Raw genomic sequence first — 55273 nt, 5'->3', positions numbered from 1 at the left:
ACTGCCGTTGATGGAAAAGCAGATCGGACGGTCGCTCTTTGCAGGCCTGTCGCGCAAGCAGATTACGATGATGATGGTCTTCGGCACGGTCTCGGCGACATCCTGGTATGTGCCGCTGATCCTGGGCGCCATGCCGCATTTCAACTTCATCGTGCCCGCTCCGCGGCTGCTCGTGGCCTATGCGCTGATCCTGCTCATCGCCATCGCTGCGACCCATGGCATGGTTGACACCATCCGGCGCCGCGGTCGCCTGGAGCCCCAGCTGCAGCCCGCATTCTGACGCCAGCATGACGGCCTGCGCGCATGATCGGTGCGCAGGCCACAGCCGAAGGGCGGTTGCCTGGTCGCGAATGACCAAGCAACCGCCCTTCTGCGTTCGACGGGGCTGCGTCACCAATGGCGCCGATGCCGTTGCCACGGATCGGGCTGGATGCGATTGCAGCTTGAGCGGAGAGCAGGGGCTCGACCGTCGCATTCGCGTTGAAACCGGACGGTATCCCGCTACGGTGAACCTCCATGGGAAACGCCAGCCGGGAGCAGAGCCAGGATATGGCCGCCACCGAATTGAACGCGTCGGATTTCGACGCCAAGGACGCGCGCATCACGCTGTTTCGGGGGCTGCTTCAGGCGGTTGCGCGGCGTGGCAAGGGCCGCGTCGCGCTCGAGGATCCGGAGCGTCAGCCGGTGACCTTCGGCCGGCTCGTTCTGGGAGCGCTGGTTCTGGGGCGAAAGCTCGCTTCAGGCACGGAGTTGGGGGAACGCGTCGGACTGATGCTGCCCAATGTCCAGGGCATGGCGGTGACGCTGTTCGGGCTTTCGGCCTATGGCCGCGTGCCGGCACTGCTGAACTTCACGGCAGGGGTGAAGAACCTGCGGGCGGCGGCCGAACTGGCCAGCTTGAAGACGATCGTCACCTCGCGTCGCTTCGTCAACCAGGCCAAGCTCGACGATGAGATCGCGGCACTCGGCGAGGGCAGGCGGGTTGTCTATCTCGAGGATATCCGCCGGGATTTGACCAGTTTCGACAAGATGCTTGCCGCGATGCAGAGCCTGGCACCGGCATTTGCCCTGCGGGCCTATGAAGGGCGGCCGGATGATCCAGCTGTGGTGCTGTTCACCTCCGGCACCGAGGGCAAGCCGAAGGGCGTGGTGCTGAGTCACGCCAACCTCGTCTCGAATACCCGCCAGATCTTTGCGCTTGCGGCCGGCTTCCTCTCCGAGCGCGATATTGTCATGAACGCGTTGCCCGCTTTCCATTCCTTCGGCCTGACCGCAGGGCTGCTGATGCCGCTGCTCCACGGCATGAAGGTCGTGCTCTATCCGAGCCCGCTCCATTACAAGCAGGTGCCGAAACTGATCGGCGAGATGGGCTGCACCTTCCTGTTCTCGACCGACACATTCCTCCAGGGCTATGCGCGCGCTGCCGATCCCGACGATCTGAAGAGCGTGCGCTATGTCGTGGCCGGAGCCGAGCGCGTGAAGCCGGAGACACGCGCGATGTGGCAGCCCTACGGCACCACGATCCTCGAAGGCTACGGCTGCACCGAATGCTCGCCGGTGCTCGCCTGCAACACTCCCGTCGCGACCCGCGAGGGCAGCGTCGGAAAACTCCTGCCCGGTATCGAGGCCCGGCTCGATCCGGTCGAGGGCATTCATGAAGGTGGGCGGCTGAATGTCCGCGGCCCGAATGTGATGCTGGGCTATCTCAGCGCGGACGAGCCCGGGCGTGTCGTGCCGCCCGAAGGCGGTTGGCACGATACCGGCGATATCGTGGTGATCGAGGACGGCTTCGTCAGCATCCGCGGCAGGGCCAAGCGATTCGCCAAGCTCGGCGGCGAGATGGTCTCGCTGGCTGCGGTGGAAACTATGGTGGCGGCCCTCTGGCCTGGGTTCAATCATGTCGTTGTCGCGCTACCGGATGCGCGCAAGGGCGAGCAACTCGTGCTGGTCACCGAAAAGCCTGATGCCGACAAGGCTGCGTTGCAGGTAGCGGCGAAGCAGCAGGGCTTTCCCGAACTGTGGACGCCGCGCGCCATTTTGGTCGCGCGCGCGATTCCGGTGCTGGGCAACGGCAAGATCGACTATGGTGCGACGCGCGAGCTTGCGTCGACGATGCGGGCGCTGCTGTGACGCCATAATTCTACGGTTATTGCCCGAGTCATGATCATGACGGCCGCCTCTTCCCTCGCCGCAATAATGCGCGTCGCAGCGCTCCTGCCGGCTCTTTCCTTCGCGGGCCCCGCCGATCTCGCGGCGCAGGCGCCGAGCCAGACCTACGAGCGGCGCGACGAATGCATCGAGGCGGGACGGCTCACTGCTGCGCAATGTGATTTCGCCTATCGCAATGCCCGGGCCGAATTCGAGGAGAAGGCGCCACGTTATGCGTCGCGCGCCCTGTGCGAGCGCAGCCACAAGCGCTGTGGTGCACAGGTTTCCTCGACGGGTGGCTGGGACTCCTTTGGCCGTGGGGGCGCGACCTATGTGCCGCGCTTCACCGGTGTCCGCGTCACGGGAGAGGGAACCGCGAGCCGCGCCCTGCCCGTGGTCGAGGGCGCGACGAAGATCGCCTTCGCCGGCCGCTCGATCACGATACTCGAGGACAAGATTGGTGGGCGGCGCGGCGTCATCGGCCAGGCCAGCTCGATTGGGAGAGGCGGGCGCGGCCACGATCCGCAGGAGAGCGGCCCCTATGTAAAGCGCGGCGATCGCGACGACACCGTGCGCGTGCCGATGGAGCAGAAGCGCATCGGCTCCGATGTTGCGCCGGGGCTCTATGTCGATCCCGATGGAGTCGAGTGGTACAAGCCCGCTCGCCGTCATTGAGGCGCTTGCGCCCGCCGTCTGCTGTCGCTAGGGCTGCGTCCACGCGGACGTGGCGAAACTGGTAGACGCACGAGACTTAAAATCTTGCGCCCTAAAGGCTTGCGGGTTCGAGTCCCGCCGTCCGCACCAAGCTTGCCTTGCGATTGCGCGGATCAGCCGCGCGGCCCGTGCCGAAACACCAGGCTCAGATTGTTCGCCGGCATCTCGGTTACGTCCGGCTCACCAAACCCTGCCTGTTTCGCCAGTGCAACGACGTCGCCGAGTTCGCGCAAGCCCCATTCCGCGTTGCGGGCGCGCAGGCTTTCATCGAAGGCGAGGTTGCTCGATTCGAGGGTGCGGCCAGGCCGGCGATAGGGCCCGTAGAGATAGAGTGGAGCGCCTTCCGGCAGCAGCTTGCCGGCCTGCATCATCAGCCCACGCGTCGCGGCCCAGGGCGAGATATGGATCATGTTGATGCAGATGATGGCATCGGCGGCGGAGACCGGCCATTCGGCCGCTGCGGCATCGAGCTGAACGGGCGGACGAATATTGGCGAGCCGGCTTTCCCTGATCCAGGCCGCAGTACTGATGAGCGCATCCTGATCAGGGTCCGAGGGCTGGAAGGTCAGTGCGGGCAGGGCGGCGGCGAAATGGCTGACATGCTCGCCCGAGCCGCTGGCGATCTCCAGGACCAGGCCGGTGGCTGGAAGGGTCGAGCGCAGGATAGCGAGGATCGGCTCACGATTGCGCAGTGTCGCGGGGGCGAAGAGACGTGGATCAGTCATGGCTCGAGGCGTGCTCCGGAAGTATCGACGCTGTCATCGAAGGCCAGGTAGAGCATTCATCTCACCTGTCCCCCTTACAGTTAAGGCACGGAGCTTCTTCGCGCCCGCCAAAATTTCGCTATCACAAACTTCAAGCTTACCCATCGCCAAGTCGTCGCGATGCGCTATAAGAAGCCCGAAAGCAGGTCGATATTGAGCGCGGCCCTGCATGCTGCGGGCGGGTTTTGTTAACCGAGATCCTGATTGTCGTCGCGTTGACCGTCATTAACGGTCTTCTCGCCATGTCCGAACTCGCAGTGGTCTCCTCCCGTCCGGCGCGGCTCAAGGTTCTCAGCGATCAAGGCAGCAAGGGTGCAGCGACGGCGATACGCCTCGCGGAGCATCCCGGCCGGTTCCTTTCGACGGTGCAGATCGGCATCACGCTGGTCGGTGTCCTGTCCGGTGCCTTCTCCGGTGCGACGCTGGGTGCGCGTCTGTCGGAATGGTTGATAGGGCAAGGGTTCTCAAATCGTGTCGCCGATGGTCTTGGCGTCGGGACGGTCGTCGTTGCCATTACCTATCTCTCGCTGATCGTCGGCGAACTGGTGCCGAAGCAGATCGCGTTGCGCGACCCCGAGCGGGTGGCGGCGCGCGTTGCGCCGATGATGTCCCTGCTGTCGCGCATCGGTGCGCCGTTGGTTTTCCTGCTCGACCTCTCCGGCAAGACCGTGCTGGCGCTGCTCGGCCAGAAGGGCGAGTCGGAAGAAAGGGTGACCGAGGAAGAGGTCCGCACCATCATTGCCGAGGCCGAAACAGCCGGCGTGCTGGAGCGCGACGAACGCGAGATGATCTCGGGTGTGATGCGCCTTGCCGATCGCTCCGCCCGTGCGCTGATGACGCCGCGCCGCGAGGTCGAGGTCATCGATCTCTCCGATACAGCTGAGGAGATCCGCGCGCAGGTTCGTGCCTCCAAACGCTCCCGGCTCCCGGTTCAGGACGGCGAGTCGGACGCGATCGTCGGCGTCATTGTGGTCAAGGATATGGTCGATTTCCTGTCCGCCGGCAGCACCGAGGATCTGCGCGCCCTGGTGCAGGAAGCACCCGTGGTGATGGACACCGCCAACGCCCTGCTGGTGCTGCGGGAGATCAAGTCCTCGCGCGTCCACATGGCGCTGGTCTTCGACGAGTACGGCCATTTCGAAGGCATCATCACACCCGGCGACGTGCTGGAGGCGATCACCGGCGTCTTCCAGGAGGAGGACGAGGACGAGCCGCCGATCGTCACGCGTGCCGACGGCTCCTATCTCGTTGCAGGCTGGATGCAGGTGGACGAGTTCTCGCACGAACTCGGCATCCACATTCCGCGCGATGCCGATTTCCAGACGGTCGCGGGCTTCATCCTGGCCGAACTCAACCATCTGCCCAATGTCGGAGAGTTCTTCGAGAAGGGGCATTGGCGCTTCGAGGTGGTCGACCTCGACGGGCGCCGCATCGACAAGGTGCTGGTGAGCCGTCTGGATTGAGCACGCCCTTTGCCCTTGCACCGGCATGTCCGGTGCAAGGCGAGACAGCTCGAAATCGCAATTGCCCCTGCCGGAGTAGCGGTGATCCAATCTTGCTCAAGGGGGGCTTGCGACGACCCCCGTGAGACGTCTGCCCAAGGATCGCGTCCGTTTTCCTCACTCAGGGATGGATGCTCGTATCTTCCAGCACATAGATCACCACATCCCACTTGTACCGGCTCATCGGCCTGCCCGATGCCCAGGCGACCATCTGGGTGACGCGCTCACGTCCCAAGGTCGACCGCATCGCGTGCCCCCGGCTGATTCGCCGCTTGGTCGATCCGAAGGCGGTGTTCCTATTCGTGGCCCCTTCGGAGGTCGTGGCGGTGGCCGATCGCTTCCAGGCCGTTCCCTTCGACATAGACGGCGTATTCTGGAGTGATCGCGGCGAGCGTTGCAGCTTTGACATCATGCTGGAGGAATTTGGCCTCGCCTCGGCGGTGCTGGATCGTCTCGCCACGATCGTGCGCGCCGCCGATACGGCGCGGCTCGATCTGGTGCCGGAAGCCGCTAGTTTCCTGGCTGCCTCGCTGGGGCTATCGCGCATGTTCAAGGACGATCTGGCACAACGCGATGCCGGTATGCTGCTCTATGACGCTTTCTATCGCTGGTGCCGGGATGCGACCGAAGAAACCCATAACTGGCCGTCCCCAACGAGTAGGACCTGAGCGGCGGCCATGACGATCGCAGCGACGGACAAGGCGGCGCCAGCAGTGGCGGGCATGCCGACGCTCGGTGAAGCAACGAGAGTGTGGGCCTGGCCGCGATGATTGGAATGCTGCGCTTCAAGTCGGGATGATCCCGACTCTCGCCGCCTGCGCGGCTGCGGGCCTCCGGCTGTCGAAGCTATCTGCCTGAGAGCCCAGGGCATCGAGCCGAAGAGTGGAAACCACTGTTCGGAGACATCCGATGCTGCGCAAAGAGATCGTTCGCCCCATTGCGGCCGGTCAGACGCATCGCGATCGTGTCAGCGCCGCGGCTGCTCGCCAGGCTCGATGATGCGGTACTCGGCATCGATGACCTCGACGCGCGCAGCACCGGGACGGACCGGAGCGAACGGATCGCGCTGGTCGAACCCGGCAGCCTTCAGCTTGCTCTTCAGGCGCCAGGCCGCGATCGCGCCGGCAGCAAGCACGACGGGAATGAGGATCAGGGCGAGGCTCGCTGCGAGGAGGAACAGCGTCACGCCAAGAACGAGGCTTGCTGCCATGGTCAGCCAGGAGGCCCAGCGCGGCATGCGAGTCCTCTGGCCGGCGAGCTGCTCGTAGAGATTGACGCGGATCATGTGGTCTCCATCCGATGGGTCCACATGAGAGATAGGAAGTGAATGCGGCGAAGGCGAGATGTCCTACGCTTGCAATCGCCAATCGTAGAGCCAATCGAGACGATGGCGCATGCCATCGGGCCCAAGGCGGCGCATTGCGAAGTTGCGCGCGATAGTCCAGGGCCATTCCAAATGATACGCCCGGCCGTTGCTGCGGCTCGTGGCCTGGACGCGCCGGGCACGGTCCTGCCGGGCTGTCGCATAGGCCGCGAGCGCTGCCGGTAGCGCTGCGGCGCCGCCCTGCTGGAGATGAACCGTCAGTTCCTGCGTAAGGACGCCGGCATCCTCGATCGCCAGCGCGGCACCCTGCGCCATGAAGGGCAGGACCGGATGGGCGGCATCGCCGAGCAAGGCGATGCGCCCCTGTGCCATCGCTGCGGGCGGCCGGTCGAAGAGCGACCAGACCAGCCAGTGGGGCGCCGCTGTCGCAAGCTTGTGCAGCCCGGGCTCGGCCTTGGTGAGATGAGCGGTGAGTTGCCCGGGCTCACCGTCGCGGGACCAACCCTCACGGGCCTCCTTCGCTTCGCGAATGACGACGAGATTGGTCTCGCGACCACCGGAGACAGGGTAATGCACGGCATGGCGGCCCGGGCCGAGATGCAGGGTCACGACGCCGGGCGCGGCGCGGCCGCCGGCGTTGGGTACCAGGGTCCGCCAGGCCTCATAGCCGGTGAAGACCGGCGGAGCGGTATCACCGATGAGTTCGCGGCTGCGCGACCAGAGCCCGTCGGCGCCGACGAGCGCCAGTGCCGAAATGGTCTCCAACTGGCCGGCTTCGGTCGCGAGCGTCGCGGTGATGCCGTCTGCGTTCTGGGCGATGTCGCGCAGGCCGCGGCCGACGATCAGCCGGATGCCGGGCAGGGAACGGGCGGCGTCGAGCAGCAGAGTGTGCAGGTCGGTTCGGCGTATGGTGCGGAAGGGTGTTCCGGAGCCAGCTGCGGTCATCGGCATTTCAGCCAGCGGAGAACCATCCTGCCAGCGTCGCACAACGAGGCGTTCGGCAACCACAGAGGCGCGCTTGACGGCGAGGCCGAGATCGAGAGCTTCGAGAACATGCCCGGCATTTGGCGAAAGCTGGATGCCGGCACCGGTTTCCCCGAAGCCGGTGCGCTTTTCCGCGACCGTCACGGAGAAGCCGCGCCGCGCCAGCGCAATGGCGGCTGTAAGCCCGCCGATGCCGGATCCGGCGATCAGGATATGGGGAGCGGACACGGCTGTCTTCGGCAATCGGATGCGCCAGAAACCGGAACGACCGGTCGCGATCGGAAGCGGCGGGCGCCTTGAACGCCGGCGCCCGTCACGCTGCCTTGGCTGCCTCGTGATGGGCGCATTCCGGCGGCGTGCAGGCGCCTGCCGACAGCGAGGGCTCGTATTTGAACAAGGTCGAGCAATAAGGGCAGATGATCTCGCCGTCTGAGCCCATGTCGAGGAAAACATGCGGGTGATCGAAGGGCGGCTTGGCCCCGATGCACATGAATTCCTTCGCGCCGACATGAATGGCGGCAACGCCGGGCTGGTTATGGAAATGCGGGATGCCCGTATCGGCCATGGATCATGCTCTTGCGTTGATTTGCCCCACCTCTAACCCGTCACGCCGGCCCGCGCCAGTGTGCGCAAGCGCCTCAGGGCGCCCGGAAACAGGCACCTGCAATCGATCCGGTGCGCGCGCTTTCTTCGCGGGTGAGCGTGTTTGACAGGACTTTTTGCCAGAGCCCGTCGCGCTTGAGGCCATCGATCGCGCAATTGCAGGCCTTCTCGCACACTTGCAGCGAGGTTTCGGCGCTGACACAGCTGCGCAGGCAGGAGATCAGAAACGGACGAGCTTCCTGCTCGGGGCCGACGGCCAGCCGCATGACGATGAGCAGCACTCCGAGGAAGATCGGCTGGTGCAGCAGGTAGACGCTGAGGCTGTGTCGCCCGCCCCAGGCGATGACGCGGGCCGGCAGCGAGCGCGCCTGCCAATGGCTCCAGCTTCCCTGTCTGGCGAGCGCCACCTTCCCAAGAAACATGCCTGTGAGCACGCATCCGAACCAGGGCACGATCGGTACGAAATCGGCGGTTGCCCCGGAGACATGGGCGAAGCCGAGCCAGAGCAGCCAGGGCTGATCGAGGATTTGCGGCGGAGGCAGCAGTGGCAGCGCGAAAAACAGGGCGCTGAACAGGAGCAGGACAGCGGCCGGCAGTCGCAGGAAGGGCAGGGCGAGCACGCTGGAGAGCGCGATATTGTGGAGGATGCCGAAGTAGATGAAGCTCTCCGGCATGGCGAACCAGGTCGCGATCGTGACCAGCGCCGCGGCGCCTGCGACCATGGCCAGCCGGCGGAAATAGGCGGGCAGGTTCACGCCCCTGCGCGTGGCCAGCACCAGGCTGAAGCCGACGATGGTCAGGAAGGACCCTGCGATCAGGCGCGCGAAGGCGCTCCAGCCGGGATGGGCGGGGACATCGGTTGCAATCAGGTCAAAATGGGAAAGATCATAGGCGAAGTGGTAGACGAACATCGCCAGCAGAGCGAGGCCGCGGGCAAGGTCGACAAGGTCGATCCGGCGGCGTGGAAGCGACGATCTCGGGGCCGTCTCAGCGTGGCTCATATCAGCCTTCATAGGCAAGCGGCGGAAACACAGCTACACAAAGTCGCTCCTGCATGGCAGGTGAAGACCCCCAGCAGCTTCCGCGACGTGCCATGCAGAAATTCTCCTCGGACGGCGTCAATCTCGCCTTCATCGACCTCGCCCCGACCAATGACGCGCCGCGCGGCGAGAGCATCATCCTGGTCCATGGCTTTGCCTCCAGCCACATGGTCAACTGGGTCAATACGCAGTGGACGAAGACATTGACCCATGCGGGTTACCGTGTCGTTGCGCTCGACAATCGCGGCCACGGCCAGAGCGACAAACCGCATGAGCCGGAGGCCTATTCCTCGCACATCATGGCGGAGGATGCGCGCCGCCTGATGGATCACCTCGAGATCGCGCGGGCGGACGTGATGGGTTATTCGATGGGCGCGCGCATCTCTGCCCATCTCGCGCTTGCCCATCCGCAGCGCCTGCGTTCGCTGCTGCTCGGCGGGCTCGGCATCCATCTTGTCGAGGGCGTCGGCCTGCCGCTCGGCATTGCGGATGCGATGGAGGCTCCCTCGCTCGATGTCCTGAGCGACCCGATGCAGCGGATGTTCCGTGCCTTTGCGGACGCCAACAAGAGCGATCTCAAGGCACTCGCAGCCTGCATTCGCGGGTCGCGGCAGACGCTCACGCCAGACGAGGTCGGCCGCATCGCGATGCCGACCCTGGTCAGCGTCGGAACCAAGGACGATGTCGCGGGCTCCGGGCAGGAACTCGCGGCTCTCATTCCGAATGCGGAGGCTTTCGCGATCGAGGGGCGCGATCACAACCTCGCAGTCGGGGACAAGACCCACAAGCAGGCCGTGCTCGATTTCCTGAGATGGCTCTGAGCCGACGATTTCATCGCCCCGCGATGACATGCCGGCGGATGCAATGGTTGGGGGCGGATATCCGGGGTTTGATGCCGGTTTCCCTGCGGTCCAGGCAGGGCCAGGCAGCGTTCTTGTTTGGCATTGCAGCATGGCGCCGTGCTAGAGTGGGGTTCTGAAACACACCGTATTCCGGAGAACGATCATGCCGTCAGGGCGCTCCGTCGTAGAATCGCGCCACCCGGTCACCGGGCTCGACAGGGTCGATCCGGTTTGGACCCGGCTGCGGCGCGAGGCCGAACAGGCGCTCGGCATCGAGCCAGCGCTGGGCAGCCTGATTCTGTCGTCGATTCTCAACCAGCCGAGTTTCGAGGCGGTGGTCGGCCATCGCGTGGCGGCGCGGCTCGCGCATCCCGCTCTTGGGGCGGATCTGATCGAGCAGGCCTTTGCCGAGGCCATCGCTGCCGACCCCGAGATCGCCCAGGGCATGCGCGCCGATGTTCTTGCGGTGCTCGACCGTGACCCGGCCTGCAAGCGGCTGATCGAGCCCGTGCTGTTCTTCAAGGGCTTCCACGCCCTGCAGGGCCACCGGCTGGCGCATTGGCTGCTCAACCAGGGGCGCCGCGATTTCGCGCTTTATCTGCAGAGCCGTTCCTCCGAAGTATTCCAGACCGACATCAATCCCGCGGCGCGCATCGGCAAGGGCATTTTCCTCGACCATGCGACGGGCCTCGTGGTCGGCGAAACGACTGTGATCGAGGATGATGTCTCGATGCTGCAGGACGTGACGCTGGGCGGCACCGGCAAGGAGAGCGGCGACCGCCATCCGAAGATTCGCAAGGGGGTGCTGATCGGCGCCGGCGCCAAGATCCTCGGCAATATCGAAGTCGGCAAATGCGCCCGTGTCGCAGCCGGTTCAGTCGTGCTGACAGCGGTGCCGCGTAACACTACCGTTGCCGGCGTACCCGCAAAGGTAGTCGGGGAAGCGGGCTGCGCCGAGCCGTCGCGCTCCATGGATCAGATTCTCGCCGGCGACTGCGGCGCTCACATCTGAGCACCATTCCGTCCTGACGCCTGCAGCCAATCCGCGACCTCCTGGCGGCGGGGGTGACCTTGTGCCGGCAACAGCAGGGTCATCCGGTCCGGTGTCGTCAACGCAGGTCCAAGCGGCGCGACCAGCCGACCATCGGCAAGATAGGGCTGGAGCAGGCTGAGCCGGCCCATCAGCACGCCAGCACCCGACAGCGCAGCATCGAGCGCGACGCTGTAGAGCGAGAATGACGGGCCACGCGCCGGATCGACGCTCTCACCGGCGTCGATGGAGGCCAGCCAGCGCGCCCAGTCGCCGCGCCAGACCGCGTCGTGCAGCAGGGTCTCATCAGCGAGGCCGGCAACGGTCTGGAGCCGGGATGCGACGGCGGGAGAGCAGACCGGTGTGATCGCATCAGGGTCGAGCACGAGCGCCGATGGAGCGGCCTTGCGATCCCCGAGATAGAAGATGGCGATGTCGCAAAGCTCGTGCCTTGCGTTCGGTGGTTGCTCCATGGCCGAGACCGAGACCTGCAATCCGGGGAACGCTTGCTGAAGCCCGGCAAGACGCGGTGAGAGCCATAGCTGGGCGATGCAGGGCAGGGCGGCGATGGTGAGCGTGCGGCTCTCATGCCCTCCGCCCAGTTCCAGCATCGACGATGCCAGCAGATCAAAGCCGCGGCTGAGGCGCGGCAGCGCCGCACGGGCAGCCGGCGTCAAGGCGACACCTTGTGGCAACCGCCGGAACAGCTGGACCCCGAGCGCTGCCTCCAGCTGTCGGATCTGCTGCGTCACCGCGCCAGCCGTCACTCCGAGTTCCTCTGCTGCCTTGGCAAAACTCTCGCAGCGCGCGGCGGCCTCGAAGGCACGTAGCGCGTTGAGTGGGGGCAGACGGGGGCGTGGTGGCGTCACGGGCATGGCGACCTGTCTGAGCCTTAGATTTTCTCTGTCTTGCGGCGACGATAACTCGTTTGCGCCACCTGCGGCAAACGGCTCCAATCACGGCGTACCGCGCGTTGCGGTTCGACCGGATGGAGAAACGGACATGGCGGCGTTGGGCAGGCGCGACTGGGTGCCAGCGGCAAGCGAGGACTACGTGCTCACGGTCGCCGAGACCGTCGCCCTGCAGGATCTCGATGCGACCGAGCGGTCGATCCAGGCGTTGACGACGGAGAACCGCGCGATCCACGAGCGCGATTGCGTCAATCTCAACCCCGCAACCAATATCATGAACCCGAAAGCGGAGGCGGCGCTCTCGGCCGGCCTGGGCGCGCGGCCTTCGCTCGGTTACCCCGGCGACAAATATGAGATGGGGCTCGAGGCGATCGAGAAGATCGAGATCATTGCCGCGGAGCTCGCGGCACAGGTCTTTGGTGCCCGCTACGCAGAAATCCGGGTGCCGTCGGGTGCCATCGCCAATCTCTATGCCTTCATGGCGGTGGCGAAGGCGGGGGACTGCATCATCGCTCCACCGGGCGATATCGGCGGGCATGTCACTCATCATGGCGCTGGCGCGGCCGGGCTTTACGGCGTCATCACCCATCCCGCGCCGGTCGACGCGCTGAACTACACAGTCGATCTCGGCAGGCTGCGTGAGGACGCATTGCGTCTCCGCCCGAAGCTGATCAGCATCGGCGGCAGCCTCAACCTGTTCGCGCATCCGATCCGCGAGATCCGCGCCATCGCGGACGAGGTCGGAGCGATCGTGCTGTTCGATGCCGCCCATATGTCCGGCATGATCGCCGGCCATGCCTGGCAGCAACCACTGCAGGAGGGAGCGCATCTGATGACGATGAGCACCTACAAGAGCCTGGGCGGTCCGCCTTCGGGCCTGATCGTCACCAATGACGCCGACCTTGCCAGGAAGCTCGATGCCATCGCCTATCCCGGTCTGACCGCCAATTTCGACGCGGCAAAATCGGCATCTCTCGCCATTACGCTGCTCGACTGGAAGGCGCATGGCCGCGCCTATGCGCAGATGATGGCGCAGACCGCGAAGGCGCTGGCCGATGCCCTTGTCGAACGGCAGGTCCCGGTCTTCGCGCGCGATCGCGGCATCACGACATCGCATCAGTTCGCCATCGAGGCGGCCCCCTACGGCGGCGGGCAGGCGGCCGCGAAACGGCTGCGCGAGGTCAACATCCTGAGTTGCGGGATCGGCCTGCCGATCGCGCCCGTCGCAGGCGATGTCAACGGCCTGCGGCTCGGGACGCCCGAGATCGTGCGCTTCGGCATGACAGCTGCCGACATGCCGGAGCTCGCCGGCTATATCGCTGAAGGTCTGAGCGGAGCTCGGCCCGCCGAGGCCGTTGCACGGGATGTCACGGCCTTGCGCAGCCGCTTCACGAAGCTGCACTTCATGCGCTGACGAGTGGCGGCCGGCGGGCAGGTGCGTACCGGCGCCGAAACCTCATGCGCCGGCCCGAAGCGTCGAACGCGGTTTCGGACCGATGCAAACACGGAGGATCAGCTCATCGGACCGGATACGAGACCCGGAGCGATGAGCTAGCCGCTGCGCTTCGCATAGCGATCAAGCATCTCGGCGCGCAGCGCAGCCTCGGAGACGAGATGCGCGCCGCCGAGCCAGATCGACTCGATTGCGCCGGTGCTGTCGCGGACCAGGCGTGCTGTCTCACCCGGGCTGTTGAAGCCCGACGCCTTGCTCAGGCGACCCTGGTCAGGAGCCTCGACCGCGATCTCTCCCGCGTCGAGAAAGGGCGTGAAGAGGGCCGGGCTGGCGCAGAGCACCTTGTTGCCGACGGGGACGAGATCGCCGCAGGCCCAGATGCTCCACCAGCGCCCAACCCAGCCTTCGGTCTCGGGTGAGGGGCCACCTTCATCGGAAAATGTCCGGACGATGTGGAGGATGCCGTCGAGCCATTGATGGGCCAACCCGTCAATGGCATTGGTCAGGACCGAGATCGTCAGGTCCTGCTTCGGCAGGACGACGGTGCGGGTGATGAAGCCCTGGAATCCACCGGAATGGCCGAACCATTTCCAGTCGCCATGTCCGCCGGAAATCGTGCCAAGGCCGTAATGGCGGCCAAGGCTGGCTTCGTCGTCGGGCCAGAGACGGCGGCTCATCTCGCGGCGACTGAGCGGCGACAGGATGCTGCGCTCTGCCTGCGGTGAAAGCTGCGCGAAGTAACGCGCGACGTCTGCGGCAGTAGCCACGAAGCCGGCGGCGGAGGTCATGGCGTGTCCGGGGTTGTCTCCGGGAATGACCACCCTGCGCCCAAGAGGCATTCTGGGGCTATGACCCTTGGCCATGGGGCGGTCTGCCCAGAGCCCGATATCAGGGCGGGTTTCGCTGAGTTGCGCAGGTGCGACGACCTCGGCGGCAATCCAGTCACGATAGGCCTGGCCCGTCACGGCTTCGATGACGAGGCCGAGAAGGCCGAAGCCATGGTTCGAGTATTTGAAGCGCTGCGAGGGCGGAAAGGGCTGCGCAACCGAGAGATCGGCGAGCAGCTCGTCCTTGCTGAGATAGGGCTTGCGGTCGAAGAACTGGCCGTTGTCGGCGCCATCTCGGGTCAGGCCGGCGCTGTTCGAGAGCAGTTGCGCCAGGGTCACGGCGGCGACGTCAGGATGCAGGCCGGTGACAAAGCTACCGACCTTGTCATCGAGCCTGATGCGGCCCGCCTCGACCAGTCGCAGGATCCCGGCTGCCGTGAACGTCTTGGAATGCGAGGCGATGCGAAAGCCGTGGCGCGGCGTCAACGCTTCTCCGGTCTCGATGTCGGCGCTGCCGAAGGCAGCCTCCAGGACGATCTTCTGGCCGCTCGCGATGGCCACGGCGCAGCCCGGCTGATCGTGATGGCGGCGCTGGAATTCGAGCCAGCTCGAGACATAATTCAGGGCAGCGGGCAGCCAGGGCGTCATCGGGCAATCCATCATTGGCGATGTGGGGGATGGAACATGGCACGATCACCGCGAGGGCGGCAGATATGCAGGAGCAAGCGCTGCCATGCGAGCGTGACGCAGCGCGAGGCCCGGATCTCAGGTTGAACGCGGGCGTGACAGCGTTTCGCTTGCCCTCGCAGCCCGGCCATGGCATCCGTCCCGCCACTCTGAAAGGACCAACCAGTGGACAAGACAGAACTCGCCAAGCTCGAAGCCTATCTTCGGCGCACCTTCGCCAATCATGGCATCAGCGTGCGGGCGCGCATGAAGAAGACCGATTCCGCCGAGGTTTATCTGGGTGAAGAGTTCATCGGCATCATCCATGTCGACGACGAGGATGGCGACCGCTCGTTCAACTTCACCATGGCGATCCTCGACGTCGATCTCGAAGGCTGAGGGCCATCAGCGGCTCAGCGCATCATCCCATCGATGGTGCGCCTGACGCCGCCGACCATCAGCTCCCAGTCGGCGATGACGGCGCGCGGGAAGCGGATGTTCACGTCAAGTCCGCGATGCCGGAAGGTGACGCGGCAGAGTTCGTCGAGAGGGGCGGGGCCGGTGTTCACCGGGCAGCGCGCTGCAAAGCCTCGCCCATCCGGGACCGAAACGTAGAGTTCGTCGCCCTCATAGGGTGAGCCCTTGCGGAACCCGCGTACGACAAGCCCGCCCGGATTGGACCAGACCGTCGGAGTCAGGAAGCGGGCATAGACCGAGAGCTGTGTCGCCGGCTCGTTGACCTTGTCGGGCGGGCTCAACGTGACCAGTAGCTTGCGTCGGCTTTGGGCGGTCACGGGACCGAAACTCGGCCAGTCGAGACGCAGCCGGGTCATGCCGACCACCCGCTCGCTGTCTTCCTGTTCGGAGCCGGCCAGATCCTGGGGAACCAGAAGCGAGACCTGGCCGACGCGCGCCGGCTGGTGCTGGGTCACAGGAGCTGCCGCCAGGCGATGGCCGTAGAGAGCGTATCCGGTTGCTGCGGCGGCAACCAGCAGGATCGCGCCGGCCGCCTTCCAGAGCGCGCCGTCAGCGCGAGGCAGGGGCGGCGGCGGCCGATTCAGGCGTGCGCGGACCACGGTCGTGAGGCCGGCGGCGCGTTGGGGCGAATGGTGCGCGTATGCGGTCAAGATCCAAGCACCTCGATAACAGGTGCCAGTGACTGAATCAGACGCGCCTTAATGCTCCGTAAACCATGCGGATTGCGCGAGGATTGCCGCGCGGCGCAAGGGTTAACCATCGCTAACGAGATTTCTTCACACTTCGTAAACCATGCGGCACAGTGCAGGTGCGTTCTCGCCCGGAGCCGTGACGTTGCGTATCGAACCCGCTGCCGTCGAGGCACTCCAGTCCCTGTTCATCGGCTTTGCCTTTGCCGGGCTGATGGCGAGCGCCTTCGAGCTGTTCACCGAGAAGCGTGCTGATTTTCAACTGCTGCAGACGGGAGGGTTGGCCGCGGTCGCGAGCGTGCCGGTCGTCGTCTTCAGCGCGCCGTTTCTCATCCTTCGCAATACCGTGAGGGGCCGCCGCAGCGATGGCCGGCCCTTTGCCTTCGTCATGCTGGCGAGCATGGCGGCGTCTCTCTGGAGCGTCGCCTCGGGGCGCGTGGTGCTCGACCTGCTGCATTACGTCGGCGGCGCTTGACGGGGCGGCCGGCCGACCTGCAATCCTCGCGGCAGGTTTGCAGAAGGATGATCCGCCCATGCCGCTCTATTCGCTCGACGGGACTGCCCCCGAATGCCCCGCCGCAGGCCAGTGGTGGCTTGCGCCCGATGCGCATGTGATCGGCAGGGTGAAGCTCGCAGCCGGCGTCGGAATCTGGTTCGGCGCAGTGCTGCGTGGCGACAATGAATGGATCGAAATCGGCGAAGGCAGCAATATCCAGGAGGGCTGCGTCCTGCACACCGATATGGGCTCGCCGCTGCGCGTCGGAGCCGGCTGCACCATCGGCCACCGGGCGATCCTGCATGGCTGCATCATCGGAGAGAACAGCCTGATCGGGATGGGCGCGACGGTACTGAACGGCGCGAAAATCGGCCGCAACAGCCTGGTCGGCGCCAATGCTCTCGTGACCGAGGGCAAGGAGTTTCCGGAGAACTCGCTGATCGTCGGGTCTCCCGCCCGCGCCATCCGCACGCTCGACGAGGCGGCGATTGCCGGCATTGCAGGCTCGGCCCGTGCCTATGTCGCGCGCTGGAAGCAGTTTGCCGTCGGGCTCAAGCAGATCGGCTGAAGCAGCGGCCCGAAGGGCGGATTGCGGTTTTCAGGAAGGCCGGCGCACACGCAGAAGTTCAGATCCTCGGTCCGGGTACGATATCTGGTCCGATCATCCAACCGCACCGGCCAGGGCCGGAAACGAGACGGGCCGACGCCTCGGGGGGAAGCGTCGGCCCTATGGCGAAACCCGGCCTGGGGACGGGGTGGGGTGGGGACGTGACCGAGCCTCGCCGTCCATGTGGCCGCGGCAGCCTGGTGCTGCGGCCAATCTTGTTCGTCTTCAGCGAGCCGAAGCGACAGTCGGCGTCGAGAGTCCGCCGAGCGAGGTCCAACCCGTCTGATACTGCGACTCGCGCTTGACGTAGACGTAGCCGGTCTGGCTCCACGGCAGGATCGCGTTGCGCTTGTTGTCGAGCACATAATCACCGCGATCCGTACGGATCATCAGCACGGCGTGGCCGGCATTTTCCTCGTCGATCACGACGGTCATCAACATGGCGCGACGGGGCACACCGGCTTCGGCAAGACGCTTGCGCTTGAGCAGGGCGTAATCCTCGCAGTCGCCCTTGCCGTCGGTCGGGATGTCCCAGCGATCGACGACGCCCCAGTGGTCCTGGTCCGTGATCGCTTCGATCTCCCGATTTGTCTTGTTGTTGAGAGCAATAATCGTCTTCCAGAGCTTTGGCGTCATCTCGACACGCTCGGGCTCCTGAGTATTGACCGCGCATTCGACCGGATTGCGCTTGCAGAAATCCGTCCAGGCATAAGGCGCCCGGGCATCGCCCGAAGCTGCAATCGGCATGGCGGCGGCCGGTAGAGCCGCAACCTGTTGGGCCTGAACCGATGAAATTCCAGCAACTGCGATCAGCGCAGCCAGAACTGTACCCCGATGAATAGAAAGCATGTCGTCCCCTTTCCTGTCCCTGGGGCAGACGATGCGTGAGGCAGATGGATGTCGCTTGAAATGGAAACAAGCAATTTTATGTAATCAGGCGCTACGTATTCGGATCATCTGACAGTATAAATCAACGCCAAATGCCGAAGTAAGAAATGTGAGCGCTGCGTTCTCGATTCGTTAACTGTGGCAGGTCTGAATGTTGTGGGCAGGTTTCATTAACGCTGTGGGGAAACGCGACGAGGCGCGCCCCCGACTGAGGGCAGCGAGCTGTCCCTCATGTCACACTCCGCTCAGGCGAGGCGTACGGCCGGAATCCGTAGACGAGCCCATGTGGGGGGCGCTCCGGCATGGCGCTTGGATTTCAGCGCGTCGCCCCGACGCCGCACGTTGAGACATCGACGGGCTGACACCCCGGCCTAGGTCCCGAAACAGCCAGACCACGCTGACGCCCGGGCGTCATGCATGAGACGATGTCTTGAAAGAGAGAGGGGGCGATGGGCCGCCCGGATCAGAGCTCGAGATTCTCGTCGAGCACATCGGCAGAGAGCGGGAAGCGGAACTCCGCCGCGTAGCCGCCATCGAACCGGCGGACGACCTTGGCTGCCGTGCCGCCGATCTTGACCGGCGTGTTGATCGGTAGTTGCTGCTCGGTTGAAAAGGCGACGCCCGACAACGAGATGTCGATCACCCGCACGACGTGCTCCGATCCGTCATCGAGCGTCAGCATCGAGCGGGGGTTGCGCGGAATGATGCGCTCGTGACGCCGATCCTCCGGCAGTCCCAGTTCATCGCGATTGGCCAGCCATGTCAGCTGGGCGGTGAATTTCTCGCGCTTGCGGCTGGTCGCGGTGATGGTCATCGCGAAGCCTTCCAGCGTGGTGCGGACGGCAATGCCCTCAATACGCCCGAGATGTTCGAGATAGACGATGACCCGCTCGCCGGGATGAGCCTTGGCGGGAGCGACGAGATGCAGGCCGCCCGGGGAGATGTCGACCGTCTGGCAAGGGTATTCCATGCGGTTCGGAAGCATGTAGCGTCCGAGCAGCACAACCTTCATACGCTGATGCCGCCTGCGCTCGACAGGGCGGATGGCCGGACGGGAGGTGTGCTGCGCACTAAGCATCGGATTAGCCTGATTTGGGCCGACCCTAGCGGCGGGAGGGTTAACGATACGTTAGATCTTCAGTTTCTGCCGCCCGGAAGGACCAGGAATTTCGGCGGCATGACGCGTGCAACGGGTTCAGGCGCACGCTGGCTATGGGCCGACGGCCACAGCATCCGGAGCGAGATCATGCGCATGGAGGCCAAGGTGTCGAGCCCAAGCCATTCCGGCGTCAGGGCGGGTGAGAGCGCCCCGAGAACGCGTGCATGGGTCCGACCGCGATAGCGCAGCGGCAGCAACAGCAGTTCGAGATAGACCGGAGAGCCGTTCATGGTCTCGGCCGAAAGGCCAGCGACGGCGCCGGCGGATTCATCCATCACGGTTTGTACGAGGCGGCGCATTTCGCCCTGGGCTTCCACGTCCGGCCAGAGTGCAGCAAAGGCGCGTCCGCGCAGTTCGCTGCCGAAGAGCGCACAGAGCCGCGTGCCGGCCAGCCGAAAGACGGGCCCGATCGGCTCATTCTCGAGAACGAACGTGTCGGCGAGGGCATGACGCAGCGCACCTGGCTCGATCTCGCCCCGTTCCGGCGCGGAACGCTCGCCGCGCAGCACGTCCCAGTAATCGAACACAAGGCGGGTGCTCATGTTTTTCATTCTGACATCCTGTCCTGTCTGCGTACGCCGCAAGTCCGAATACGTGTCGCAAGGACACATATTCGTCAGAGCGTGGGACGTTTCGGTCCCTGCCGAATCGCGAGACGCAGTGGGCATGCCGTCTTGCCATGGGGGGCGGGCAGGACGACGGGCGCAGGCTCGTTAGGGTTAACGAAATCTTAGCATTGTGGATAACCCATTAAAATGCTTATCAAATGCAAGACAATTCGAGGGCCGGCCGCGAGGCGGGCCTGGGGTCAATCGGGGTGAATGGGGGGCGTGACCGTGTTGCCGATGCTTCGCGCAGCGGCAGGGCCACAGCCGAGAAAGGGGAGGGCCGGTGGCTCTCCCCTTTTTCATTCGGCCCGCGCAAAAGGAAGCACCGGCCAGCTTGCGTCACAGGTGCGGCTTCGGCAAGGGTTGCGTAACATGTCCCAGATTCCTGCCGGCCCGTCGGCCCCGCCAGAGCGCGAACCGATCCTGAACCTGCCATCCGCCGTCGTCTGGCTGATCGCCGCGCTCGCGCTGATCCAGGCCGGGCGCTCCGTGCTGTCGGAGTATGACGACTTCGTCCTGATGTCCTGGCTCGCTTTCGTGCCGGCGCGGCTTAGCCTCTGGCTCGACCCCAGCCGTGCGCAGGACATGCTCGCCGAGTTGACGCAAAGGATGGCCGGGCAGGATCTGGCGGACCGGTTGCAGCTTGTGCGGTTGCTGATTGCCGATGGCGGCCCACGCCTCTGGACCTTGCTCACCTATGGTCTGCTGCACGGCTCCTGGGTGCATCTGCTATCAAATGTCGTCTGGCTTGCGGCCTTCGGCAGTCCGGTGGCGCGTCGCCTCGGAACCGGGCGCTTTCTCAATCTGATGGCGCTTTCGACGATCGGCGGCGCTCTGCTGCACTGGTGGTCACGCGATCTCGATGTGCTGCCTTTGGTTGGCGCCTCGGCGGCCGTTTCAGGGGCGACTGCCGCCGCGATCCGCTTCGTCTTCGCACCTGGCTTGCGCTTTGGTGGGTTGGCGGATGACGCCGTGGTGCGCTCGATTCCTGCGGAACCTTTCGGGCATCTCTGGCGCAATCCACGCGCCCTGATCTTCATCGTGATCTGGTTCGCCACGAATTTCCTGTTCGGCGCCGGGCTGGTTCCGATCCTGGGCGAGGACACCAGCATTGCCTGGGAGGCGCATATCGGCGGCTTTCTCGTCGGACTGCTGCTGTTCCCGCTGCTCGATCGCGGCGCGGTACGGCGCTGAGGGGGCCCGAAGCCGCCAATCTGCCCGCGGCTTCGCGCCATTCGCCTTGCCGTCGCCCCGGTCTTCGCCCACACTCCCGGTTCTGCGAAGGGCTTGCGACGGCCTCTTTGGCGACTTGACCCGTCATCGGCCGGGCAACGCTCCCGTTGATTTCGCGCGCCAGGGCGATGGTGCGCCAAACAGGAGGAACGCGTTCATGAACGTCGCGCAGATTCTCGGTAACAAGGGGCACGATGTCATCTCGGTGCAGCCGCATCGTACGCTCGCCGAGGCAATCCGCACGCTTGGCGAGAAGCGTATCGGCGCAGTCGTGGTCGCTGGCGCCGACGGCAGCTTGCTCGGAATCCTGTCCGAAAGAGACATCATCCGCGCTCTTGCCGAAACTGGGACGGCCGCATTGGAGAGCCCGGTCTCGCGGATCATGACGGCCAAGGTCGTTACCTGCCGCCATGAGACCAGCGTTGATGAGTTGATGGAGCTGATGACGGTGGGCCGCTTCCGCCATGTTCCGGTGCTTGAGAACGGGCGGGTCACGGGGATCGTCTCGATCGGGGACGTCGTGAAGCACCGTGTCGCCGAGATCGAGGCCGAGAGCCGGGCCATGCGGGATTACATCGCGATGGCCTGAGGCCGGTCTGCCCTGCAGAGCGAGCAGCCCGGATCAGTCGGCCGCGATGTGATTGCTCGCGACCATGGCCGCGATCTCGTCGAGCGCGCGCCGTGCGGCGACGCGGCCGAGTTCCATGGCCTCATCGGCCCGATGGAAATCGAACAGGCCGACCTTGGCGAGCTTGGGCCCGATCATGACGTCGGGCGGATCGCCAGCCAGCCGCGAGCGCGAGATGCGATCCTGGGTGATGTTGAAGGCATCGACCATCACGCCGGCGAGTCCCGGCTGATCGTTGCTGGCGCGGCCGAGGAAGCCGCGCATGCGCCGTGCCGCACCGCTGATGCCGTCCAGCCAGCGCGAAGTCGGGCGAATGTCGAGCTCGGGCAGGGGTTCGGGGTCCGGATCCGAGCTGTGGTTCTGGATGGTGGTGCCGCGTCCCGAGAGGTCGCTGTTGAGGTTGACGCAGATCACGACATCGGCGCCAAGCGCGCGTGCGGCGGTGACTGGCACAGGGTTGACCAGGGCGCCGTCCATCAACCAGCGCCCGCCGAGCTTCACCGGATCGAAGACGCCGGGCAGCGCGTAGGAGGCACGCAGGGCCTCGACGAGTGGGCCATGGGTCAGCCAGATTTCGTGGCCCGTGCCGAGTTCTGTCGCCACTGCGACGAAGCGCTGCGGCAGGGCCTCGATGCGGATGCCGACAAGGTCGCGTTCAAGCAGGCGCTTCAGGCGACCACCGGAGATGAGGCCCGCGCCACCGATGTGGAAGTCCATCAGTCCGACGACACGGCGCTTGGTCAGGCCCATCGCGAATTCGGTCAGCGCCGGCAGCTTTCCCGCGGAAAAGCAGCCGCCGACCACGGCGCCGATCGATGTTCCGGCAATGACATCGGGGGCGAAGCCCGCTTCCGTCAGGACCTCGATTACGCCGATATGGGCCCAGCCGCGCGCAGCTCCACCACCGAGAGCAAGGCCGATCCTTGGTCTGCTGCTGCGCCGCAGCAGCGGTTCGATACTAAGGTCATTCATAGAGGCCACGCCGCCGCCCATTCCAAAGGCCCGTCGAGCAATACCATCCCATAACATGATCCCGACCCTCCGCGGGTGGATCATCGTCTCGCGAGAAAGTGAGGAGAACCTGAATCACACGCGCGACGGTTGCGCCTAACAAGCGGATTTGACAGAAAAATGTTAGATTGGTGAAAGGATTGCCAACGCGGCCCTGCATCACGTGGCGAGCAAGGTGAGAGGTTCGACTGCGGCATCGCGCAGCGGCTTCACCCGGTAAAAGCACGAGTGCCGGCCCGTGTGGCAGCACCCGCCATCGCCCGCGACCTTCACCTTCAGCCAAATGGCATCCTGGTCGCAGTCGACGCGCATCTCGAGGATGGTCTGGACCTGTCCGGAGGTGGCGCCCTTGTGCCAGAGCTCCTTGCGCGAGCGCGACCAGTACCAGGCTTCCCCCGTCGCGATGCTGCGTTGAAGGGCTTCGGCGTTCATATGGGCGACCATCAGGAGTTCGCCCGTCTCGGCGTCCGTCGTCACGCAGGTGACGAGGCCACTGGTGTCGAAGCGCGGCGCCAGCGTCGTGCCTTCCTCGAGCGCATGCTTGTCGGACAAAACGGGGAAGCTGGACATTGGCGGCTCCGCAGCAGGACAGGGCGCATCTCGCGAGGCGCCCCTTATCATGGTGGCGGTGGTTATCGCCAATGCCGCGTCGCGCCAATCCTACAGGCCAGGTGACTTGACCATGGTGAAGAAGCGGACCTGTTCGGCAGGGTCCTTGAACACGCCGGTATATTGCGTGGTCAGCGTCGATGAGCCTTGCTTCAGCACGCCCCGCATCGACATGCACATGTGCTCGGCCTCCACCAGAACGGCGACGCCGCGCGGTTCGAGCGCCTTGTCGATGATCCGGGCAATCTGCGCCGTCATGGCCTCCTGGGTCTGGAGGCGCCGAGCGTAGACATCGACGATGCGGGCCAGCTTCGACAGGCCGACAACGCCCTTCGCGGGGTAGTAGCCGATATGCGCCTTGCCGACGAAAGGCACCATGTGGTGCTCGCAATGCGAATGGAACGGGATGTCGCGGACGAGGACCATGTCCTGATAGTTGTCGACCTCCTCGAAGACCCGGTCGAGGATCTCGTCGGGATTTTCGGAGTAGCCCCTGTAGAATTCCTTGTAGGCCTTGGCGACGCGCTGCGGCGTTTCAAGCAGGCCTTCGCGGGAGGGGTCGTCGCCCGCCCACAGAAGGAGGGTACGCACAGCCTCCTCGGCCTGCTCCTGGGTCGGACGCCTGTCTGGAAACTTGTCAGCGGAGGGGCTGAGAGCCCTCTCGACGGACAAGGACTTAACCACAGGGATCATGTGGTGCCTCCCGTTACGGTTCGTGTCCCAAGGCCTAGCGATGCAGATTCGGCGGGTCGCCGTGACATCGCGTCGCCTCGTAAGAATTGCGACAAGTTCTGCTCCTGCGGCATCATCGGGCGCCACCCATCTCCCGCACGCAGGCGTTCCACCCTATATTGGAACCGCGCGCCGGTCATTCCAGAGCCGGCGAGGACCAAGTCATGCTGAGCGACGTCTACAACAAACGCATCCTGGAACTGGCAGGAAACATCCCGCTGCTCGAGCGATTGCCGACGCCGGACGCGACTGCGACCGCGCATTCCAGGCTGTGCGGCTCCACCGTCACCGTCGATCTGACGATGGACGGCGATGTCGTCACCGGCTTCGGGCATGACGTCAAAGCCTGCGCGCTTGGGCAGGCGTCCTCCTCGATCATGGCGCGCCAGGTCATCGGGTCCACGGCCGGCGAACTTCGCGCGGTTCGCGAGCAGGCGCGTGCGATCCTGAAGGAGAATGCCGAGCCGCCCGCGGGCAAGTGGAGCGATCTCGCCGTTCTGGTGCCGGTGCGCGACTATAAGGCACGCCATGCCTCGACCATGCTGACCTTCGATGCCGTGGTCGACGCGATCGGTCAGATCGAGGCGGCGCGCGAGGCCGCGGCGCCGGCAGCCAAGGTTGCGGCGCTCAGGTGAGCCCCAGCGACTTTCGGATTTCGGGACGTGTTTCGTCGAAGCGCTGCCTGAAGGCTCGGTCCGCCAGAAGCGCATCGGCAACGTGTCGGCCGACCTTCTCGCCCGCCACGAGGTCGCTGGCATAATGGAAGCCGCAAACCAGCCGGCTCTCGCCATAGCTTGTGACGCGCTCCGCGAACTTGTCCTTCAGCTCCGGGGCAGCATCGCTGAGCAGTGCGGCATAGAGTGCGGCAGTCGCGGCATGGCCGGCGGGGAAGGAGGTCCCTTCCGGCCTGCCGCCGGGGCAGGGCTTGACCCTGACCTTGTTCCACATCGCAAAGGGCCGCGTCCGCGACGTCAGGCGGCGCACGCTGAGGAGCACGATGCCGAGTTCGATATTCGCTTCGCGAAAAAGCAGGCGAACCTCGCGGTGCTCGGAGAGGTGGGCGTCGATTCCCATGCCTTCGAGAAAGCGATTGAGCGTCTGATATTGATCCGCGATCGCGGCTTTCTCGCGCTCCGGCGTCCGATTCAGCGTGATCTGAAGAACCTCTTCGAACTCCTTCCTGTGCTCGGGCGAGTTCATTGCCGGGGGCAGGCCGATGATCTTGGCGACATCGATCTTGCCGGGCTCAAGCCAGAGGAGGCTGTTCCGCTGCTGGGCAGGCGCTGATGTCAGCGACAAAAGCAAGGCAGCGGGAACCAGAATGGAGGTCGCGCCGATGCGGAAACGGGAGGCCGATCGCGGAGCGGAGCAAAGCATGAGCGAATCTCAAAATGAAACAGGTAATGACGAAGAATGATGAAATGACATCGGTGCGCGTGTTGTCACGTCTTTTTGCGCGTGCACCACGTTCTGGCGCGCATTGGTTGATCCGCGGTTACCAGCTGAGCATCTCGATGCTGATTGGACGCCAATGCCGGCATTGGCCGAGCTGCTCGAGTTACACGGATGAGGCGATCCAGCGCTTCGGGCTCTGGCGCGGTGGCTGGATCGGTGCCGCGCGGATCTGCCGCTGTACGCCGCTCGGCACCAGCGGCATCGATCTCGTCTGCGAGGAATTGCCGCCGAACTCCGCCTGGTACCGGCCCTGGTCCTATGGTCGCTGGCGCGGCGTGAATGCCCCGCCTCCGCTCGACGAGTGATCCTGCTACATCGATTGCCTGCGGCTGCCGGCTGGTATAGGCGAGGCGGGCGAAATCGGCTCGATCCCACTCGGCGCTTCGCAAAGCGTGAAGCCCTTGAACCGGATGCGGGTCTTCACGCGTTTCCCCGAACAGTATCCGGCCTTGGCTTACGGGGTTCGTTTCCCCGAGTGAGCAGGAGCGCGATCGATGACGATCTCCCTGACCTTTCCTGATGGCGCCACGCGCGAGTTTCCTTCCGGCATCACCGGAAAGGAGATTGCCGGCGGCATTTCCCCCTCTCTGCTGAAGCGCACCGTCGCCATGGCGCTCGACGGCACCGTCGTCGATCTCGGCGATGCAATCGACCGCGATGCGAATATCGAGTTCCTCAACCGCGAGGATCCGCGCGCGCTCGAGCTGATCCGCCATGATTGCGCCCACGTGCTCGCCGAAGCCGTGCAGGAACTCTATCCCGGCACGCAGGTCACCATCGGCCCGGTGATCGAGAACGGCTTCTTCTACGATTTTTTCCGGAACGAGCCGTTCTCTCCAGAGGATTTCGCGCCGATCGAGAAGAAGATGCGCGAGATCATCGCGCGCGACAAAGCCTTCACCAAGGAAGAGTGGAGCCGCGACAGGGCCAAGCAATTCTTCCGCGACAAGGGTGAGGCCTTCAAGGTCGAGCTCGTCGATGCGATCCCGGAAGACCAGACCCTGAAGATGTACGCTCAGGGTGACTGGATCGATCTCTGCCGCGGGCCGCACATGACCTCGGTCGGCAAGGTCGGCAACGCCTTCAAACTGATGAAGGTGGCTGGCGCCTATTGGCGCGGTGACAGCAACAATCCGATGCTGACGCGGATCTACGGCACCGCCTTCGCCAAGCAGGAGGAGCTCGACGCGCATCTCAAGCAGATCGAGGAGGCGGAGAAGCGCGACCACCGCAAGCTCGGCCGGGAAATGGACCTGTTCCATTTCCAGGAGGAAGGGCCGGGCGTCGTCTTCTGGCACTCGAAGGGCTGGCGCCTGTTCCAGGAGATCATCGCCTATATGCGCCGGCGGCTCGCCGCCGATTACGAGGAGGTCAATGCGCCGCAGATCCTCGACAAGTCGCTCTGGGAAACCTCAGGCCACTGGGGCTGGTATCAGGACAACATGTTCGCGGTGAAATCGGCCGGCGCGCTCGAGCATCCGAATGATCCGGAGAAGGACCAGCGCATGTTCGCGCTGAAGCCGATGAACTGCCCCGGCCATGTCCAGATCTTCAAGCATGGGCTCAAGAGCTATCGCGACCTGCCGATCCGGCTCGCCGAGTTCGGCGCGGTCCATCGCTATGAGCCCTCTGGCGCGCTGCATGGGCTGATGCGTGTGCGCGGCTTCACGCAGGACGACGCGCACATCTTCTGCGCTGAAAACGACCTGGCTGCGGAGTGTCTGAAGATCAATGACCTGATCCTCTCGGTCTATGCCGATTTCGGCTTTACCGACGATCTGGTCATCAAGCTTTCGACCCGTCCGGAGAAGCGCGTCGGTACCGATGCGATGTGGGACCACGCCGAAGACGTGATGACGAAGGTGCTGGATCTGATCGCCCGGCAATCCGGCAACCGGATCAAGACGGAGATCAATCCGGGTGAGGGCGCCTTCTACGGCCCCAAGTTCGAGTATGTCCTTCGCGATGCGATCGGGCGCGACTGGCAGTGCGGCACGACGCAGGTCGACTTCAACCTGCCGGAGCGCTTCGGCGCCTTCTATATCGGCTCCGATGGCGAGAAGAAGACGCCGAGCATGGTGCACCGCGCGATCTGCGGTTCGCTGGAGCGCTTCACCGGCATCCTGATCGAACATCATGCCGGCCATTTTCCGCTCTGGCTCGCGCCGGAACAGATCCTGGTCTGTCCGATCACCTCCGAGGCCGATGCCTATGCCGAGCAGGTCACGATTGCCTGTATGAACCAGGGTCTCAGGGCACGTGCCGATCTTCGCAACGAGAAGATCAGCTACAAGGTGCGGGAGCACTCGCTTGCCAAGGTCCCGGTGATTCTGGCCGTCGGCAAGCGCGAGGCCGAGGAGCGCACGGTGACCGTGCGCCGTCTCGGCAGCCAGCAGCAGACGGTGATGAGCCTGGACGAGGCACTCGTGGCCTTCACGACCGAGGCGATGCCTCCGGATCTGGTTCGCCGCAAGGCCGAGATGGCAGCATCCTGAAGACGCTCGTTCATGCGGGGCTCGCCAAATCCGGGCCCCGCATGCCAGAGTGCCGGGGATGCTGACGGGATCTTATCGCAAGCGGCTCGAAGCCGATTTGAGTCGCTGGGTAGCTGAGGGGCTTGTCAGCTCCGACAGTGCGACCGCAATTCGTGGCTCGCTGCGGCGCGACGGGGGCTTTCGGCTTCCGGGGCTGCTCGGAATGCTGGGCGGGTTGCTCATCGCGGCAAGCGTTGCAGCCTTCGTCGCGGCGAACTGGGAGGAGATTCCGCGGCTGACGAAGCTGGCAATGATCCTGGCCAGTATCGTGGTCGCGCTCGGGATTTCAGCCAGCCTCGAGATCCGAGGTTCCAAGCTTGGTGCCGATGCCGCCTCGACCTGCGGTGTCCTCTGTTTTGCCGCCGGTGTCGCTCTGGTCGGCCAGATGTATCATTTGCCGACGGATTGGCCGGGGGGCGCGCTCCTGATCGCGCTCGGCGCATTGGCCGTCGCGTTTCTGCAGCGCTCGGACGGTGCTCTGATCGTTGCGTTCATCGCTCTGGCAAGCTGGAGCTGGGGGCGCTGGCAGGATAGCGGCGGCTCGCTCCAGTTCTATTTCCTGCTCGGCTATCTGCCGGCGCTGTGGTTGGCATTGGGGCGCCGGGCCCGGCTCGTGCATCATGTCGCCGTCCTCTCGCTCGCGTGCTGGCTGGCGCTCGTGCCCGGTGACTGGCTGCGTGGCTCCTTCGACTACTGGCTCCTGGCCTATGGGCTCGCGCTCTCGACCTCCTATATCGTGCTCGGTGCGGTGGCGCTGGATCGCGGCGGGCCGACTCTGCTAAGCGCCTGCCTGCCCTGGGGGCTGCTCGGGCTGATGGTGGTGCTCAATGTTGAGCTGATCCGCATCCTCGATTCCAGCTGGTCGCGGGGCGGGCAGGCGAGCTGGCCGGTCTATCTCGCCTATGCCGTCGTTGTGCCTGGCGTGTGCGCCTTCGTTGCGTTGGCGCGCGAGCGGCGTTTTGCTGTTCCTCTGGGCATCGCTCTCCTGTTTGCACTTTTGGTGCCGACGATCTTCTGGATGGGTGGTGCGATGCGCCTGTCCGGCAAGGTCGTGGTGGCGAGCCTCGTCCTCGCGAGCGCCGTTGGGTTGATTGCCGCCGGAGCGATCGGCGGAGTCCGGCGTCTGGTCGTTGCCGGTGCGGCATTGTTCGGTGTCGCCATCCTGATCCTGCTTTGGCAGACCATCGGCAGCCTGCTCGACCAGTCGCTGTTCTTCCTGATCGCAGGCGCGGTGCTGCTGCTGCTTGCCAGTGGTGCGCGACGGCTCTTCGCGCGCCTTGCCCGGCCGGTGGGGGAGGTGGCGTGATGGGCGCGCTCGTCGCCGACCGGATCGTTGCCCGCGTGCCGGCGACCTTGCGGGCCCTCGTCTCGATGATCGTGCTCTGCGGCGCGATCGGGATGCTCGTCGAAGGCCGAGCCCGCATCCTGCGTTCCGGCAGCGAGGTGAGGTTGAGGACGGCGCCAGTCGATCCGCGTGACCTGTTTCGGGGTGATTACGTCATCCTGAATTACGATATCAGCACGCTCGATCTTGCCGGCCTCCAGGGGGACCGCGACTTCAGCCGCGGCGATCCCATCCATGTGCAGCTCACCCCTGGCACCGATGGCTTCGCCCGGCCGGTCGGAGCCTACAAGATCAGGCCGCCGACAAGCGGGTCGGATGTGGTGATAGAGGGCCATGTGCTCACCACTGGCGTGTGCCCGCGAGCGGAGAACGGGACCGTTGATTGCTCACGAATCCGCAACGGAATGCGTGTCGCCTATGGGCTCGAGAGCTACTTCGTGCCGCAAGGGACCGGGCTCGCGATCGAGCGCACGGAACGCAGCAGGCTGGAAGTCGTTGCGGCCGTCGCACCCTCGGGCAGTTCTGCGATCAAGCGGCTGCTGATCGACGGCAGACTGGTCCACGCCGAGCCACCCTTCTAGGGCTGGCTCGCGTCGGCATTGCCTTGGGGCAATGCGAGGCCGCGTTCGAATATCAATAGAATCAAGGCGTTCACGGCGAAGCCCCGCTCGGTCGCGGAGTCGTGATTGATCGATCCGCCGGCTTTCCAGCAGGCACGCGACGGCTGCCATCTTCCGCGCATATTCCGGAGACACATAGATGTGATCCCGCTTCCCCATGGCGGCCGCATCGATAGCGTTATATGAACGTGAGATGAACGGAATCAGCAGACTCTGTTCATGCTTGGCCCGGCCTTGGCGGTCCGGGTGGTTGGCCTGAAACACCGATGGCCGTGTTCCTCGCGTTCCGGAGAAGCTGCTGGTGTCGCATTTCCCGTCCTTCGGGCACTACCTTCTTCGCGGCGCGGGTGCGCTGGCTGCGAGACCGGTGGGACGCGACATGCGGATCGATGCCGTCCGCGGGCTCGCCCTGCTGGTCATCTTCATCAATCACATGCCGGGAAACGTCGTTGCTGCCGTGATGCCGCATAATTTCGGCTTCTCGGATGCGGCCGACATCTTTGTTCTCCTGGCTGGCGTCTCGGCCACGCTCGCCTATGGCTCGGTCATCGAGCGCCGTGGTCTCGGCATGGGAGCGCTCCGTATCGGCGGCCGTATCTGGACGCTCTACATCGCCCATATCGCAGTTTTCGTGATCGTCTGCGGGGTTGTGGCGCGGGCTGTAACGACCACCCAGAACCCGCTCTATATCGAGGCGATCAATATCCAGCCCTTCTTCAACGACACGCTCTCGGCACTGGTCGATGCGCTGACGCTGACCTACCAGCCGAATTATCTCGACATCCTGCCGCTCTATATCGTGCTGCTGGCCGCCTTTCCGCTGATCTATCGGGCCGTGCGCTTCAATCCTGCGCTGGCGCTCCTGGGTTCGGTGTTGATCTGGCAGGTCGCGGTCACTTTCGAGGTGAATCTGCCGAATACGGGTACGCCGGGCTGGTTCTTCAATCCCTTCGCCTGGCAGCTCGTCTTCACGCTCGGCGTGGTGGTCGGCCGCGGTGTGCAGATGGGCGTCGTCATGCCGAGGTCAGCCATCATCGATGCCCTCGCATTTGCTGTTGTCGGGCTCGCCCTGATCATCAAGGTTTCAGCGGGAAATCCGTTTGGCATTACCGCCTTGAACGAATGGATCGAGAACCTGCAGATCGGCAGTGACAAGACCAATCTGGCCTGGACCCGCCTGCTGCATCTGGCGGCTCTCACCTGGCTCTTCGTGCGTTTCGTGCCGGCGCAGTCGGCGCTGGTTTGCGGAGTGGTTGGGCGGCGACTTGCAGTATTGGGCCGGCATTCCCTTGAGATCTTTTGCACCGGTATCGTCCTCGCGATTATCGGACAGATCATTCTGGCGGAAACCTATTTCGCCTTGAGCATTCAGTTGCTGGTTTGTCTCGGTGGCATTACCATACTGACAGTGCTAGGAAATTTCCTGTCGTGGTATCAGTCCAACGCGCTCCGTGGTTCCGCAGAGAAGCCGGCTTCCGGGCTGCACAGTTCTGCGCCGCAATCCTGACGACCGCACTTGTCACCAGTTCCGTTCAGGCCGGGCCCCTGACGCTTGCCGGTCGGGCCGATCTGCGCTGCCGTTCGGGAGCAGCCCAGTTTCCCTTCCAACCGATGCTGCCGGCCGCCAAGCGGGTTCTTCGGGACACAGGCAAGCTCACCATCGTTGCGCTCGGTTCGTCGGCCACCGCCGGAGCCGGGGCAAGCGAGATCAGCCACAGTTACCCCGCGGTTCTCGAGGCCGAGCTCAAGCGCCGGCTGCCCGAGGCCGAGGTCAAGGTCGTCAACAAGGGTGTTGGCGGCCAGTCGGCCTATGACATGCTGCAGCGGATAGACACTGAGGTCCTGGAAGAGAAGCCGGCGCTGGTGATCTGGCAGACGGCGGTCAACGACGCCGTCCGCGACATCGGCGAGGAGAAGCTGGCGAAAATCCTGCGGAAGGGAATTCGCAAGCTCCGCGATGCCGATGTCGACACCGTCCTGATCGATCTGCCTTGGCTGCCGCGCGAAGAGCGCTATCCGAAATATGACGACTACCGGGCTGTCCTGGCAAAGGTCGCGGAGGAGCAGGGTGCTGCGGTGTTCCCGCGCTACGGCATCATGAAGATCTGGGCGAGATCAAAGCAGTTCACGGCCGAGGAACTCGTTGGCATGGACGGGCTCCATATGGTCGATGCGGGCTATCGCTGCCTCGCCGTCAGAATCGCGGACGGGATTGCCGCCGAGCTGACAGGGGCCAAGCTCGGCCTCGCGGAAGCTCCCAGCGCCAGCAACTGAGCATTGCGGCTGCGGTCCTCCCGGCGGAGGACGGGTTCACTTCGTGGCGATGACCTCGATATCGCGATCGAGTCCGCTCTCGACCTTGAAGTCCTTCGAGAAGATCTGGCCTTCCTGACGTGCAATCAGCACGTAGTCGCCTTCGGCCAGGATCACTTGCGGGAAGGCACCGATGGCTTCGCGAATGACGTCGCCGCCGGGTGTAAGCACGCTGAAGGCGGTGCCGGCGAAGGCCTCGCCGCCGGGAGACGCGACGAGCTTCAGCGTTACCCGCGCGGCCCGGTGGTGCAGGGTGGCGTCGGTGACCTTCCCCGATTCCACGGTCACATCCGCGCGCTGGATCGCGTTGGAATCGCCGTAAGTCGAGACCACGTGATAGGTGCCTTCAGGCAAGCGGATCAGCTCGCCTGCCTTGGCATTGCCGACGAGGCGACCTTCCGAGTTCCCCTGCAACGGCACGAAGATCGAGAATGAAAGCTGCGCCGCCTGGATCGGTGTCTCGCCGATCGAGCCTGCGAGGGTGAGGCCGCCGGCGCTGATCGGAATCTGTTCGCGCGTTCCTTGCGGGCCGAGCACCACCCGCTTGGTGCCGCTGGCGAAGCCATAGGCCGCGTGCAGCACATAGGAGCCAGGCTCGAGGGAGAACACCGGTTCCGCATCATTCGAGCGGGCGACGATGCGTGGCGGCGAGCCGTCGACGGACTCGACGAGGACGCGCCAGACGAGGCCGGAGCGGATCGGCTTGCGGTCATTAGCGAATTGCGCGCTGGCGCTGAGATTGGCCGAGCCGACCGTCGCGGTGCTTCCCGGCGCCGGCGGGGGGGAGATCTCCGGGATATTCGGTGGCGAGGGTGACAGCGGAACGATCTGTGCGATCGCAGCCGTTAGGGAGAGGAGCAGCGCGAGGGCAGCCGATGACAGGCGCGCGAGCATTCGCGCGCACGGCGCGCTGGTCGGGGCCCGTCTCTGGAAACGATCCAATTCAAACATGCTCATGGTCCTTGACGCCCTTGCGCCCGCGTCTGAGCAGGCTTGCTTGTCCTCTTCATGGCAAACCACTAGTTCAGATGCCAATAGCGCTGGCGGCCCCATAGGCTCTGCCGGCCGTTTCTCTCGCCCGGAAGTCTCATGACCGATACGCTCGCCCTGCTCAAGCTGCGCCGTTCGGTGCCGCCGCAATTCCTGTCTGCTCCCGGCCCCAGCGCCGACCAACTCCGCGACCTATTGACCATTGGCACGCGTGTGCCCGATCACGGCAAGCTTGCGCCGTGGCGCTTCGTTCTGTTCGAGGGCGCTGCCCGCGAGACGGCTGCCGATGTGGTCGCAAAGGTGTTTCGCGCCAGGAATCCTGATGCCGACGACGAGAAGGTGGCGTTCGAGCGGAAGCGCCTGACCCATGCGCCGCTGATCATCGGCGTGGTCTCGCGTGCGCGGCCTCATGTCAAAATTCCGGAATGGGAGCAGGAGCTTTCCGCCGGGGCCGTCTGCATGAACATCCTCGTGGCTGCTCACGCGATGGGTTTCGGTGCTTCCTGGCTGACCAACTGGTTTTCGTTCGACCGCGACGTGCTCTCTGCGTTCGGCCTCGCTGATGATGAGCGCATGGCAGGCTTCATCCATGTCGGAACGCCCGAAACCGTCCCCGCCGACCGGGACCGGCCGGTGCTCGCCGACATCGTCAGCCATTACGGGGCCTGAGCCGATGATCTACTCGACCGCGCTCGAGGACCACGGCCTGCCGCACGACCCGTTCAAGGCGATCGTGACGCCGCGTCCGATCGGCTGGATCACGGCGCTGAGTGCCAAGGGCGAGATCAATCTCTCGCCCTACAGTTTTTTCAACGCCGTCTCGTCGCGGCCGCATATCGTGATGTTCTCCTCCGAGGACAAGAAGGACGCGGTTTCCTTCATCGAGGAGACGGGCGAGTTCACCTGCTCGCTGGTCACCAAGGCACTGGCGCAGCAGATGAACCTGACATCGGCGCCGCTGCCGCGCGGGGCGAGCGAATACGAGCATTCCGGGCTCGCAATGGCCGAGTCAAGATTCGTCAAGGCTCCGCGTGTCGCCGGCAGCCCGGCCGCGCTCGAGTGCAAGCTGCTCTCCATCCAGCAGCTCAAGGATCTCGACGACAAGCCGGTGCCGCGCTGGATGGTGCTGGGTCAGGTCGTCGGGATCTTCATGGATGACGCCTATGTCCGGGACGGACGTTTCGACACGGCGGCGGCCCATCCGATCGCCCGCTGCGGCTATGCGGACTATGCCGAGGTCGACCACCTGTTCTCGATCATCCGCCCGACCGGCGGCTGAGCAGGGCCCGTGCCGCGGCCGCCGGACGAGGATGACGACTGGCGAATGACCGTCAATCTGCTTGCGATCATCGCCACGCTTCTGCTGCTTGGCGCCGGAATCTGGCTGCTCTTCGGACTCGATCGCGCGCGGAAGGCGCAGGATTGCCTGTCCTCGACACAGCGCAACTGCCGCCAGATCCGCGTTCCCTGATCGAACCTGGGAAACCGATTCTTCAGAATCGGTTTCCGGGGTTCATCGACCCAGCTTCTCAGCCCGCGCCTTCAGGCGCTGTGCCCTGACAAGATGGGGGCGATCGAGCATCTCGCCGTTGAGCCCGATCACGCCCACGCCCGGATTGGCCGCGAACAGGGCGATGATGGCCTCGGCCTTGGCGACCTCCTCAGGCGCTGGAGCGAAGACCTCGTTGATGACCGGGACCTGCGCGGGATGGATCGCCATCTTGCCGGTGAAGCCGTCCCGGCGAGCCGCGATGCATTCGGCGCGAAAGCCATCGGCATCACGGAAGTTTGTGAAGACGGTGTCGATCGCATCGACCTGCGAGGATGCGGCGGCGAAGAGCGTGAGCGATCGGGCAAGGCGGTAGGGATCGGCATAGGAGCCGTCGCTCAGGCGGTTGGTCTCAGCGCCGAGATCAGCGGACAGGTCTTCCGCTCCCCAGGTCAGAGCCGCAAGCCGATGGGTCGCGCCGGCATAGCTGCCGAGGCCGAAGATGCCCTTTCCGGTCTCGGTGGCGATCGGAATGATCCGCGTCGCGCCGTCCGGGAGTTCGCATTCGGCCTCCCGAACAGCGATCCTGGCGGCGAGATGCGAGACATCGGTGCCGCCCTCGGATTTCGGCAGCATGATCGCATCGGGGGCACCCGGCATGATCATGTCGAGGTCGGCATCGCTGAGCCCGGTCGTGAGCGCATTGATGCGCACGATCAGGAGGGGCCGCTTCGCCTGCTGGCGAGCCGCCTTGAGGAAATCCAGGCTGATGGTGCGGGCCTGGGCCTTGCCGTCGAGTGCGACGGAATCCTCAAGGTCCAGGATCAGCGCATCGGCGCCGCTCTCCAGGCCCTTCTGGAGCTTCTTCGGGCTGTCGCCCGGTACGAAAAGGAGCGAACGCATCCGGTCAGACCGCGATCGTCGTGGGTTCGGGGTGTTTGCGCATGAAGGCCTGGCGGCGACATTGGGCGACCAGGGTGCCGTCCTGCTTAAAGGCGCGATGGTGGAACTCGACGATCCCGGCATCGGGTCGCGAGCGGGACTCACGCTTGCCGACGATTTCGGTGACGCAGTTCACGGTGTCGCCCTCGAAGAGCGGGGCAGGGAAGGTCACGTCGGTCATGCCGAGATTGCCGATGGTGGTGCCGACCGTGGTGTCGTTGACGGAGATGCCGATCATCAGCCCCAGCGTGAACAGGGAGTTCATCAGCGGCTTGCCCCACTCCGTCTCGGTCGCGCAGAAATGCGCATCGATATGAAGAGGTTGCGGATTCAAGGTCATGTTCGAGAAGAGCATGTTGTCCATCTGGGTCACGGTGCGCGTAAGCCCGTGCTCGATGACCGCGCCGACCTGGAAATCCTCGAAATAGATCCCGCCGCGCTTGTGCCGTTTCACCTCGGTCATGAACGCTCCTCCAATGCCGCATTCCGGCGCTTCAAGCCGGCTCGGTGATTCCGCGTGTTTAACGGTTCGCTTACCATAATCGGGGCAGTCTCCACAGGAGCTCCGGCACCTTGCGCTCGGGCTGCCCGAGAGTCTGCATGTTCCTGTTCACTACGCCTACGACGCGCGAGACTGCACCGGCCAATCCGGTCGTCAATGCCATTCGCGACGGCGCCGAACGGAGCGGTGCCGGTTTTGATTACCTGCTGAAGACGGCGCAGCGCGAATCGGCGCTTGATCCCGATGCGAAGGCCAAGACCTCGAGCGCCACCGGGCTGTTCCAGTTCATCGAGCAGACCTGGCTTTCCATGGTGAAGCAGGAGGGGCCGAAGCAGGGGCTTTCCAATTACGCCAATGCGATCAGCGCCGACGAGACCGGTCGGCTCAGCGTGCCGGACGCCGCGACGCGAGAAAAGATCCTGCAACTGCGCAATGATCCGCAGGTGGCTGCCGTCATGGCCGGGGCACTGACGCAGAAGAACCGCGACCAGCTTGCCTCGACGCTCGGTCGCCAGCCGAATGCCGGCGAACTCTACATGGCGCATGTGCTCGGCTCGCGCGGCGCGAGCGACCTCATTCGCGCCGCCGGCAACGATCCGACGCGGGGCGCAGCCAAGGACTTTCCCGAGGCCGCTTCGGCCAATCGCAACATCTTCTTCGACAAGGCCGGCCGCGCCCGCACGGCCCAGGAGGTCTACGGCGTGCTGGCGGCGAGCCATGCCAACACGCAGCTTGCCGCAGCGACCACGACCGGGAGCGTCAAGTCCGCGGCCGGCGCTGACCAGCCGGTGCCGATTGCTGCCGCGTTGGCGCCTGACCGGGCCAAGGGGCTGATCGGGCTGTTCTCGACCGAGGGCTCGCGCCAGCCGGTCTCCAAGGCGGTGGCCAATCTCTGGACGACGCCGCGTAGCGATGCTTCGCGTCTGGCGGCGCTCGATCCGGCCGACCGCTATTTCCCGCGGCAGGGCGCAAGCGGCGCCGCTCCGTCTCCTCCGTCCGCCTCACCGGCGCCCGCGAACCCACCGACTGCTACAACTGCTCCCTTGCCGCCATCGCGCCCGCTCGATCTGACCCAGGCTGGAAACACCGTACCCAAATCCACGGCGAAGCCGCGTCGCGCCCCGCTCGATCTTTCCGCCTTCATGGTCCAGCGGAGCGGCACATGATCGTTCGCCGTTTCCTGCTCTGGGCCCGCACGGCCAATGCCGAAGCCCGTGCCTCCGGCGCAGCCGCGCTTGCGGGCGCCTATTTGCACTCCGGTATGTCCGACGAGGATCGCCGCGAGGCCGAAACTGCGCTGATCGCGCTGATCGACGATCCGTCGCCCCTGGTTCGCCGCGCCATCGCCGAGGAGGTCGCGACCTCCCCGCGTGCGCCGCGTGCGCTGATCCTCAACCTCATCGCCGAGCAAAGCGACGTGAATGCACTGGTTCTGGCGCATTCACCGGTGCTGTCCGAGGCGGACCTGGTCGATGCGGCTGCCGTCGGGGATGCCCTGGCGCAACGCGCCATCGCACAGCGGCCGTGCCTGCCGACCAGTGTTGCGGCAGCACTCGCCGAAGTCGGCTGCGAGGAAGCGCTGCTGGCCCTGGCAGGCAATCGCAGCGCATGGATGCCGAGTTTCTCGCTTGAGCGCATGTTCGAGCGCGCGGGCGGCTCCGGTGCCTTGCGCGAGGCGCTGCTTGCCCGAAACGATCTGCCCGCAGGACTACGCCAGGCCATTGCAGGGCGGATGTCGGATGCGTTGGCGAGCTTCGTCTCCGGCTGCGGCTGGCTGACGCCGGAGCGCAGCGCAAGGCTGGCGCGCGAGTCGACCGAGCGGGTTGCCGTCGCACTCGCAGCAGGCGGCGAAGACAGTGATGCGCCTGCGATCGTCGAGTGCCTGCGCGAGAACGGCCGGCTGACGCCGGGGTTGATGCTGCGCTCGCTCCTCAGCGCAGAGCCGGCCCTGGCGGAGGCTGCGTTCTCGTCCCTTTCCGGTCTGCCGCTCGCTCGGGTGTCGGCGATCCTTCGGGACAGGAGCGGCGCGAGCTTGCGGGGGCTGTATCGCAAGGCCGGCATGCCGGGCTCGTTGCTGCCGGCCTTTGCGGCAGCCATCGCCGCATTGAACATAACCGGCTTCGAACGGGTGAGCGGTACGCAGGGCATCGACCGCGCCATCATGGCCAGCGTCATGAGCTGCTGCGAGAGCCTCGAAGGCAGTGAGGCCGATTCGCTGAACGGTCTGCTGCGGCGGCTCGATGCCGAGGCGGCGCGCGAGGAAGCGCGGCTGATGGCGGATTCGTTCGCAGATGATGCGGCGCTCGCCCTGCTGGTCGAGGCCGATCCGTCCCTGCTCGTCGAACTCGACGAGGCGGATCTTCGAAACGCTGCCTGAGGCGTCGTCGCCGGCTGGTCAGTAGCCGAATTGCTCGCGCAGGATGCGTTCATCCAGGCTGTGGCCGGGATCGTGCAGCATGACGAGGTCGATGCTGCGGTCGATCGCGATCGCGACCGAGACGACATTGTCGATCTGGATATGGTCGGCCATCGCACTGACGGGGCGTTTTGGCGCTTCCAGGACCTCGATCATCACCTGCGCCTGGTCGGGAAGCAGGGCGCCGCGCCAGCGCCGCGGGCGAAAGGCGGCGATCGGAGTCAGGGCCAGCAAAGGCGCATCGAGCGGCAGGATCGGGCCATTGGCCGAGAGATTGTAGGCTGTCGAGCCCGCAGGCGTCGCGAGCAGGATACCGTCGGAAATCAGTTCCTCCAGCCGCACCTGGCCATCGACGGACAGGCGCAGCTTCGCCGCCTGGTAGGAGCGCCGGAGCAGGGACACTTCATTGATCGCCTTGGCACGGTATTCCCGGCCATTCTCGTCGATCGCGAGCATCGAAAGCGGGTGGACGATGCTGCGATGGGCGGCTTCCAATCGCTTGGTCAGGCCTCGCTCGCGGAACTCGTTCATCAGGAAGCCGACCGAGCCGCGATTCATGCCGTAGATCGGCTTTCCTGTGCCGATGAAGCGATGCAGCGTCTGCAGCATCAGCCCGTCGCCACCAAGCGCCACAATGACATCGGCGCTGTCGCAATCGGCATTGCCATAGCGCGCGACGAGCTTCTCCAGCGCGGCTTCGGCCTCTGGCGTCTCACTGGCGACGAAGGAGATGGCTGCGAAGCGCGCGGTCATCAGGGGGTCCGGATCAGCCAGGCTCAGGGGCAGGGAGCGGTTGGCATAGCACGGCGGTGACGGAAGGGGCGAGCCAGGGCAGGCATAAAAAGAGCCGGGGTCGCCCCCGGCTCGATGCGCGACGATGCCGCATGCCTCAGATGGACGTGGTCCATTGCACGGGCACGAGCTCGAAGCCGTTGCCCGATTTCGCGATGTAGCCGGTGGCCGGGAATGGCGCATGGTAGAACGCGACCTGCATCTTGTCGGCAGAGACCATGTCGAGCAGCCTGCGACGCGTGGCGGCAGCCTGCGGGCCATCCATATCGAACACCGCGGACCAGTCGGGATTGCGGGCGAAGAGGGCTGGGTGGTTGGTCGTGTCCGACATCACCATCATCCTTGCCGTGCCGGAGCTGAGCGCGAAGGTGGTGTGGCCGGGCGTATGGCCAGGCGCCGCGATGGCGGTGATGCCCGGCAGGATCTCCTTGCCGGCCTCAAACTGCTTCACATCCTTGGAGACAGGGCCGAAGACGCGGCGCACGCCGCCAAATGCCCCCTTCATGGCCTCGGGCGCGGCGTTCATCTTGGCGTCGTCCATCCAGAAGGCCCATTCCGCCGCCGGGACCATGACCTCGGCATTGGGGAAAACGGCCGTGCCGTCCTTCAGGCGGAAGCCGTTGATATGATCGCCATGGAAATGGCTGAAGACGACCGTCGAAACATCCTTGGGATCGAAACCGGCGGCACGGAAATTGGCGAGCCAGGTTCCGGAGGTCGGCGCGCCCGAATCGCCATTGCCGGTATCGATCAGGATGAGCTTTCCGCCGCTCTGGATGGCGAGCGTCGTAAAGGTGATGTTCAAGGCATCGGCTGGCAGGAAGGCCTGCGCCATCGCCGCCTTGACCTCCGCGAGTTCGGCATTGCGGACGAAGCCCTCGAGCGGACGACGGGCGAAGCCGTCATTGATCGCGGTGAGGACCATGTCCCCGATCTTGTAGCGATAGTATCCGGGGGCCTGATTCACGGGGGCTCCTTGCGCTTGAGCCGGTGTGAACCCGGCGGGTAAATCCAACGTGGTGGCAACAGCGAGTGCGCCGGCACCGGCAATCACGGTGCGGCGCGACGGACTAAAAGGCGGCATTGCAGTCTCCCTAGGCGCGTCTTCGGCCTGGGCAGCAGCCTAGCGTCCGGTTCGGGGGCTTCAACCGCGCGGGATTGTTGCGGGGTCAACTTTCCGTGAGCGGTGCGTTTATGGTGCGCTGGCCGTCTGCGGGGATGCGTTGGTCGTGCGAAGGGGCGCTGGCAGCCAGCAGTCCGTCATAACGTGCGAGGGCCCGCAGCATGGCCGCGCAAAGGGCCAATGAGCCGAGCATGGCGTTGCCCGAACATTCCGCGACCAGGGCCTGGAAGGCAGCGCTATCCTCCTCGGCCAGGCATTGCAGGCTCCAGCTCCACTCCGGAGCCTTCTGGCGCAGGAGGTTGATCGCGACGTCGATATTAGCGCTGACCAGGCCGAGCGCCTTCCAGAGCGAACCCTGCTGATAGATGCCGCCCATGGGCGTGCGGCGGCCGACGAGATGGCTCGGCTTGCGCCGTACGGTGAAGCCCAGCGCCTCATAGATATCGGCATCGAGCGCGCGATCGGGCTTTTCGGCCGTCTCGCAACGCTCGGCCAGCGCGAGCAAGTGTTCCCGTCTGTCCATGGCCGTTCGCCCAGCCCGGAGGCTCTCACACCATCGCTTGCACGTTCGTGCCGCTAACCGGTCGCGCGAAGCGAGCCAGAGATGTGTGGTGCCGGATGAGGGGATTGAACCCCCGACCTTCGGTTTACAAAACCGCTGCTCTACCGCTGAGCTAATCCGGCCCGGTCAGCCAGATGCGGTTACCAGCCGCGCGCGGCGAGGGCAAGATCGGTTACCGCTTGCCCAAAGAAAAGCCCCGCCTCCAGGGAGGCGGGGCTCGTACCTGTCGGTGATGGGCCGATCAGTTGTTGTCGTAGGTGAGAATGTCGCGATCCTTGGTCTCGGGCACGAAGAGCATGCCGATGACGAAGGTCATCATCGCGATCACGATCGGGTACCAGAGGCCGTAGAAGATGTCGCCGGTGCCAGCCACCATGGCGAAGGAGGTCGCCGGCAGCAGGCCACCGAACCAGCCGTTGCCGATATGGTAGGGCAGCGACATGCCGGTGTAGCGGATACGGGTCGGGAAGAGCTCGACCAGGGCGGCGGCGATCGGGCCGTAGACCATCGTCACATAGATGACGAGGATCGTCAGGATGCCGATGATGGTCAGCGACTGGGCGTTGAACAGCGCGTTCATGAAGCCGGTCTTGACGATCCGGGCGTCGCCCGCCGCGGGATAGCCGGCGGCGACCGCTTCCTTGGCGATGTTGGCGGCGAAGCCGGCATCGATCGCGACATCCTTGCCGTTGACCGTGACCTTGGCCGCGGTGCCGGCCGGGGCCGGGACCTGGGTGTACTGGATCGCCTGCGAGGCGAGCGTGCGGCGGGCGACATCGCAGGGCTGGGTGAAGGTGCGCACGCCGACCGGGTCGAAGACCGAGCCGCAGCTGGCAGGATCGGCGACGACCTGAACCTTGACGTTCTCATGGGCTGCGGCGAGGCCGGGATTGGCTGCCTTGGTGAGCGCGCCGAAGAGCGGGAAATAGGTCAGCGCCGCGATCAAGCAGCCGGCCAGGATGACGGGCTTGCGGCCGATCCTGTCCGAAAGCGAGCCGAACAGGATGAAGCCGCCGGTGCCGAGGATCAGCGACCAGGCGATCAGCACGTTGGCCGAATAGAGATCGACCTTCAGGATGCTCTGGATGAAGAACAGGGCGTAGAACTGACCGGTGTACCAGACGACGGCCTGGCCGGCGGTGAGGCCGAACAGCGCCAGCAGCGCGATCTTCGCATTCTTCCACTGGCCAAAGGCCTCGGAAAGCGGTGCTTTCGAGCCGCTGCCCTCTTCCTTCATCTTCTTGAAGGCCGGCGATTCCTGCATCTGCAGGCGGATCCAGACCGAGATCGCCAGCAGGAAGATCGAGGCCAGGAATGGAATGCGCCAGCCCCAGGCAGTAAATTCGGCCTCACCCATGGTGGTGCGGATGCCGAGAATGACGATCAGCGAAAGCAGCAGGCCGAGCGTCGCCGTGGTCTGAATCCAGGAGGTGTAGAAGCCGCGACGGCCCGGAGGCGCATGCTCGGCGACATAGACCGCTGCGCCGCCATATTCACCGCCGAGCGCCAGGCCCTGCAGCATGCGCAACGCGATAAGGATCACCGGTGCGATCCAGCCGATCGAGTTGTAGCTCGGCAGCAGGCCGACCAGGAAGGTCGAGGCGCCCATGATCACGATCGTGACGAGGAAGGTGTATTTGCGGCCGATAAGATCACCCAGGCGGCCGAAGAACAGCGCACCGAAGGGGCGGACGAGGAAGCCGGCGGCGAAGGCGAGCAACGCGAAGATGGCGCGCGTATTCGGATCGAAGGCCGAGAAGAAATGCGCGCCGATCATCACGGCGAGCGAACCGTAGAGATAGAAGTCGTACCATTCAAAGACGGTGCCGAGCGACGAAGCGAGAATGACGCGCTTCTCTTCCTTCGTCATGGGGCGTCGCGTCGCCGCAGCCCCCGATGTCTGTGCTGCCATGCTCATGGCGTTCTCCCCTGAATAATGCCCGGCATCGGGACTATCCCCCGGGCCGCCCGTTTCCCTGTGGCTCGATTTCTTGCGACACGATGCCACTGCCTGCCGGGTGAAGTTTCGCTTGCACCAATCCGGCAATTGCACAGGAATGCGCTGACGCGAAATGTTGTGCAATCAAGCACTTGGTCTTGCATCGTTCGACGTAAGACTTAAGGCGTAGAGGTCTTTCCCTCGTTCCCGCACGCGGCGGATTTTCCCGGATTGGCAGTGCGGCGCTGACTGTCCTATAGTCAGCGCGAGGCCGACATGATGCGGGGAAGGGGAGCGCGCCGATGCCGCGCATCCATGCAACGTTGCCGCTGCTGGCATTCCTGGTTTTCCTGAGCCCGGTCAGCGAGGTTGTGGCAGCTGGGTCAGGCAGGGCTTTCGCGCCGGCCGGGCCGCCGTCCTTTGCGCCGCGAATGGCTCCTGGCTTTCGGCATTTGGCGCGCCAGAATGGACCGATATTCCGGCATGATCGTGCCCGACGTTTCCTGGGCAACCCGGGGTTCATCGGCGGCCCCTGGTATTCCCCCTCCGATTTCGGCCGCGACACCGTGATCCTGCAGGAGCGCGAGGCAGAGCGGACTATCGATCGCTCGCGCGATTATACGCCGGTGATGGTGGGGATTCCGCAGCCCCCGACGCCCGAGCCGGTGATCTACCGGCTGGAAGGTTCACGGCAGCGGCCGATTGTGCGCATCATCCGTGTCGGCGAGCAGGGGAGCTATGCCCGCGACGAGGACGGCGCCCGCATCCGCAATGTGCCCCGGCGCTGAGTGTCAGCGCCGCCGGCTTGCCGCATAGAGCGCGATCGCGGTGGCGTTTGAGACGTTGAGGCTGGTGATCGCACCCGGCACTTCCAGCCTTGCGAGATGGTCGCAGAGATCGCGGCTGCGCTGACGCAGGCCTTTCCCTTCCGCACCCATCACCATGACGAGTGGCCGCTGCAAGGCGATTTCGTCGAAGGCAGTCGCCCCTTCCGAATCAAAGCCGATTCGCTGGAAGCCGCGCTTGCCAAGCTGATCCAACGCATCGCCGAGATTGCGCACGGCGATCAGCGGAACATGCTCGAGCGCGCCGGATGCCGATTTTGCCAGCACGCCGGTTGCTGCCGGAGAATGGCGAATCGTGACGATCACCGCGGCAGCGCCGAACGCGGCGGCCGATCGCAGGATCGCTCCGACATTGTGCGGGTCGGTGATCTGGTCGAGCGCGAGCACGATCGCATCGTCGGGAAGGCTGTCCAGATCAGGCGAGGGCAGGGGATCGCAGACCAGATAGAGGCCCTGATGCACGGCATCTGGAGTGAGCAGGCGGTCGATCTCGGACGGGCGGACCAACTCGGGTTCGAGCGGCAGCGTGCCGACCTCCTCGCTCAGCCGCTTCAGGGCGTTCTCCGTGGCGAGGAGGCGTCGAAAGCGTCGATTGGGATTGCGAAGTGCCTCGATGACCGGATGGACGCCGTAGAGCACGGCCTCGTCGATATCGCCGGGCCGGTGTGGCGGGGGGCCGGCATCGCGGTCGCGGCGTGCGAAGGGCTTGCCGCCGGGCCTGGCCGGCTTGGGGCGGAACGGCGCGGGCATGGGGACCTCCGAAGCGTGACGGCCCATGCCCTGCCACGGCGGGCGGCGCTTTGCCAGCCCGGACGACGGATTTTCGGTGTCGAGCAGCAGCGGACGCTGTCGCAGGCAAGAGGGATTGAGAGGGAACGGGATGGCTAGGACCGAGGATATCCAGCGCTTCGTCGTGATTACCGGTGGGCCCGGTTCCGGCAAGACGACGTTGATCGAGGCGCTCTCAAAGCGAGGATTTGCGACGTCTCCGGAAGCCGGCCGCGCCATCATTCGCGATCAGGCGGCGATCGAGGGACAGGCATTGCCCTGGGCCGATCGCGAGCTCTTCGCCGAGCTGATGCTGAGTTGGGAGCTGCGTTCCCATCAGGCTGCGAGGGAGCAGGCCGGGCTGGTCATTTTTGATCGAGGGGTTCCCGATATCGCGGGTTATCTGAGGCTCTCGGGACTTGGTGTTCCCGCGCATGTGGACAACGCGGCAAGACGGTTCCGCTACCGAAGCGAGGTCTTCATCGCGCCGCCCTGGCGCGAGATCTTTGGGCAGGACGAGGAGCGCAAGCAGGATTTCACCGAGGCTGAGCGAACCTACGAGGCGATGGTCGCGGCCTATGACGATTATGGCTACCGGCTGTGCGAGGTACCGCGGTTGAGCGTGGAGGCGCGCGCGGATTTCATCGAGGCTTGGATTACAGTTGGTTTCTGAGGCTCTGGCCATGCCGGCCCCGGAAAGGGGCTGGGGACGGATACAAGGAAACGTGGGTGAACCGGCTTTTTGCCGTTGACACGCCGGAGCCCGGTCACCATAAGTCCGCCCGCACCTGTTGCCCGTCACGAAAGTGAAACAGGCGCTTGGACAACGTTGCTTCACGGCGCGCGTCCACGACACGGCGGGGGAATGTCCCGAGCGGCAAAGGGGGCGGACTGTAAATCCGCTGGCTATGCCTTCGCAGGTTCGAGTCCTGCTTCCCCCACCACCGTGTCCTGTCTATGTTGATGTCGCCGTTCAGGCGGTGTCGCACCCGGCGCGGGTGTAGCTCAATGGTAGAGCAGCAGCCTTCCAAGCTGAATACGAGGGTTCGATTCCCTTCACCCGCTCCAACACTCTCGCCTCAGAATGGCGAAGAGCCGGCTCGGTGCATCCGGACAGGTCGGATAAGTGGAGCTCCTGCCTGAACACGGCGAGGTGCTTCATCGCCGGCCGAACACCTCGAAGCCGGCGCCGGGATACAAGATCTTCCCCCACCTTCTGCGCAAGCAGCCGGTTACGCGGCCTAATCAGGTCTGGGCGATGGATGTCTCCTACATCCCCATGGCGCGCGGCTTCGTCTACCTGAGGGCTGTCGTCGATTGGTTCAGACGCCGGGTTCTGGCCGGGCGTTCTCGATCACCATGGATGTCGCGTTCTGCATCGAGACGGTCGAAGAAGCGATGGCTCGCCATGGCAAGCCTGACATCGCCAACACGCACCAGGTGCGCAGTTCACCAGCCGGAAGTTCACCGCTCTGCGTATCGGCGCCAGCGTCAAGATCAGCATGGACGGCAGAGACGCCTGGCGCGCCAACGTCTTCGTCTAACGTCTCCGGCGATCGATGAAAGATGAAGAGGTCCATCTGCGCGCCTATGGCGGCGTGTCCGAGGCTCGCGCCTCGATCAGCTGGTATCCGACCTGGCTCGCCACAAGTTCGTCGGCCAATCGCCTTTGCTTCTGCGCAGATTAGCCTCGATCTCGGCTGATTGACGCCATGAAGGTAAACAATCTTCCGGCCGCCTCGTACCGTTTTGGTACACGACGCTCCCCCAGCCGTGGCTATCGCTCACGGCACCCAGAGAGAGGGAAGACCGCCTTGGCTCGCTTCGCGCATGATACGCATCAACGACACGGCAACCATCACCAGCACGGTGATCACAATCCGCCCCAACCGCCCGAGACGCCCACTCCCCCCACCTCATCTGCTCCGGAATTTTCGGATCTCGGCGCCACGTTCAACGACGCGACCCGCGCGCTCGTTGGCGGCCTATGGCAAAACGCAGTCGAGGAAGGCGGCCAAGGCCATGGCAGCGTGGTGCGATATGTGGACGACCTCAAATCGGTGGAGAGCGGTCTCCAGTCCGAGATAAAGGCAGGTCAATTTTCCGGCGATACGCTCACGCACATCCAGACGGTCTTGTCCGACATCACGACCGCGCTTTCGGCCGCGACAGCATCCGTGAATGGCGGCGGATCATTCGGCAGCGTCGCAAATGCCGAGGCCGCTCTACGTGCAAGCCATCTCGACATCCTCGATACCGTCAATAACGATCACACGCTTTCGACCTTGGCCACGCAGAATGGCGCGACCGGATTTCTCGCGGCGCCGGAGACGCTCCCCGACGGCGTGACTGCGGCGACTGCGCCTCATGCCACCCTGGCCGAGATCGGTGCCATCTTCAACGATGCTGCCAATCGCATTCTCGGCGGTGTCAATTCGGACAACAAGGCGATCATCACAAGTGACATGAACGCCGTCGTCAGCGGCCTCAAGCATTTGATCGACGAGCAGCCCACGCAGTTCGAGGGTCTCACCGGCATTCATGCCGACACCGTCATGAGACAGGCGCAACTCGAAATCACCTATATCAACCAGGCTGGCATCGACCCGGACGCCGGCCGGGGCAGCAACGACAATATCCTGGACATGATCGATATCATCCAGGGGGATGCAAATCTGGCTGGTATGGCCAACCAGGGAGGCGTATCGGGCTTTTCCCAATTTCCTGACGCTCTCAATCCAACCCCGAGATATCAGGACAATGCCGCTCAAACGGCTTTCTGGGCCAACTTCATCGCGCAAGGCAACTCGCTGGGCCAGCGGGCAGAACAACTCGTCGGATCGGGCGATACGCATGCGATCAGTGCCCTGATCAACGAGTTTCAAACGTTCGAAAAGAACGCAACCAAGTTCGATCTGGCGCAGGGTGGGATCTTCGGGGCACGCTTCGACAATGAATTGACACCGAGCAGCACGCTCGGGGCCGAAGTCGATGCGATGATCAAAGGTCTCAAGACCGGCGATGCTGCCCTGGTCACGGCAGCTGCCGAGGTCATCCACGACAATGCCGCAGACGTGGGTGGCAACAACATTCCGATAACCGGCGGCCATTTCAACCCGGATGGTCTGACCGTGGCCGAGGTGCTGTCGACGGCGGTCACTGCGCCCGCGACCGCAGCCGCTGATCCGAAACCAACGCCGACACCTCCGGGTACGGTCGCTGACGCTGCCCCGCCTTCATCACACGATCACGCGACAGCCGACATCCATCATTCACCGATTGTCGATACGGCACATCATCTCCATCACATGTGGGGATGACGTCGCGCGGGCAGGCTTCCAACTCCTGGTTCATCCATGGTGTTGGAAGCCGACTCGGCCGATCGGCCGCAGACGGGAGGACGTCATTGTTGGCGTCCGAAAGTGGGGCCGACCCCGCCATTGCGTGATCTGATTGGCGCGGACGCCAAACTGCCGCGCCAACTCCGAAAGTGTCTTCTCGCCTTTCAGCGACGGCAACGACACCTTTGCCTTGAAAGCCGGTCTGTGGTTCCGACATGTCCGGCGCTTCATGGCCTCTCCTGCTCACGGCCAACCTGCCGCGTTCAGGCAAACTCGACTTAGCCGACCTGCCTTGGATTGCCCGAGCCGGCTCTGTGTCTCGCTCACGGCGGTCGCTTCATCGCGCCGCGCGGCTTGACGAGAACCGGCGCATTCTTGCCGGAAAATGGGGCGGTATCGCCCGTCAAGCACATGTGATCGCCGACACGCATCGGCCGGACAAAAAGGCGCAGAAGAGGCATGAGTCTCGCTCAAAGCTACGGACCAGAGATATTTCAATCCGGCACGATGTCCGAGGGGCGCTCGATACCGGCATCTGACGATCCGGTCGCACGCGGGTTGCGCGACAGTGCGCGTCGCATGACCGGAATCGCCGTGTTCAGCGGCGTGATCAATCTGCTGATGCTGTCTGGCTCACTCTATATGCTGCAGGTCTATGATCGGGTGATCCCGAGCCGCAACATCGCGACCTTGCTTGGTCTTTCGCTCGTGGTTCTGCTGGCCTATCTCGTTCAAGGCTATGCCGACGCGCTGCGCTCGCGCATGCTCTCCCGCGTCGGAACGCTGTTCGATGTGGGCCTGCAGGAAGCGATCCACACCGCGCTCGCCACGCTTCCTCTGCGCGGCGTGAAGCCCATCCTGATGCAGCAGCCGCTCCGCGATCTGGATCAGATCCGGGCGTTCATGTCGGGCATGGGGCCGACGGCGTTCCTGGACATGCCGTGGATCCCGATCTTCATCATCGCCCTGTTTCTGTTCCATCCGGCGATTGGCGTCACGGCCGTGCTTGGGACCGTTGCCATCATTGCGATGACAGTGTTGACCGAGCGCGTGTCGCGTGGCGCAGCCAGGGCCGCCATGGACAGCAGCGCGCAGCGCCAGGTCCTGGCGGATGCGACCCGGCAAAATGCCGAAGTGATCCGGGCGCTTGGAATGCAGGACCGATTCACGGCGCGTTGGTCGCAGGCCAATGAACGCTGTCTGCGCGAAAATGGCCGGGCAAGCGACGTCTATGCCAATCTCGGATCAGCTGCGAAGGTTCTCCGCTACGTGCTGCAATCCGGGATGTTGGGCATCGGCGCCTATCTCGTCGTGACCGACAAGGCGTCGGGGGGCATCATGATTGCCTCGTCGATCATGATGGGGCGGGCGCTTGCGCCCGTCGAGGTGGCGCTTGGCAGCTGGAAACAACTTGTCGCTGCGCGTCAGAGCATTGCCCGCTTGCGCGAAATCCTCAAGGTGACCGCTGCTCCTCCCGCGCCACCGGTGATGCTCCCGCGCCCTTGCCGCGAACTCCTGGTTCAGGACCTCGCCGTTACCGCACCAGGCACGGATAAAGCGATCGTCTCGCATATTTCATTTTCGCTCACGGCGGGCATGGGATTGGCGCTTCTCGGCGCGAGCGCATCGGGAAAAACCTCGCTGTCGAAGGCCCTGGTCGGAATTTGGCCGGTCAGCAATGGCGTGGTGCGGCTTGACGGCGCAGCGATCGATCAGTGGCGCAATGAGGACCTGGGGCGTCATGTCGGCTATCTCCCGCAGGATGTGGCCTTGTTCGACGGCACCGTCGCAGAAAATATCTGCCGATTTGAAGATCAGGCGACGTCCGAGGCCATTTTGAAGGCCGCGCAGATAGCGGGCGTGCACGACATCATCTTGCGTTTGCCGGAGGGATACTCAACGCGCATCGGCGAAGGCGGCATGTCGCTCTCGGCGGGGCAGCGCCAGAGGATTGGATTGGCGCGCGCGGTCTACGGTGATCCGTTCCTCGTCGTGCTCGATGAGCCCAATGCCAATCTTGATGCGGAGGGGGAAGGCGCATTAGCGCGCGCCATTCAGATCCTGCGTCGCGACAAATCCATTGTCATCGTCATCTCGCATCGTCCCAGCGCTCTCTCCGAACTGAACATGGCGATGGTCCTCCACGAGGGCAAGACGGTTGCATTCGGCTCCCGCGACGAGATCTTTGCGCGCGTTCACACAGAGAAGACCGTGGCAACGCGCCGACCTGCGACAGTGTCAAGCGCGAACCAGATTGGCCAGACACAGGTTGCCGAGGTCGTTCCCTCGTGAACCGCAGTGGCCCCACGCAGCCTCCGGCGCATCTCAGCCCGCCCATCGCACCTGTCGACCCGACGCCGTTGGCGCCCGTGCCAGCCCATGTCGCGTCGGCCAATGGAGCTCAACGGCAAATGTTGCATATCGATACATCCCGATCGACTGTTCCCCCCAGGGGAAGCGACGCCGCGGCTACGCCGGCAAGTGACCGATTGATCGACAGGCGCCGCGCCGAGCTGACGGCTGGCACGGCGGATGCCCGGAATGATACTCTGGCGTCGCGGGTCGAACGCGCGTTCCACCGCGAGCTCAGGATTGGCCTTCGGGTTTTGATCGGTGGCGGAGTCTTGATCGGTGCGTGGAGTGCATTGATGCCGCTGGCCGGCGCGGTCGCCGTTCCCGGCAATCTGGTCGTTCAATCGAACGTCAAGGCGATCCAGCATCCGACCGGCGGAATTGTCGCGCAGATTCCGGTCCATAATGGCATGCGGGTGAACGCTGGCGATCTGCTGCTGCAACTGGATGCAACCCAGGCGCGGGCGAGTCTCCAGGTGGTGAGCAAGCAGCTTGATGAATTCCGGGTTCGGATTGCACGGCTGATGGCCGAGCGCGACGCTCACGCGCAGATCGAAACGCCGCCCGAGATGGCCGCGCGATCGGCAGAGACCGGTGTCAACGCGCTCCTGGCGTCGGAAGAGTCGCTGTTCAAGGCTCGTGCGAATGCGCGGCAAAGCCAGAAGGACTTGCTGCAAAGCCGTGTCGCGCAGCTTGGCGAAGAGATTTCAGGCCTCGATGCCCAGCTCAAGTCCAAGGCAAGCCAGCTGGAATTGATCGGGGGCGAACTCTCTGGAATCAAGACGCTGTATGACAAGAAGCTTGTGCCGCTGACGCGATTTACGACCCTGCAGCGAGAATCCGCACGTATCGAGGGCGAGCGGGGGCAACTGATCTCGGCAATCGCCGAGACAAAGGCAAAAATCGGCGAGGCACAGCTTCAGATCGTACGGATCGATCAGGACTTTCGGACCGATGTCGTGAAGGAACTCGGCGAGGCCAGGGGCAAGGAGGCCGAGCTCGTCGAGCGTGGCGTTTCCGCGCGAGACCTCCTCGACCGGATCGATATTCGTGCACCGACCTCGGGCGTGATTCACCAGCTTGCCGCGCACACGATCGGCGGTGTCGTTCGCGCTGGCGACACGGTCATGGAAGTCGTGCCAGATTCCGACGATCTGCAGGTCGAGGCGCGGCTCCAGCCCAACGACATCGACCAGGTGCGGTCGGGTCAGAAGGCGTTCATCCGCTTTTCCGCCTTCAACCAACGTGTGACACCGCAGCTGACGGGTGTCGTATCTTATGTTTCTGCTGATATCAGCCGCGACCAGCAGACCAATGCTCCGTTTTTCACGGTGAGGGTCGCCCTTCCTAACGATGAACGTCGCCGGTTGGCCGACTCGCCGCTCGTTTCGGGGATGCCGGCGGAGGTCTTCATGCAGACAGGGAGCCGCACAATGATGAGCTACCTGCTGAAGCCGATCTCCGATCAACTGCAACGTGCCTTTATCGAGCGCTGACACGGGTGGCGAGTTTTTCGGAAAGCTTCGCCTCGACTATGATCGGTTTGATGCTCTTCTCGACGAGAAGATAGAAGACAAGCAGAATAACCTTCCGTTCGCCCTGCATCGTCATCGTTGACTGGTGTCTGCCCGGGGTCGACAGCCGAGCCGGACCATGTCCGGCCCGGATGGTCAGGTCCCGGCCTGTTCTCTATCGATAACAGGACACGATGACGTTTCGGCGCGCGGGCGGGTGCCGCAGCGTGGAATATCGAAAAAATGTGGAGTTATCGAACGATAGATCCCTCAACTTCGGCGGAGAAAACKTCTATCTAAGAAATTACTGTGCCTCGCATGGCTATCGAGGTCGCGTTGCCGGGTAACAGGACAAATTGGATCTGTTGGCGGCGAAGCTGTCGAATATAGCTCGCAACAGGAGACAGGACGATGGGAACGGTTCAACGGGCATGCCTGCTGATCGCCAGCGGGATTGTGTTGTCGGGCTGCCAGGTGACGCAAGAGAGGGCTGCGCAGCTTGCTCCTGTCTGCGCGATTCCTGTCAATCGGACAGTTCAATCCATGTACTGGCTTGAATGCCAGTCGGTCTATTCGTCCTCGGGCTATTATGCGAAGCGCTATTAGGAACTGGCCGAGGGGCGGACGCACGCCGCCCGCCGACCTGCGCTGACCAGCCTGCCTCGTCGACTGGTGCCCGCCATGTCTGGTGGTGCCCTCAACCCCGCACATTGCTGCCTCCGGCAGGTTCGCCTTCGACGAGACTTGCGTCAGCGCGAGGATGGCGCGGCCGCCGCGTTTTGGCTTCTGCGGGATCACCATTTGCGTGCAGAGCGTTTGCCTGCGGCCGGGCCTTGCCCTGCACGCCGCTCGCCCCCGACGCGAATTCGGGTGGATGTTCAAGGCTCGCGATCTCGCCTAGTTCTTTTCGGCCCTTCAGCCGCACGGACACGCGCGCCGCATGACCCTGACCGATATCGCGACGAGAACCTACAACCACGGCTGGCGGCTCGACCCGATCATTCGCAGCCTGCTCGATACGGATTTCTACAAGCTGCTGATGCTGCAGATGATCCGGAGCTTTCATCCGGATGTGCAGGTCACCTTCTCGCTGATCAACCGGTCCCGCCATATCCGGCTTGCCGATCTTGTCGATGAGAACGAGCTCAGGGCGCAGCTCGATCATGCCCGCGGTTTGCGCTTCAGCAAGAAGGAATTGATCTGGCTCGCGGGCAACAGCTTCTACGGCAGGACGCAGATGTTCTCGCCGGATTTCCTGGCCTGGCTCGCCGAATTCCAGTTGCCGGAATACGAGCTCAGGCGGGTGGACGGCCAGTACGAACTGCATTTCAGCGGCCCCTGGACGCACAGCACGATGTGGGAGGTGCCGGCCCTGGCGATCATCAACGAGTTGCGTGCGCGCCGGGTGATGGTTGGTCAGAAGCGCTTCTCGCTCGATGTGCTCTATGCCCGCGCCAAAGCGAAGATGTGGGCGAAGGTCGAGCGTCTGCAGCAGTTGCCGGAACTGCGCCTCTCGGATTTCGGCACGCGGCGCCGCCACGGGCATCTCTGGCAGCGCTGGTGCGTGGAGGCGCTGAAGGAGGGGCTCGGCCCACGCTTCACGGGCACATCGAATGTGCTGCTCGCCATGGACAATGATCTCGAGGCGATCGGGACCAACGCGCATGAGCTGCCGATGGTGCTCGCGGCGCTGGCAGACAGCGATGAGACGATGCTGGGTGCGCCCTACCGTGTGCTCGAGGAATGGAGCAAGGTCTATGGCGGCAATCTGCTGATCGCATTGCCTGACGCCTTCGGAACCACCGATTTCCTGCGGCGTGCGCCCGACTGGGTTGCGGACTGGACTGGGTTCCGTCCCGATAGTGCCCCGCCGATAGCCGCCGGCGAGCAGATCATCGCCTGGTGGCGCGAGAAGGGGCGCGATCCGCGCGAAAAGTTGCTGGTCTTCTCGGATGGGCTCGACGTCGCCGCGATCGAACGGGTCTACCAGCATTTCGATGGAAAGGTGCGCATGGCCTTCGGCTGGGGCACCGATCTCACCAACGATCTCGTCGGATGCTCGCCGGACGGTTCGCGCGCGCTCGATCCGATGTCGCTGGTCTGCAAGGTGACGCGGGTGAACGGCCAACCGGCGGTGAAGCTCTCCGACAATCCCGGCAAGGCTTCGGGCGAGCCAGGCGAAGTCGGCCGCTATCGGCGGGTGTTCGGGGCGCACGCCGTATCTTCGCAATAGGGCGAGGCGAGTGCCGGCACGGGGGCGGTTTTCCTGCGTGCCCAATACCTTGGTTCAACTGGCGCGATGATTTCGGGATCGTTAACGCCCGCCAGTCGCATTTTGCGCAGGGGGCATTTCGACGCCATGATTCGATTTCTGCTTGCAGCCGTTCTGGGCACGGCGCTTGCCGGCTGCGTTACGCCGGACCGAGGATTGACCTTCTCGGAGATACGCGATCTCAGGATCGTCGACGTTATCGTCGAAACGCCAAAGCCCGTCGACGGCCAGACAGCCATAGTCTGGCCGAAGGCTGGAATGGCCTATGCCGGCACGCAGATGCCGGCATCGACCCGTCCCGTTTCCCTGGGGCGTGATCCTGCCGGAGCGGGCAATGGGCCGACGCCGGAGGAGGCTGCGTGGGATGAGAAATTCATGGCTCTCAGCCGGAGCGCGGCTGCTCGGACGCAGATGTACAGCACGCTGGCGCAGATCACTCGCGACAGCTTCCGAAAGCGCTTTACCGAACAGCCTTCGGGCAAGCACGCGGCCAAGCTGAAGGTCGTGGTGAGGTCGCTGATAGCTCCCGGTGGGCAGGCGAATTTCAGCGCGGACGTGATCGTGCTCGATGGGGTGACGGGGCGGCCGCTGACGCAATACCCTAACCTGACTGGCGTCAGGGCTGCATCGACTGCGGTCGTGCCTGCCACGCCCGTGGGAATCCTCATCGGGTTTGCTGCGCTCGCCATTGCCGACCAGATCCGGGGTGATCCAGCGTATGAGGCGATCGACAGTGCCTCCGCGTCGTTTTCCGCCTGGCTCCTGCGCGAGTAGCCGTGGCGGGGGCGTGGTTCGTGAGGGGCATTTAGGGGCTCCGGCCTTGGCCGGCTTGCGGTTGCTCGCCAAGGCCACGGACGGGGAGCTTTCTCGCGAACAGATTCCAGTGCCGGCTCACTGAGGGCGGCGGTCTCGTGACGATGCCCTGAGCGCAGGACGCATGCGGTTGGGGTGTCGCGGTGCGCGGCTGGCGTCATCTCGCCCGCCACAGCTTGCATCGACGCGCAAAACCCCCTAATGCGACCCCGTTTTCCGGCCGGGGATGGCCGTCGTCGAGGAAAAGGTGTCATGGCCAAAGAGAAGTTTGCGCGGACGAAGCCGCACTGCAATATCGGAACGATTGGTCACGTTGACCATGGCAAGACGTCTTTGACGGCTGCGATCACGAAGGTTCTGGCTGAGTCGGGCGGGGCGTCGTTCACGGCGTATGACCAGAT

56 protein-coding genes, 4 tRNA genes and 2 pseudogenes (1 of these 62 cut by a window edge) are annotated in these 55273 nt (G+C 64.4%); 37 read left to right on the top strand and 25 right to left on the bottom strand.

Annotated elements, in window-relative coordinates; all coding sequences use genetic code 11:
• From AB4118_RS20100 to AB4118_RS20085, 4 genes are all read left to right on the top strand, one after another.
• Window positions 1-280 carry the 3' portion of a hypothetical protein gene (locus tag AB4118_RS20100; protein ID WP_441491420.1) on the top strand. 368 nt of this gene lie to the left of the window's left edge, so 280 of the gene's 648 nt are visible here — the last part of the coding sequence; its start codon lies beyond the left edge, outside the window; the stop codon is at window positions 278-280.
• Between the two features lie 236 nt (window positions 281-516).
• Window positions 517-2130 carry an AMP-binding protein gene (locus AB4118_RS20095; protein ID WP_441491419.1) on the top strand — a complete coding sequence of 538 codons (1614 nt, stop codon included), beginning with the start codon at window positions 517-519 and terminating at the stop codon, window positions 2128-2130.
• 36 nt (window positions 2131-2166) lie between these two features.
• The gene (locus tag AB4118_RS20090) at window positions 2167-2823 is read left to right on the top strand and encodes a DUF1190 domain-containing protein (RefSeq protein ID WP_441491418.1); all 657 of its coding nucleotides are present in this window, start codon (window positions 2167-2169) and stop codon (window positions 2821-2823) included.
• 43 nt (window positions 2824-2866) lie between these two features.
• A tRNA-Leu gene (locus tag AB4118_RS20085) sits at window positions 2867-2952 on the top strand.
• A 23-nt stretch (window positions 2953-2975) separates the two neighbouring features.
• Here the strand turns inward: AB4118_RS20085 and AB4118_RS20080 are convergent.
• Window positions 2976-3587 (bottom strand): DUF938 domain-containing protein, encoded by a 612-nt coding sequence (locus AB4118_RS20080; protein ID WP_441491417.1) that lies wholly within the window; start codon window positions 3585-3587, stop codon window positions 2976-2978.
• Window positions 3588-3826: 239 nt separating this feature from the next.
• Here AB4118_RS20080 and AB4118_RS20075 point away from each other — a divergent pair, with 239 nt between their 5' ends.
• Complete coding sequence (locus AB4118_RS20075) at window positions 3827-5089, top strand: hemolysin family protein (protein WP_441491564.1); 1263 nt, start codon at window positions 3827-3829, stop codon at window positions 5087-5089.
• Between the two features lie 160 nt (window positions 5090-5249).
• On the opposite strand, the gene AB4118_RS20070 is transcribed toward AB4118_RS20075, so the two are convergent.
• A complete protein-coding gene (locus tag AB4118_RS20070) occupies window positions 5250-5375 on the bottom strand; it encodes a hypothetical protein (RefSeq protein WP_441491566.1) in 126 nt (41 codons plus the stop codon).
• Here AB4118_RS20070 and AB4118_RS20065 point away from each other — a divergent pair.
• Window positions 5335-5796 (top strand): annotated as a pseudogene (locus tag AB4118_RS20065) (chromate resistance protein ChrB domain-containing protein); the annotation flags it as partial. The gene AB4118_RS20070 and the pseudogene AB4118_RS20065 sit on opposite strands and share 41 nt — an antisense overlap.
• A 299-nt stretch (window positions 5797-6095) precedes the next feature.
• Here the strand turns inward: AB4118_RS20065 and AB4118_RS20060 are convergent.
• The 4 genes from AB4118_RS20060 to AB4118_RS20045 form a co-directional block, all read right to left on the bottom strand.
• Window positions 6096-6413: a hypothetical protein gene (locus AB4118_RS20060; protein WP_441491416.1), complete on the bottom strand. Its 318-nt coding sequence runs from the start codon at window positions 6411-6413 to the stop codon at window positions 6096-6098.
• Between the two features lie 63 nt (window positions 6414-6476).
• Window positions 6477-7664: an FAD-dependent monooxygenase gene (locus AB4118_RS20055; RefSeq protein WP_441491415.1), complete on the bottom strand. Its 1188-nt coding sequence runs from the start codon at window positions 7662-7664 to the stop codon at window positions 6477-6479.
• Window positions 7665-7749: 85 nt separating this feature from the next.
• Window positions 7750-8001 (bottom strand): zinc-finger domain-containing protein, encoded by a 252-nt coding sequence (locus AB4118_RS20050; RefSeq protein WP_441491414.1) that lies wholly within the window; start codon window positions 7999-8001, stop codon window positions 7750-7752.
• Between the two features lie 73 nt (window positions 8002-8074).
• A complete protein-coding gene (locus tag AB4118_RS20045; protein ID WP_441491413.1) occupies window positions 8075-9040 on the bottom strand; it encodes a heparan-alpha-glucosaminide N-acetyltransferase in 966 nt (321 codons plus the stop codon).
• A 92-nt stretch (window positions 9041-9132) separates the two neighbouring features.
• Between AB4118_RS20045 and AB4118_RS20040 the strand changes: the two genes are divergently transcribed.
• Window positions 9133-9900 carry an alpha/beta fold hydrolase gene (locus AB4118_RS20040; RefSeq protein ID WP_441491412.1) on the top strand — a complete coding sequence of 256 codons (768 nt, stop codon included), beginning with the start codon at window positions 9133-9135 and terminating at the stop codon, window positions 9898-9900.
• Window positions 9901-10084: 184 nt separating this feature from the next.
• Complete coding sequence (gene cysE / locus AB4118_RS20035; RefSeq protein ID WP_441491411.1) at window positions 10085-10933, top strand: serine O-acetyltransferase; 849 nt, start codon at window positions 10085-10087, stop codon at window positions 10931-10933.
• Here the strand turns inward: cysE and AB4118_RS20030 are convergent.
• The gene (locus AB4118_RS20030) at window positions 10924-11826 is read right to left on the bottom strand and encodes a LysR substrate-binding domain-containing protein (RefSeq protein WP_441491410.1); all 903 of its coding nucleotides are present in this window, start codon (window positions 11824-11826) and stop codon (window positions 10924-10926) included. The genes cysE and AB4118_RS20030 overlap by 10 nt on opposite strands.
• A 127-nt stretch (window positions 11827-11953) precedes the next feature.
• Between AB4118_RS20030 and AB4118_RS20025 the strand changes: the two genes are divergently transcribed.
• Window positions 11954-13276, top strand: coding sequence for a serine hydroxymethyltransferase (locus AB4118_RS20025; RefSeq protein WP_441491409.1), 1323 nt, complete (start codon window positions 11954-11956; stop codon window positions 13274-13276).
• 137 nt (window positions 13277-13413) lie between these two features.
• Here AB4118_RS20025 and AB4118_RS20020 read toward each other — a convergent pair whose 3' ends face one another.
• Window positions 13414-14790 carry a serine hydrolase domain-containing protein gene (locus AB4118_RS20020; RefSeq protein ID WP_441491408.1) on the bottom strand — a complete coding sequence of 459 codons (1377 nt, stop codon included), beginning with the start codon at window positions 14788-14790 and terminating at the stop codon, window positions 13414-13416.
• A gap of 204 nt (window positions 14791-14994) precedes the next feature.
• On the opposite strand from AB4118_RS20020, the gene AB4118_RS20015 reads away from it, so the two are divergent.
• Window positions 14995-15207 (top strand): DUF3126 family protein, encoded by a 213-nt coding sequence (locus AB4118_RS20015; RefSeq protein WP_441491407.1) that lies wholly within the window; start codon window positions 14995-14997, stop codon window positions 15205-15207.
• Window positions 15208-15221: 14 nt separating this feature from the next.
• Here AB4118_RS20015 and AB4118_RS20010 read toward each other — a convergent pair whose 3' ends face one another.
• A complete protein-coding gene (locus tag AB4118_RS20010) occupies window positions 15222-15935 on the bottom strand; it encodes a hypothetical protein (protein ID WP_441491406.1) in 714 nt (237 codons plus the stop codon).
• 184 nt (window positions 15936-16119) lie between these two features.
• Between AB4118_RS20010 and AB4118_RS20005 the strand changes: the two genes are divergently transcribed.
• Both AB4118_RS20005 and AB4118_RS20000 read left to right on the top strand, forming a co-directional pair.
• Entirely contained in the window at window positions 16120-16449 is a 330-nt protein-coding gene (locus AB4118_RS20005) for a DUF6949 family protein (protein ID WP_069882633.1), read from the top strand.
• Between the two features lie 58 nt (window positions 16450-16507).
• Window positions 16508-17038 (top strand): gamma carbonic anhydrase family protein, encoded by a 531-nt coding sequence (locus AB4118_RS20000; protein WP_441491405.1) that lies wholly within the window; start codon window positions 16508-16510, stop codon window positions 17036-17038.
• 264 nt (window positions 17039-17302) lie between these two features.
• Here the strand turns inward: AB4118_RS20000 and AB4118_RS19995 are convergent, their stop codons facing one another.
• From AB4118_RS19995 to AB4118_RS19985, 3 genes are all read right to left on the bottom strand, one after another.
• Window positions 17303-17926, bottom strand: a complete 624-nt coding sequence (locus tag AB4118_RS19995) for a transglutaminase-like cysteine peptidase (RefSeq protein ID WP_069880063.1) — start codon at window positions 17924-17926, stop codon at window positions 17303-17305.
• 502 nt (window positions 17927-18428) lie between these two features.
• A complete protein-coding gene (locus tag AB4118_RS19990) occupies window positions 18429-19043 on the bottom strand; it encodes a PilZ domain-containing protein (protein ID WP_441491404.1) in 615 nt (204 codons plus the stop codon).
• Between the two features lie 59 nt (window positions 19044-19102).
• The gene (locus AB4118_RS19985; RefSeq protein WP_441491403.1) at window positions 19103-19666 is read right to left on the bottom strand and encodes a PAS domain-containing protein; all 564 of its coding nucleotides are present in this window, start codon (window positions 19664-19666) and stop codon (window positions 19103-19105) included.
• A 438-nt stretch (window positions 19667-20104) separates the two neighbouring features.
• Here AB4118_RS19985 and AB4118_RS19980 point away from each other — a divergent pair, with 438 nt between their 5' ends.
• Both AB4118_RS19980 and AB4118_RS19975 read left to right on the top strand, forming a co-directional pair.
• Window positions 20105-20926: a rhomboid family intramembrane serine protease gene (locus AB4118_RS19980; RefSeq protein ID WP_441491402.1), complete on the top strand. Its 822-nt coding sequence runs from the start codon at window positions 20105-20107 to the stop codon at window positions 20924-20926.
• 196 nt (window positions 20927-21122) lie between these two features.
• Entirely contained in the window at window positions 21123-21554 is a 432-nt protein-coding gene (locus tag AB4118_RS19975) for a CBS domain-containing protein (protein WP_441491401.1), read from the top strand.
• A gap of 33 nt (window positions 21555-21587) precedes the next feature.
• On the opposite strand, the gene AB4118_RS19970 is transcribed toward AB4118_RS19975, so the two are convergent.
• The 3 genes from AB4118_RS19970 to folE form a co-directional block, all read right to left on the bottom strand.
• The gene (locus tag AB4118_RS19970; RefSeq protein ID WP_441491400.1) at window positions 21588-22565 is read right to left on the bottom strand and encodes a patatin-like phospholipase family protein; all 978 of its coding nucleotides are present in this window, start codon (window positions 22563-22565) and stop codon (window positions 21588-21590) included.
• Between the two features lie 198 nt (window positions 22566-22763).
• Window positions 22764-23174 carry a phosphoribosyl-AMP cyclohydrolase gene (hisI, locus tag AB4118_RS19965; RefSeq protein ID WP_441491399.1) on the bottom strand — a complete coding sequence of 137 codons (411 nt, stop codon included), beginning with the start codon at window positions 23172-23174 and terminating at the stop codon, window positions 22764-22766.
• Window positions 23175-23264: 90 nt separating this feature from the next.
• Window positions 23265-23906, bottom strand: a complete 642-nt coding sequence (gene folE, locus AB4118_RS19960; protein ID WP_441491398.1) for a GTP cyclohydrolase I FolE — start codon at window positions 23904-23906, stop codon at window positions 23265-23267.
• A gap of 203 nt (window positions 23907-24109) precedes the next feature.
• Between folE and AB4118_RS19955 the strand changes: the two genes are divergently transcribed.
• A complete protein-coding gene (locus tag AB4118_RS19955) occupies window positions 24110-24580 on the top strand; it encodes an iron-sulfur cluster assembly scaffold protein (RefSeq protein ID WP_441491397.1) in 471 nt (156 codons plus the stop codon).
• Here AB4118_RS19955 and AB4118_RS19950 read toward each other — a convergent pair.
• A complete protein-coding gene (locus AB4118_RS19950) occupies window positions 24573-25322 on the bottom strand; it encodes a phosphatase PAP2 family protein (RefSeq protein ID WP_441491396.1) in 750 nt (249 codons plus the stop codon). The two genes, AB4118_RS19955 and AB4118_RS19950, sit on opposite strands and share 8 nt — an antisense overlap.
• A gap of 44 nt (window positions 25323-25366) precedes the next feature.
• Here AB4118_RS19950 and yidD point away from each other — a divergent pair, with 44 nt between their 5' ends.
• The 6 genes from yidD (at window position 25367) to AB4118_RS19920 (ending at window position 32173) form a co-directional block, all read left to right on the top strand.
• Window positions 25367-25705 carry a membrane protein insertion efficiency factor YidD gene (yidD, locus tag AB4118_RS19945; protein ID WP_441491563.1) on the top strand — a complete coding sequence of 113 codons (339 nt, stop codon included), beginning with the start codon at window positions 25367-25369 and terminating at the stop codon, window positions 25703-25705.
• 189 nt (window positions 25706-25894) lie between these two features.
• A complete protein-coding gene (thrS, locus tag AB4118_RS19940) occupies window positions 25895-27895 on the top strand; it encodes a threonine--tRNA ligase (protein ID WP_441491395.1) in 2001 nt (666 codons plus the stop codon).
• A 58-nt stretch (window positions 27896-27953) separates the two neighbouring features.
• A complete protein-coding gene (locus tag AB4118_RS19935; protein WP_441491394.1) occupies window positions 27954-29240 on the top strand; it encodes a DUF2157 domain-containing protein in 1287 nt (428 codons plus the stop codon).
• Entirely contained in the window at window positions 29240-29860 is a 621-nt protein-coding gene (locus AB4118_RS19930) for a GDYXXLXY domain-containing protein (protein ID WP_441491393.1), read from the top strand. The genes AB4118_RS19935 and AB4118_RS19930 overlap by 1 nt, the downstream gene beginning before the upstream one ends.
• Before the next feature lie 340 nt (window positions 29861-30200).
• Entirely contained in the window at window positions 30201-31406 is a 1206-nt protein-coding gene (locus AB4118_RS19925) for an OpgC family protein (protein ID WP_441491392.1), read from the top strand.
• Complete coding sequence (locus AB4118_RS19920) at window positions 31328-32173, top strand: SGNH/GDSL hydrolase family protein (protein ID WP_441491391.1); 846 nt, start codon at window positions 31328-31330, stop codon at window positions 32171-32173. The genes AB4118_RS19925 and AB4118_RS19920 overlap by 79 nt, the downstream gene beginning before the upstream one ends.
• A gap of 36 nt (window positions 32174-32209) precedes the next feature.
• On the opposite strand, the gene AB4118_RS19915 is transcribed toward AB4118_RS19920, so the two are convergent.
• Complete coding sequence (locus AB4118_RS19915; RefSeq protein WP_441491390.1) at window positions 32210-33106, bottom strand: hypothetical protein; 897 nt, start codon at window positions 33104-33106, stop codon at window positions 32210-32212.
• 195 nt (window positions 33107-33301) lie between these two features.
• Here AB4118_RS19915 and AB4118_RS19910 point away from each other — a divergent pair, with 195 nt between their 5' ends.
• Genes AB4118_RS19910 through AB4118_RS19900 form a run of 3 tightly spaced genes read left to right on the top strand, consistent with a single transcriptional unit; the run spans window position 33302 to window position 34673 of the window.
• Complete coding sequence (locus AB4118_RS19910; RefSeq protein WP_441491389.1) at window positions 33302-33871, top strand: nitroreductase family protein; 570 nt, start codon at window positions 33302-33304, stop codon at window positions 33869-33871.
• A 4-nt stretch (window positions 33872-33875) separates the two neighbouring features.
• The gene (locus tag AB4118_RS19905; protein WP_441491388.1) at window positions 33876-34481 is read left to right on the top strand and encodes a flavin reductase family protein; all 606 of its coding nucleotides are present in this window, start codon (window positions 33876-33878) and stop codon (window positions 34479-34481) included.
• Between the two features lie 45 nt (window positions 34482-34526).
• A complete protein-coding gene (locus AB4118_RS19900) occupies window positions 34527-34673 on the top strand; it encodes a hypothetical protein (protein ID WP_441491387.1) in 147 nt (48 codons plus the stop codon).
• A 42-nt stretch (window positions 34674-34715) separates the two neighbouring features.
• Here the strand turns inward: AB4118_RS19900 and AB4118_RS19895 are convergent, their stop codons facing one another.
• On the bottom strand, window positions 34716-35594 hold the full coding sequence (locus tag AB4118_RS19895) for an HpcH/HpaI aldolase/citrate lyase family protein (protein ID WP_441491386.1): 879 nt from the start codon (window positions 35592-35594) through the stop codon (window positions 34716-34718).
• Between the two features lie 4 nt (window positions 35595-35598).
• Entirely contained in the window at window positions 35599-36096 is a 498-nt protein-coding gene (locus AB4118_RS19890; RefSeq protein ID WP_441491385.1) for a MaoC family dehydratase, read from the bottom strand.
• Between the two features lie 137 nt (window positions 36097-36233).
• Between AB4118_RS19890 and AB4118_RS19885 the strand changes: the two genes are divergently transcribed.
• Entirely contained in the window at window positions 36234-37301 is a 1068-nt protein-coding gene (locus AB4118_RS19885) for a lytic transglycosylase domain-containing protein (protein WP_441491384.1), read from the top strand.
• Entirely contained in the window at window positions 37298-38512 is a 1215-nt protein-coding gene (locus AB4118_RS19880) for a DUF2336 domain-containing protein (RefSeq protein ID WP_441491383.1), read from the top strand. Before AB4118_RS19885 ends, AB4118_RS19880 begins: the two co-directional genes overlap by 4 nt.
• A gap of 18 nt (window positions 38513-38530) precedes the next feature.
• Here the strand turns inward: AB4118_RS19880 and AB4118_RS19875 are convergent, their stop codons facing one another.
• The 5 genes from AB4118_RS19875 to AB4118_RS19855 form a co-directional block, all read right to left on the bottom strand.
• Complete coding sequence (locus tag AB4118_RS19875) at window positions 38531-39304, bottom strand: NAD kinase (protein WP_441491382.1); 774 nt, start codon at window positions 39302-39304, stop codon at window positions 38531-38533.
• Window positions 39305-39440: 136 nt separating this feature from the next.
• Window positions 39441-40310, bottom strand: a complete 870-nt coding sequence (locus AB4118_RS19870; RefSeq protein ID WP_441491381.1) for an MBL fold metallo-hydrolase — start codon at window positions 40308-40310, stop codon at window positions 39441-39443.
• 202 nt (window positions 40311-40512) lie between these two features.
• Window positions 40513-40989: a hypothetical protein gene (locus AB4118_RS19865; protein ID WP_441491380.1), complete on the bottom strand. Its 477-nt coding sequence runs from the start codon at window positions 40987-40989 to the stop codon at window positions 40513-40515.
• Window positions 40990-41075: 86 nt separating this feature from the next.
• Window positions 41076-41150 (bottom strand) — tRNA-Thr (locus tag AB4118_RS19860).
• Between the two features lie 119 nt (window positions 41151-41269).
• Complete coding sequence (locus AB4118_RS19855) at window positions 41270-42946, bottom strand: MFS transporter (RefSeq protein ID WP_441491379.1); 1677 nt, start codon at window positions 42944-42946, stop codon at window positions 41270-41272.
• A gap of 323 nt (window positions 42947-43269) precedes the next feature.
• Between AB4118_RS19855 and AB4118_RS19850 the strand changes: the two genes are divergently transcribed.
• Window positions 43270-43755, top strand: a complete 486-nt coding sequence (locus tag AB4118_RS19850) for a hypothetical protein (RefSeq protein ID WP_441491378.1) — start codon at window positions 43270-43272, stop codon at window positions 43753-43755.
• A 3-nt stretch (window positions 43756-43758) separates the two neighbouring features.
• Here AB4118_RS19850 and rlmB read toward each other — a convergent pair whose 3' ends face one another.
• Window positions 43759-44562 carry a 23S rRNA (guanosine(2251)-2'-O)-methyltransferase RlmB gene (gene rlmB / locus AB4118_RS19845; protein WP_441491377.1) on the bottom strand — a complete coding sequence of 268 codons (804 nt, stop codon included), beginning with the start codon at window positions 44560-44562 and terminating at the stop codon, window positions 43759-43761.
• 130 nt (window positions 44563-44692) lie between these two features.
• On the opposite strand from rlmB, the gene AB4118_RS19840 reads away from it, so the two are divergent.
• The 10 genes and pseudogenes from AB4118_RS19840 to AB4118_RS19795 all read left to right on the top strand — a co-directional run.
• Window positions 44693-45253: an AAA family ATPase gene (locus tag AB4118_RS19840; protein ID WP_441491376.1), complete on the top strand. Its 561-nt coding sequence runs from the start codon at window positions 44693-44695 to the stop codon at window positions 45251-45253.
• A gap of 186 nt (window positions 45254-45439) precedes the next feature.
• A tRNA-Tyr gene (locus tag AB4118_RS19835) sits at window positions 45440-45524 on the top strand.
• A 50-nt stretch (window positions 45525-45574) separates the two neighbouring features.
• Window positions 45575-45648: transfer RNA gene (locus tag AB4118_RS19830), tRNA-Gly, on the top strand.
• A gap of 82 nt (window positions 45649-45730) precedes the next feature.
• Window positions 45731-46211, top strand: a pseudogene (locus AB4118_RS19825) (DDE-type integrase/transposase/recombinase); the annotation flags it as partial.
• A 183-nt stretch (window positions 46212-46394) separates the two neighbouring features.
• Window positions 46395-47900 (top strand): hypothetical protein, encoded by a 1506-nt coding sequence (locus tag AB4118_RS19820; protein ID WP_441491375.1) that lies wholly within the window; start codon window positions 46395-46397, stop codon window positions 47898-47900.
• Between the two features lie 600 nt (window positions 47901-48500).
• On the top strand, window positions 48501-50213 hold the full coding sequence (locus tag AB4118_RS19815) for a type I secretion system permease/ATPase (protein ID WP_441491562.1): 1713 nt from the start codon (window positions 48501-48503) through the stop codon (window positions 50211-50213).
• Window positions 50214-50332: 119 nt separating this feature from the next.
• Window positions 50333-51769, top strand: a complete 1437-nt coding sequence (locus AB4118_RS19810) for an HlyD family type I secretion periplasmic adaptor subunit (protein ID WP_441491374.1) — start codon at window positions 50333-50335, stop codon at window positions 51767-51769.
• Between the two features lie 958 nt (window positions 51770-52727).
• The gene (gene pncB, locus AB4118_RS19805) at window positions 52728-54020 is read left to right on the top strand and encodes a nicotinate phosphoribosyltransferase (protein WP_441491373.1); all 1293 of its coding nucleotides are present in this window, start codon (window positions 52728-52730) and stop codon (window positions 54018-54020) included.
• A 126-nt stretch (window positions 54021-54146) separates the two neighbouring features.
• Window positions 54147-54833, top strand: coding sequence for a hypothetical protein (locus AB4118_RS19800; RefSeq protein WP_441491372.1), 687 nt, complete (start codon window positions 54147-54149; stop codon window positions 54831-54833).
• Between the two features lie 291 nt (window positions 54834-55124).
• The coding region (locus AB4118_RS19795) for a GTP-binding protein (protein ID WP_441471810.1) at window positions 55125-55273 on the top strand (149 nt) is incomplete at its 3' end.

The organism is Allobosea sp. 2RAB26, from assembly GCF_052115465.1.
In the GTDB taxonomy this organism is placed as follows: Bacteria; Pseudomonadota; Alphaproteobacteria; order Rhizobiales; family Beijerinckiaceae; genus Allobosea.
The sequence above is the reverse complement of the archived record's forward strand: the minus strand, read 5'-3'. Positions and strand labels throughout refer to the sequence as shown.

Coding starts and splice junctions, on each gene's coding strand:
- AB4118_RS19905 (WP_441491388.1), top strand. CDS start 33,876: ATGATCTACTCGACCGCGCTCGAGGACCACGGCCTGCCGCACGACCCG.
- thrS (WP_441491395.1), top strand. CDS start 25,895: ATGACGATCTCCCTGACCTTTCCTGATGGCGCCACGCGCGAGTTTCCT.
- AB4118_RS20000 (WP_441491405.1), top strand. CDS start 16,508: ATGCCGCTCTATTCGCTCGACGGGACTGCCCCCGAATGCCCCGCCGCA.
- AB4118_RS19995 (WP_069880063.1), bottom strand. CDS start 17,926: ATGCTTTCTATTCATCGGGGTACAGTTCTGGCTGCGCTGATCGCAGTT.
- AB4118_RS19900 (WP_441491387.1), top strand. CDS start 34,527: ATGACCGTCAATCTGCTTGCGATCATCGCCACGCTTCTGCTGCTTGGC.
- AB4118_RS20060 (WP_441491416.1), bottom strand. CDS start 6,413: ATGATCCGCGTCAATCTCTACGAGCAGCTCGCCGGCCAGAGGACTCGC.
- AB4118_RS19910 (WP_441491389.1), top strand. CDS start 33,302: ATGACCGATACGCTCGCCCTGCTCAAGCTGCGCCGTTCGGTGCCGCCG.
- AB4118_RS19840 (WP_441491376.1), top strand. CDS start 44,693: ATGGCTAGGACCGAGGATATCCAGCGCTTCGTCGTGATTACCGGTGGG.
- AB4118_RS19935 (WP_441491394.1), top strand. CDS start 27,954: ATGCTGACGGGATCTTATCGCAAGCGGCTCGAAGCCGATTTGAGTCGC.
- AB4118_RS19975 (WP_441491401.1), top strand. CDS start 21,123: ATGAACGTCGCGCAGATTCTCGGTAACAAGGGGCACGATGTCATCTCG.
- AB4118_RS19800 (WP_441491372.1), top strand. CDS start 54,147: ATGATTCGATTTCTGCTTGCAGCCGTTCTGGGCACGGCGCTTGCCGGC.
- AB4118_RS20030 (WP_441491410.1), bottom strand. CDS start 11,826: ATGCCCGTGACGCCACCACGCCCCCGTCTGCCCCCACTCAACGCGCTA.
- folE (WP_441491398.1), bottom strand. CDS start 23,906: ATGATCCCTGTGGTTAAGTCCTTGTCCGTCGAGAGGGCTCTCAGCCCC.
- cysE (WP_441491411.1), top strand. CDS start 10,085: ATGCCGTCAGGGCGCTCCGTCGTAGAATCGCGCCACCCGGTCACCGGG.
- AB4118_RS20050 (WP_441491414.1), bottom strand. CDS start 8,001: ATGGCCGATACGGGCATCCCGCATTTCCATAACCAGCCCGGCGTTGCC.
- AB4118_RS19930 (WP_441491393.1), top strand. CDS start 29,240: ATGGGCGCGCTCGTCGCCGACCGGATCGTTGCCCGCGTGCCGGCGACC.
- AB4118_RS19865 (WP_441491380.1), bottom strand. CDS start 40,989: ATGGACAGACGGGAACACTTGCTCGCGCTGGCCGAGCGTTGCGAGACG.
- AB4118_RS19990 (WP_441491404.1), bottom strand. CDS start 19,043: ATGCTTAGTGCGCAGCACACCTCCCGTCCGGCCATCCGCCCTGTCGAG.
- AB4118_RS19855 (WP_441491379.1), bottom strand. CDS start 42,946: ATGAGCATGGCAGCACAGACATCGGGGGCTGCGGCGACGCGACGCCCC.
- AB4118_RS20090 (WP_441491418.1), top strand. CDS start 2,167: ATGACGGCCGCCTCTTCCCTCGCCGCAATAATGCGCGTCGCAGCGCTC.
- AB4118_RS19950 (WP_441491396.1), bottom strand. CDS start 25,322: ATGCTTTGCTCCGCTCCGCGATCGGCCTCCCGTTTCCGCATCGGCGCG.
- AB4118_RS20095 (WP_441491419.1), top strand. CDS start 517: ATGGGAAACGCCAGCCGGGAGCAGAGCCAGGATATGGCCGCCACCGAA.
- AB4118_RS19890 (WP_441491385.1), bottom strand. CDS start 36,096: ATGACCGAGGTGAAACGGCACAAGCGCGGCGGGATCTATTTCGAGGAT.
- AB4118_RS19810 (WP_441491374.1), top strand. CDS start 50,333: ATGTTGCATATCGATACATCCCGATCGACTGTTCCCCCCAGGGGAAGC.
- rlmB (WP_441491377.1), bottom strand. CDS start 44,562: ATGCCCGCGCCGTTCCGCCCCAAGCCGGCCAGGCCCGGCGGCAAGCCC.
- AB4118_RS19885 (WP_441491384.1), top strand. CDS start 36,234: ATGTTCCTGTTCACTACGCCTACGACGCGCGAGACTGCACCGGCCAAT.
- AB4118_RS20080 (WP_441491417.1), bottom strand. CDS start 3,587: ATGACTGATCCACGTCTCTTCGCCCCCGCGACACTGCGCAATCGTGAG.
- AB4118_RS19815 (WP_441491562.1), top strand. CDS start 48,501: ATGACCGGAATCGCCGTGTTCAGCGGCGTGATCAATCTGCTGATGCTG.
- AB4118_RS19895 (WP_441491386.1), bottom strand. CDS start 35,594: ATGCGTTCGCTCCTTTTCGTACCGGGCGACAGCCCGAAGAAGCTCCAG.
- AB4118_RS19980 (WP_441491402.1), top strand. CDS start 20,105: ATGTCCCAGATTCCTGCCGGCCCGTCGGCCCCGCCAGAGCGCGAACCG.
- AB4118_RS20040 (WP_441491412.1), top strand. CDS start 9,133: ATGCAGAAATTCTCCTCGGACGGCGTCAATCTCGCCTTCATCGACCTC.
- AB4118_RS19915 (WP_441491390.1), bottom strand. CDS start 33,106: ATGCTCGCGCGCCTGTCATCGGCTGCCCTCGCGCTGCTCCTCTCCCTA.
- AB4118_RS19985 (WP_441491403.1), bottom strand. CDS start 19,666: ATGAGCACCCGCCTTGTGTTCGATTACTGGGACGTGCTGCGCGGCGAG.
- hisI (WP_441491399.1), bottom strand. CDS start 23,174: ATGTCCAGCTTCCCCGTTTTGTCCGACAAGCATGCGCTCGAGGAAGGC.
- AB4118_RS19875 (WP_441491382.1), bottom strand. CDS start 39,304: ATGACCGCGCGCTTCGCAGCCATCTCCTTCGTCGCCAGTGAGACGCCA.
- yidD (WP_441491563.1), top strand. CDS start 25,367: ATGACATCGGTGCGCGTGTTGTCACGTCTTTTTGCGCGTGCACCACGT.
- AB4118_RS20020 (WP_441491408.1), bottom strand. CDS start 14,790: ATGACGCCCTGGCTGCCCGCTGCCCTGAATTATGTCTCGAGCTGGCTC.
- AB4118_RS19850 (WP_441491378.1), top strand. CDS start 43,270: ATGCCGCGCATCCATGCAACGTTGCCGCTGCTGGCATTCCTGGTTTTC.
- pncB (WP_441491373.1), top strand. CDS start 52,728: ATGACCCTGACCGATATCGCGACGAGAACCTACAACCACGGCTGGCGG.
- AB4118_RS20025 (WP_441491409.1), top strand. CDS start 11,954: ATGGCGGCGTTGGGCAGGCGCGACTGGGTGCCAGCGGCAAGCGAGGAC.
- AB4118_RS20070 (WP_441491566.1), bottom strand. CDS start 5,375: ATGCGGTCGACCTTGGGACGTGAGCGCGTCACCCAGATGGTCGCCTGG.
- AB4118_RS19880 (WP_441491383.1), top strand. CDS start 37,298: ATGATCGTTCGCCGTTTCCTGCTCTGGGCCCGCACGGCCAATGCCGAA.
- AB4118_RS19955 (WP_441491397.1), top strand. CDS start 24,110: ATGCTGAGCGACGTCTACAACAAACGCATCCTGGAACTGGCAGGAAAC.
- AB4118_RS20045 (WP_441491413.1), bottom strand. CDS start 9,040: ATGAGCCACGCTGAGACGGCCCCGAGATCGTCGCTTCCACGCCGCCGG.
- AB4118_RS19970 (WP_441491400.1), bottom strand. CDS start 22,565: ATGAATGACCTTAGTATCGAACCGCTGCTGCGGCGCAGCAGCAGACCA.